Origin of the sequence: Kitasatospora sp. NPDC059646, from assembly GCF_042734615.1 — a bacterium.
Lineage (GTDB): Bacteria > Actinomycetota > Actinomycetes > Streptomycetales > Streptomycetaceae > Kitasatospora.
Genome location: NZ_JBHWDS010000045.1, coordinates 1 through 57671, shown reverse-complemented (window position 1 = coordinate 57671; position 57671 = coordinate 1). Strand labels below are relative to the sequence as shown.

Here is a 57671-nt window from a genome sequence, read left to right as displayed (position 1 = left end):
GGCGGCAGCGTCTGGGAGGGCGACGCCGCCAAGGCGTTCGCCGGAAAGGTCGGCGAACTCCCGCGCTACCTCAGCGACAGCGTCGACGCGATGCGGCAGGCCTCCAGCCAGCTCGACAACTGGAAGAACCAGCTCTCCTCGTACCAGGACGTCGCCCGGCGCTACGAGGCCGAGGCCGCCGAGGCCAAGCGCCGGCTGGAGGCCGCCGAGAACGCCAAGGCGAACGCCGTCGAGCGCTTCGACGTGGCCGCGGACTCCCCGGCGTTCGCGCTGATCGGCAAGCGCTTCGACGACGACGCCCAACTCGCCGACGCGCAGCGCCGGATCGACGCGGCGAGCGCCGAGTACAGCGCCGCCGAACGCCAGTTGGAGGACGCCAACCGCGAACTGCGGGGCATCAAGGACGAACTCGAAGCGATCGTCAAGCAGGCCAAGGAACTGCTGGAGCACCACCAGGACGACGCCGACAAGACCGCGAAGGCGCTCCGCCGGGCCAACCAGAACGCTCCCGAGATCAGCACCTGGGAGAAGATCGGCAACGGCTTCAAGAGCGTCGGCAAGAAGATCAAGGCCTGGGCGACCAAGCACGCCGACCTGCTCAAGAAGATCGGCGACATCGCGGGCGGCGTGTCGGCGGTGCTGGGCATCGCCTCCCTCGCCACCATGTGGTGCCCGCCGCTGTCCGCCGCCCTCGGCGTCGCCTCCAGCGGTGCGTCCGCGGTCGCGCTCGGCGCCCACGGACTCGCCAAACTCGGCGGCGCGGACGTCAGTTGGACGACCATCGCACTGGACGGCGTCGGCGTCGTGCCGTTCGTGGGCGGCGCGGCCAAGGGCATCAAGGGCGTGGCCGGCGGCGTCAAGGCCATCGCCAAGGGCGAGGGCCTGGTGGCCGGCGGCTCCAAGCTCGCCGAGGCCGGACAGGCCATCACCCGCACCCACATGGAGGGCGGCCTGCTGCACAACAAGATCCTCACCCCCGTCTTCACCAGGACCCCGCTGAAGAACCTGCCCGGCATCGGCTCCATCGGCGAGGCCGGCGAGAAGGTCTTCTCGCTCCCGGTCACCTCCTGGTGGTCCCGGGGCACCCAGATCGGCATGAAGGGCGGCGGCCTGATCAAGAACGCCCCCACCCTGTACCAGGAGGTCACCTCGTGACGACCCCTCAGGCCGGTCCGGCCGAGATCTTCCCCGACGAGCCGTTCGACATCCGCTGGGTGCTGCCCGCCCAGTTCCACTCGCTCGGCGTCGACCTCCCCGAGCAGGAGCGCGAGGCGCACATCGCCGAGGTGTCCGCCGAAGTCTGGTGCGGCGGCACCCAGTTCCAGCGCGACACGGTCGCCTCCTGGTACAGCGACATCGCGGCCACCGCCGCGGAGGACGGCGCGGTCTACTCCGGCTTCCTGCTGGCCGGCACCGAGGACGACCGGGTCACCGTCGCCACCCTGGTCATCCAGGCCGACGAGGCCGACACCGCCGACGCGGAGACGGTCACCGCCGCGATCCTGGACATGCTCTCGCTCGACCCGGCCAACGAGACCTTCCGCACCGAGGCCCCCGTCGGCCCCGTGGTGGTCGCCCTGTCCGGGTCGCTCGCCGAAGTCACCGACGACCTGGGCAACACCGCCAAGCTCGAACTGGCCCAGGCCTCCGCGTACATCCCGGTGCAGGGCGCCGACACCCTGGTCACCATGACCATCAGCACGCCCACCCTGGTCGACTTCCCCGAGTACGTCACCATGCTCGCGGCCCTGGTCGAGACCGTGGAGTACGGCCGCCCCGGCGGGCAGCCCGCCGGGACCGACCTGCCCGGACCGGACAACACGAAGCTCCTGGAGGCGTTCGGATGAGCACCTGGCACCCGCCGGCCCCGCCCGGCCTCCGCACCGGCCCGCTGCCCCGCCGCTCCGCGCTCGGACTGGGCCTCCAGTTCGGCCTCCAGTGGCTGTGGCTGCCGTTCCGGATGGCCTGGGACTTCCTGGCCTCGGAGACCCCGTCGGACGGCAACGCCGAGCCCGGCAGGTCCAAGTTCGTCCTCACCCCGAGCCGGTACCGCCTGGAGCGGCACGGCACCCGGGAGGAGTGGGAGGCGTGGGCCGGGCGGGCCCTGGACCGGGGCATCGAGCGCGGCCTGGCCACGGTGCGGTCGAACCAGGAGTTCAACGCGCATCACCGCTACCAGTTCAAGGGCAGCGCCATGGTGCCCAAGACCTCCGTCCGCCGCCGCTACTACCGGGGCATCGGCCTCGAAGGGCTCGCGGCGCTCGCCGCCCGCCGCGGCTGGCAGGTCGACTGGAAGGACAGCACCACCGCCGAGGCCCACCTGGTCCCCCTGCAGACGGGCTGACCCCGCCCCGCCCCCGAGCCGCCCCGCGCCCGACCAGCACCACGCGCGGGGCGGCTCGACGCGTACCCACCTGTCAGGCGATTGGCGAAGGGTTCACTCGTACGAGTGGATTGTGGCGTCCGGGCGGCAGGGGAGGGGAGTGGTGACCGAGGGTCGGAGGGCTCGTTAGGCATCGCGCCGATCTCTGTCGTCGAAACTCAAGGGGCGGGACCCAGTGGCTCAGCCGTTCGAACTGCCGGACTTCTACGTGCCGTACCCGGCGCGGATCAACCCGCACTACGAGAAGGCGCGGGTGCACACCAAGGAGTGGGCGCGGGGCTTCGGGATGCTGGAGGGGTCGGGCGTGTGGGAGGAGCACGATCTCGACTCCCACGACTACGCGCTGCTCTGCTCCTACACCCACCCCGACTGCGACAGCGAGGCGCTCGACCTCGTCACCGACTGGTACACCTGGGTCTTCTTCTTCGACGACCACTTCCTGGAGATCTTCAAGCGCACCCTCGACCGCGAGGGCGGCAAGGCCTACCTGGACCGGCTGCCCGCCTTCATGCCGATGGACCTCGCCGACGGCTGCCCCGAGCCGACCAACCCGGTCGAGGCGGGCCTCGCCGACCTGTGGCAGCGCACCGTCCCGCACATGTCGGCGGACTGGCGGTCCCGGTTCGCCGAGTCCACCCGGAACCTGCTGAACGAGTCCCTCTGGGAGCTCTCCAACATCAACGAGGGCCGGGTCTCCAACCCGGTCGAGTACATCGAGATGCGCCGCAAGGTCGGCGGCGCCCCCTGGTCGGCCGGCCTGATCGAGTACGCCGCGCAGGCCGAGGTCCCGGAGGCGGTCGCCCACTCCCGCCCCCTGCGCGTCCTGCGGGACGCCTTCTCCGACGGCGTCCACCTGCGCAACGACCTGTTCTCGTACGAGCGCGAGATCGGCGAGGAGGGCGAACTCTCCAACGGCGTCCTGGTGCTGGAGACCTTCCTCGGCTGCTCCACCCAGCAGGCCGCGGACGCGGTCAACGACCTGCTGACGTCCCGCCTCCAGCAGTTCGAGAACACCGCGCTCACCGAACTCCCCGGCCTGTTCGCCGAGCACGCGCTGAACCCGGAGGAGATCGCCCGCGTCCTCGCCTACGTCAAGGGCATGCAGGACTGGCAGTCCGGCGGCCACGAGTGGCACATGCGCTCCAGCCGGTACATGAACGGCGGCGGCGCACCCGCACCCGTCCTCGGCCCCAAGGGGCTCGGCACCTCCGCCGCCAACATCCGCCTCGCGGCGGGCATCCGCGGCCTGCGCAGCTTCGCCCACACCCCGCACCGCACCGTCGGCCCCTCGCTGATGCCCGACTTCCCGATGCCGTACCCGCTCACCCTCAACCCGCACCTCGCCGGCTCCCGCGAGTACGTGGTCGACTGGGCCCGCCGGTTCGGCCTGCTCGACCCCGAGCCGGGCGTCCCCGCCTCCGACATCTGGACCGAACAGAAGCTCCGCGACTACGACTTCGCCCTCTGCGCGGCCGGCATCGACCCCGACGGCACCCGCGAGGAACTCGACCTGAGCTCCGCCTGGCTCACCTGGGGCACCTACGCCGACGACTACTACCCCGTGGTCTTCGGCCGCCCCCGCGACCTGGCCGGCGCGAAGGCCGCCAACGAGCGCCTGTACGCCCTGATGACGCTCGACGGCAGCCTCCCCTTCGAACCGCGCAACGCCCTCGAAGCCGGCCTCGCCGACCTCTGGCAGCGCACCAGCGCGCCCTTCTCCACCGCCGCCCGCGGGAAGTTCCGCAAGGCCGTCGGCGACATGATCGACAGCTGGCTGTGGGAGCTCGCCAACCAGGCCCAGAACCGCATCCCCGACCCGGTCGACTACATCGAGATGCGGCGCGCCACCTTCGGCTCCGACCTGACGATGAGCCTGGCCCGGCTCGGGCGCGGGGAGGTGATCCCGGACGAGGTGTACCGGAGCGGCACCATGCGGGCGATCGAGAACTCCGTCGCGGACTACGGCTGCCTGGTCAACGACCTGCACTCGTACCAGAAGGAGGTCGAGTACGAGGGCGAGTTCCACAACCTGGTCCGGGTGGTGGAGAACTTCTTCTCCTGCGACTACCCCGTCGCCGTGGACATCGTCGCCGACCTGATGGCCTCCCGCCTCGGCCAGTTCCAGCACGTGGTCGACGGGGAGATCCCGCTCCTCAAGCACGACTTCGCCATCGAGGGCGAGGCGGCCGACGCGCTCGACGGCTACCTCCGGGAACTGGAGGACTGGATGGCCGCCGTCCTCAACTGGCACCAGCAGTGCCACCGCTACACCCCGGACGTACTGGCACGGCACTTCGCCCCGAAGTTCGCCCTCCCGGCCGAGCTGGGCACCTCGGCGATCAGGATCCTGGCGGACCTCAGGTCATGACGGGCACCGGCAGGCGGGGCGAACACAGGGGCGCGGGGAGCTGCGCGCAGCGGAAGGCACCGACCGCAAGGCCGCGACGCAGGCAATGACTTGCCATTGATCGCGGCCTTGCGGCCAGGTCGGCGCTTGGCACGCAGTTCCCCGCGCCCCCTCCCTCGCACCCTTACTGCGGAGGAACCGCCGGGTGGTGGTGCCGGTGGCCGCGGGGGTGGCGGGTGAGGGTGTAGCCGAGGACGCCGGCGAGGGCGGCGAGGACGCCGCCGGCGATGGTCCACCACCAGCGGGTGTTCCAGCCGGAGAAGAGGTCGGAGTACCAGTGGGTCTCTTCTTCGACGGGGGCCGTCGCGTACGCGGCGCTCGCGCTGGGCGCGGGCGTCGCCGCGGGGCCGCTCGCGGTCGTGCCGGCGTTGACCGGCGGCACCAGCGGGGCCTTGAGCGAGCCGCCTTCGGGCTGGGCGTCGTCGAGGCCGCCCTTGGTGGCGACGTGGACGCGCACCTGGGAGGCCAGGCCGAGGTCCTGCTGCGGGATGTCGGTGGTGGAGAGCCGGATGTAGTAGGTGCCGGGCAGCGGGTCGCCGGACCAGGGCTCGGCCCAGGACCGGATCTGCCGGAGCGTGCAGCTGAGCGCGACGGTGGTGGCGCTCTGTTCCGCGGTGCCGTTCTGCGGTCCGGCGGTGCAGGCCTGGCGGCGGCGCAGGCCGTCGAAGAGTTCGACGGTCCAGGTCTGCGCGCCGTGCCGGTCGGCGGCCTCGGGGAGGGTGACGTCGACCTTGACGGTGGCGGTCTGGCCCTCGGAGGCGGGGAACGCCCAGTACAGGTAGTCGCCGGTGGAGACCGGCACGTCCGCGTCCTGGCCGGCGGCCAGCGCGGTCGCGGTGAGGAAGCTGGTGCCCACCGAGTGGACGACGGGCTTCGCGGTGCCGGTGGGCGAGGCGGACGGCGACGGCGCGGCCGTGGCGGCCGGGGCCAGCAGGAGCAGGCCGGTGAGCGCGGCGGCCGGGGCCGCGAGGGTGAAGAGCTTGCGCATCGTCAGTTCTCCCGCCAGACGGCGATCCGCCAGCGTGCCAGCCAGCCGAAGATCAGACCGGCGAGCAGGCCGGCCAGGGTGAGCACACCGAGCAGGATCCAGCCGCGGCCGAGGCCCATCGCGGGTCCGTCGGGCGCGGGGGAGGCGGCGGCGACGTCGACGGTCAGCTCCAGCGGCAGGCCGGGGTCGGCCTGGACGCCGCCCTGGCCGGCGAAGGAGTTGCTGACGATCAGGCAGACGGTCCGGTCGGCGCCCGCGGCGGCGCCGGAGCTCGGCGACGGGGAGGCCTTGTCGGCGCCGGGCGCGGACCAGCGGACGCCGGTGGACGCCACGTCGGTGCGGCCGGAGCCGGCGTCGCTGCCGCGGACCAGTTCCTGGCCGCTGCTGTCGGTGGCCTGGAGCAGCACGCCGTAGTCACGGGCGACGGCGCGGTCCGGGGTGACGCTGACCGAGGCGCGCAGTTCCTGGCCGGCCTTCACCGGCACCCGGTACACCCGGTGCTCGGAGAACTTCTCGCGGTCGCTGTACACGCCGGGGGCGAGGATCGGGGCGCTGGTGCACTGGTCCGCGCCGGTCACCTTCGCCGGGGTGACGGTGTGGGTGTCCTGGGCGCGGTCGACCAGCTGCTTGACGCGCTGGGTCAGCTGGTCCTGGGTGCGGACGTCGGTGAAGGTGCCGCCGGTGGCGTTGGCGATGCACAGCAGCTGCTGGCGGGTCTTGTCGTCGTGGGCCAGGCCGAGGGTGTCGATCACCAGGTGGATGCCCTGGCTGGCGAGTTCGCGGGCCACGTCGCACGGGTCCGGCGGGGCGCAGGTGTCCTCGCCGTCGGTGATCAGCACGATCCGGCGGGTGGTGGGGCCGGTGCCGAGGTCCTGGGCGGCGGCGCGCAGCGCCACGCCGATCGGGGTCCATCCGGTGGGCCGGACGGTGGCGACGGCGGTCTTGGCCTCGACCTTGTTGGTCCTGCCGACCGGGAACAGCTGCTTGGTGTCCTTGCAGCCTTCCTTCTGGTCGTTGCCCGGGTAGGTCGCGCCGAGGGTGCGCAGGCCGAACTCGGTCTCGGCGGGCAGCGCGTCGATGACCTCGTTGATGGACTGCTGGGCGACCGCGATCCGGCTCTTGCCCTGGATGTCGGTGGTCCGCATCGAGCCCGACCCGTCCAGGACCAGGTCGACCTTGGGCGCTTCGGCAGCGGCGGGCGGGGCCCCGGGCTCGTCGGCGTACGCGGGCATGACGCCGAGCACGGTGCCGGCGACTATCGTCAGCGCCCCGAGCAGGGCGGCTCCGCGGGCCGTCCGTCGTGTTCTGGTAAGGGTGATCACCGCCGCATCCTAGGGACCGTCAGTTCGATTCACCCAATGCGGGTGGTGAGCGCGACGTACCCTGAACTGGTCGGCACAGCAGGCGGGGAGAGCACATGACGGTGCGTCTGACGGGCGTCGGAAAGCGCTACGGACGCCGGGGCCCGTGGGTGCTGCGGGACGTCGGGCTGACGCTCCGTCCGGGGTCGCTGGTGCGGATCGAGGGCGCGAACGGCAGCGGCAAGTCGACGCTGCTGAAGCTGCTGGCCGGCATCGAGCGGGCCGAGCGCGGCACGGTCGACGCGCCCGCGAACCGGGCGTACGTGCCGGAGCGGTTCCCGCCGGCGCTGCCGTTCGACGCCCGGGCGTACCTCTGCCACCTGGGCCGGATCCGCGGCCTGTCCGCCGCGGAGGCGCGGAGCCGGGCCGACCACTGGCTGGAGCGGTTCGGCATCACCGGCTGGGCGGACACCCCGATCGGCCGGCTCTCCAAGGGGACGTGCCAGAAGGTCGCGGTGGCCCAGGCGCTGCTGGCCGAGGCCGAGTTGCTGGTGCTGGACGAGGCCTGGACGGGCCTCGACCAGCCCGCCCGGGCCGAGCTCGACGGCGCGGTCGCCGAACGGGCGGCGGCCGGCGGGCTGGTGGTCTTCGTCGACCACGACCCGACCCGGCTGGCGGGCCTCACCACCGGCGGGCACCGGGTCGCCGACGGCGGGCTGCACGAGGCCCCGCTCCCGCGGGCCGAGCCGGACGGCCCGCGCACGGCGGTGGTGGTCGAGGCCGAGGCGCTGCCGGAGTGGCTCCCCGGCCGACCCGACCGCAAGCCGCTCGCGGACGGCGCGACCCGGCTGGACGTGCCGTCCGCGCACTCGGACGCGCTGCTGCGCCGACTGCTGGCCGCGCATCCGCCGGTGCACGTCAGGTCGGTCCGGGAGGAGGACGCGCGGTGACGGTACGGATGCTGACGCGCTATCACCTGGAACTGCTGGTGCGCTCGCAGCGCTGGCTGCCGCCCGGGCTGGCGTACGTGCTGCTGATGGGCCTGGGGGTGTCGGGCGGCGACGAGGCGCTGTCGGCGGCCGCGTTCTCGGCGGGCCTGCTGGTGCCGGTGACGGGCTGGCTGGTGCGCTCGGCGGTGACGGCGGAGCCCGCGCAGTCCCGGGCCTGCCTGGTGGCGGCGGCGGGATGGCGGCGGGTGCACCTGTCGGCGCTGCTGGCGGCGGCGCTGGCGGGCCTGGCGCTCGGCGTGCTCGGGCTGGCCGCGGTGCTGGCGGTCGGCAGCGGCGGCTCCGCGGCGGCGGCCGGGGCGGGGCTGCTGGCGACGGCGGTGTGCGTGCTGACGGGCGCGGCGGTGGGCGCGGTGTGCAACCGTCCGGTGGTGGCGGGCGCGCAGTACGCGGTGCCGCTGGGGCTGGCCGCGGTCGTCCTGGTGCTGCTGGTGCCGGGCTCGCCGGCGAACGCGGTGGTGCGGGCGCTGGTGCTGGGCGCCCGGCACGGTGCGCCGTCGGTGCCGTGGTGGACGCTGCCGGGCGCGGTGGCGCTGGCGGCGGGCGCCGGACGGGCGGCGGTCGCGGTGGCGGTCCGCCGGGGCGAGTGAGCGTCAGGAAGCGGACACACCGCGGTAGATGGGATTAAATATGGCGAATTCTGGCTAGGGTGCGGACGTACGTGCCGAGTGCCTGCTGGAAGGAACGCCCGCTGTGAGCAACCTGTTCGCGATCGCCTACCCCGACGTCGCCACCGCGCAGAAGGTCCGGGACGAGCTGATCGGCCTGCAGAAGCAGCGGCTGATCGACCTGGAGGACATCGTGGTGGTCGAGCGCCGCGAGGACGGCAGGATCAAGCTCCACCAGTCCGTCTCCAACACCGGCCTGGGCGCGGCCTCCGGCGCGCTGTGGGGCGGCGTGATCGGCCTGCTGTTCCTGATGCCGGTGCTGGGCGCGGCGGTCGGCGGCGCGACCGGCGCGGCCGTCGGCGCCTCCACCGACACCGGCGTGGACGACAACTTCATGCGGCAGGTCGGCCAGAAGCTCGCCCCCGGCAGTGCGGCGGTGTTCGCGCTGGTCCGCACCGCCACCCAGGACAAGGTGGTCCCGGCGGTCGCGCAGTTCGGCGGCGAGCTGATCCAGACCTCGCTGAGCCACGACGAGGAGGAGCACCTGCGGGAGATCGCCCGGGCGGCGAACCCCTCGTCCACGCTCTGACGCTCCGTCGGGATGTACCGGCGGGGCGCCGGGCCGCGCTGCCCGGCGCCCCGCCGTCCCTGCCCTTTCGAGCTGGCGAGGACGGCTGGTGGCCACAGACTCGGTGACCCGCCCGGCCCGGACGGCCGGCGCGCGGCGGCCCCGGCGGTGGACCGAACTGCTGCTGGTGCTGGCCGCGGTGGGCCTGGCGGTGTTCGGGTACGTCGAGGTGGGCGTCGACATCGACGGGAAGGCGCCGCCCGACGCCGCCCAGTACGGCGCCGCGCTCGGCGTGCTGGCGCTGGTCGCGCACGGCGCGGTCCGCTGGCGGGCCCGGTGGGCGGACCCGCTGCTGCTGCCGATCGCGGTCCTGCTGAACGGCATCGGACTGGTCGTCATCTACCGGCTGGACCGCAACACCCCGCACCACGAGGCCGCCCCCACCCAGCTGCTCTGGTCCACCCTCGGGGTGGGCCTGTTCATCGCGGTGCTGTTCCTGCTGCGCGACCACCGCAGGCTCCAGCGCTACGCGTACGTCGGCGCGTTCGTGGCGCTCGTCCTGCTGGTGCTGCCGGTGTTCTTCCCGCCCGTGTACGGCTCCCGGATCTGGATCCAGCTCGGCCCGCTGTCCTTCCAGCCCGGCGAGTTCGCCAAGGTCCTGCTGGCGGTCTTCTTCGCCGCGTACCTGGCCGCGCACCGCGACGCGCTCGCCCTGACGGGCCGTCGGGTGCTGTGGTTCCGGCTGCCGCTCGGCCGGGTGCTCGGACCGGTGCTGCTGATCTGGGCGGCGTTCGTCGGCGTGCTGGTGCTGGAGACCGACCTCGGCACCTCGCTGCTGTTCTTCGGCCTGTTCGTGGTGATGCTGTACGTGGCCACCGCCCGCACCGGCTGGATCGTCATCGGCCTGCTGCTGGCCGCCGTCGCCGCCGTCGGGGTGGGCTGGCTGTCCCCGCACGTGCACAGCCGGGTCACCGACTGGCTGCACCCGCTGGCGTCCATCGAGGCGGGGCGGGGCGCCAACCAGATCGCCCAGTCGCTGTTCGCGTTCGCCTGGGGCGGCCAGCTCGGCACCGGCCTCGGGCTCGGCCACTCCGCGCTGATCGGCTTCGCCACCAAGTCCGACTTCATCCTCGCCACCATCGGCGAGGAGCTCGGCCTGACCGGCCTGCTCGCGGTGTTCCTGCTGTACGCGGTGCTGGTCTCGCGGGGCTTCCGCACCGGCATCGCGCTGCGCGACCCGTTCGGGCGGCTGCTCGCCGTCGGACTGGCCGCGCTGGTCGCGATCCAGGTGTTCGTGGTGGCCGGCGGCGTCCTCGCACTGATCCCGCTGACCGGCATGACGCTGCCGTTCATCGCCCAGGGCGGGTCCTCGGTGGTCACCAACTGGATCATCGTGGCGCTGCTGGTGCGGATGAGCGACCTCGCCCGGCGCCCCGACCCGCAGGAGGCGGCGTGAGGCCCACCCGCCCCGAGGGCACCAACGGCGGGCCGCAGGGACTGCCCGGCATCTCCACCACCGGCCGCCGGGCCGGCACCTTCTGCATGCTGCTGGTCGTCGCGCTGGCCGTCCAGGCCACCCGGGTCCAGGTGTTCCAGAAGGAGGAGCTCGACCACAACAGCGCCAACCAGCGCGCCGTCATCCAGCGCTACGCGCAGCCCCGCGGCAACCTGATCGCGGGCCGGCCGCTCACCGGTTCCAAGGCCACCGGCGGCCGCCTCGCGTACCAGCGCACCTACACCGACGGCCCGCTGTACGCCGCCGTCACCGGCTACTCCTCGCAGCTCTACGGCAACACCCAGCTGGAAGGCGTCTACGACGACCTGCTCACCGGCACCGACCCCCGGCTGGCCGGCTGGGCGGTGTGGGACGCCGTCACCCGCCGGCAGCAGCCCGGCGGCGACGTGGTCACCACCATCGACCCGGCCGTCCAGCGCGCCGCCATGCAGGGCCTCGGCAGCCAGAAGGGCGCCGTCGCAGCGATCGAACCCGCCACCGGCCGGATCCTCGCCCTGGCCTCCACCCCCAGCTACGACCCCGGCGCGATCGCCGGCACCGGCACCGCCGACCAGGACGCCTGGAAGCGGCTCCAGGCCGACCCCGACCAGCCCATGCTCAACCGGGCGCTGCGGCAGATCTACCCGCCCGGCTCCACCTTCAAGGTGGTCACCGCCGCCGCGGCCCTGGCGAACGGCGTGGTGACCGACATCGAGTCCCCGACCGGCGCGCCCTACCCGTACGTGATGCCCGGCACCACCACCGAGCTCACCAACGACACCGGCGCCTGCGACCGGGAGGGCCTGTCGCTGGACCAGGCGATGACGCTGTCCTGCAACAGCGTCATGGGCTGGCTCGGCGTGCAGACCGGCCTGGGCCGGATGACCGCGATGGCGAAGAACTTCGGTTTCAACGACGCCAAGCTCGACACCCCGGTGCGCGCGGCCCGCTCCAACTTCGACACCGCCATGAACGCCTCGCAGCTGGCGCTCTCCTCGATCGGCCAGTACGACACCGCCGCCACCCCGCTGACCATGGCGATGGTCGCCGCCGGGGCCGCCGCCGACGGCCAGGTGATGTATCCACAGCTTGTGGACAGGCTCACCAAGGCCGACGGCAGCCAGGTCCAGCTGATGCACCCCGTGCTGTACCGGCAGGCGTTCGGACCAGGCGTCGCCCAGCAGGTCCGCCAGCTGATGGTCGACGTGGTGGAGAACGGCACCGGCGGCAACGCGCGGATCCCCGGCGCCGAGGTCGGCGGCAAGACCGGCACCGCCCAGCACGGCGTGGACAACACCGGCACGCCCTACGCCTGGTTCATCGCCTGGGCCCGCCCGGCCGGCTCCACCGCCACCCCGCCGGTCGCCGTCGCCGTGGTCGTCGCCGACAGCCGGGCGAGCGACGTCACCGGCGGCGGGCTGGCCGCGCCCGTCGCCCGGGCCGTCATGCAGGCCGTGCTCGACCGGTGACCGGGGCATACACCGGCAAGTCCCACATAACTATGCATAGCGTCGCATTTGATACAGTCCCTGCCTGATCCCCACCAGAAGGACACCGATGAGCACCACCCGCCTGCTGCGGCGCAAGCCCGTGGACACCCTGATCGCCGAAGCGGGCGGAACCGGAGCCGGACACCTGCGCCGCTCCATCGGCCTGTGGCAGCTCTCCGCGATCGGCATCGGCGCCACCGTCGGCACCGGCATCTTCTTCGTGCTCACCACCTCCGTCCCGAAGGCCGGGCCGGCCGTGGTGCTGTCCTTCGTGATCGCCGCCGTCACGGCCGGCCTCACCGCGCTCTGCTACGCCGAACTCGCCTCCGCGATCCCGGTGGCCGGCTCCTCGTACTCGTACGCGTACGCCACCATGGGCGAAGTCGTCGCGTTCGGCGTCGGCGTCTGCCTGCTGATGGAGTACGGCGTCTCCGCGTCGGCGATCGCCGTCACCTGGGGCCAGTACCTCAACCAGTTCGCCGACCTGGCGTTCGGCCTGCACCTGCCCGCCGCGCTCACCGCCCCGCCCGGCGAGGACGGCATCTTCAACCTGCCGGCCGTGGTGCTGGTCGCCCTGGTCACCGTGCTGCTGATCCGCGGGGTCGGCGAATCCGCCAAGGTCAACGCCGTGATGGTGACCATCAAGCTGGCCATCCTGGTGCTCTTCGTCGCCGTCGGCCTGACCGGCTTCCAGGCCGGCAACTTCACCCCGTTCGCCCCGCACGGCTGGGACGGCGTGCAGACGGCCGCGTCCACCATCTTCTTCTCGTTCATCGGCCTGGACGCCGTCTCGACCGCCGGCGAGGAGGTCCGCGAGCCGCGCCGCACCCTGCCGCTGGCCATCCTGATCTCGCTCGGCGTCGTCACCCTGCTGTACATCGCCGTCGCCGTCACCGCGATCGGCGCCCAGCCCTGGCAGCAGTTCGACGGCCAGGAGGCCGGCCTCGCGCAGATCCTCCAGAACGTCACCGGCCAGTCCTGGCCCGCCCTGGTGTTCGCCGCCGGCGCGATCATCTCGATCTTCTCGATCACCCTGGTGGTCATCTACGGCCAGACCCGGATCCTCTTCGCGATGGGCCGCGACGGCCTGCTGCCGCGCCCCTTCACCCGGGTCTCCCCGCGCACCGGCACCCCCGTCTGGAACACCGTCGTGGTCGGCGCCGCCGTCGCCCTGCTCGCCGCCGTCTTCCCCCTCAAACTGCTCGCCGACATGACCTCGATGGGCACCCTGGTGGCGTTCGCCGCCGTCTCCGTGGGCATCATCGTCCTCCGCCGCACCCGCCCCGACCTGCCGCGCGGCTTCAAGGTGCCGCTCTACCCCGTCACCCCCGTGCTCAGCGCCGGCTTCTGCGTCTACCTGATCACCCGGCTCCAGCTGGACACCTTCATCGCCTTCGCCGTCGCCCTGGCCCTCGCCGCCGTCCTCTACTTCACCTACAGCATCAAGCACTCCCGGCTGTCCGCCGCCCGCCCCGCCGAACCCGCCGACCGGAGCTGACACTCCGTAGGCCTCCCGGTGCCGAAATTCGGGCGGAAGCGGGAAAACCGGCCCGGGGGCAGCGACAGAGCGTGTGCGTCCGGCCTAGCCTTCGAGCCATGGCGAGCACCCGACCCCCGGCCGGACGTGCGTTGCCCGGGGCGGCCCGGGGCGGCGGGCGGGTACCGGCGCAGCGCGGCCGGCGCGGGGGGCGGGCCGGGCGGCTGATGCGGCATCCCGCGGTGCAGGCCGGCGGGTGGCTGGTGGCGGCGGGGTGGGCGGAGGCGTTCCCGCTGGTGTCGGACCTGGCCAACCAGGTCGCCTGGGGCCGGTTCGCGGCGCCCGCCTACCTGCTGGCGGCGGTGCTGACCGTGGCCCTGCCGCGCGGCCTCGCGGCGCGGGCGGCCACCTCGGCGGCGGTGCTGGGCGCGGTGCTGCTGCCGCTCGGGGTGCTGGCGCTGACGGGCCGTCACCAGTCCGAGGTGACGGTGGTGGAGCGCTCGGCGGCGCTGCTGCTGCACACCGGCAGCCCGTACCTGCCGCACCCGGCGCACGTCGTCGACTACAACCCGTACCTGCCCGCGATGTCGCTGTTCGGCCTGCCCCGGGTGGTGCTCGGCGAGGCCTGGCCGGCGGCCCGGCTGCTGGGCGACGCCCGGCCGTGGTTCGCGGCCGCGTTCCTGGCCTGCCTGGTGGCGGGCTGGCGGCTGCTGCGGCCCGGCCCGCGGTGGGCGCCGGCGCTGCCGCTGGCGGTGCTGACCGGGTCGCCGCTGATCGCGCAGGCGCTGGCGGTCGGCGGAGTGGACCTGCCGCTGATCGGGGTGTGCTGCCTGGCGATGGCGCTCGCCGAGCGCGGGCACCCGCTGCGCACCGGCCTGGTGCTGGCGGTGGCCTGCGCGTTGAAGTGGACGGCCTGGCCGGCGCTGCCGGTCGCGCTGTTCCTGTTGCACCGCCGGCACGGCCCGGCGCGGGCGCTGCGGGCCGCCGGTCCGGCGCTGGCGGTCGGCGGCGCGGTGATCGGCCCGTTCGTGGTGCTGCACCCGCGCGAGCTGTACGAGCAGGTGGTGCGCTTCCCGCTGGGCCTGACGGCGCTGCACACGCCGGCCGGCAGTCCGCTGCCGGGCAAGGTGCTGGCGGGGCTCGGTCCGTCGGGCCACACCGTGTCGCTGACCCTGCTGTGCGCGGGTGCGCTGGCCGTCGCGCTGTGGCTGCCGGCCCATCCGCCGGCCACCGCCGTCGCCGCCTGCGACCTGCTGGCGGCGGGCCTGACGGTGGCGTTCGCGCTGGCCCCGGCGGGCCGGTTCGGCTATCTGGCGCTGCCCGCGGTGCTGGTGCTGTGGCCGCGCCTGGCGGCCGCGGCCGGGCGGCCGGTTCCCGAGCCGCCGCCGAGGCCGACGCACCGTCAAGCCGTCGCAGTGCCTATCGTGTCCGGGGACAGAGTTCGAACACGGGAGTGACCTTGGGCGCCACCGGACGACGCCGGTTCCTCGGCCTGGCCGCCGGCGCGGCCGCCTCGCTGACCGCCTGCGGCCCGGGCCGCACGGCCACCGGCCCGGCCGCCGCCACCGGCTCCGGCGCCCCCGCGACCGGCGGCGCCGCACCCGGCCCCGCGCCGTCCGCGACCGCAGCCGAGAACGCCAAGCCCGGCAACGCCGACTGGGCGATCACCCACGCGGGCCCGGCGGCGGCGATCGAGGGCTGGGCGGACCGGGTCAGCGTGCTGCCCGGCGAGCAGGTCGGCCTGCACGTCTCCACCACCGCGCCCGGCTTCACCGTCACCGCCTACCGGATGGGCTGGTACGGCGGGGCGCGCGCCCGGCAGGTGTGGCGGTCGGGACGGCTGCCCGGCAGCAGGCAGCAGCCGTTCACCGTCGAACAGCCCACCCGCACCGTGATCACCGCCTGGCCGCGCACCACCGCCGTCGACACCACCGGCTGGCCGGCGGGCTGCTACCTGCTGCGGCTGGACGCGGAGGGCGGCGCGGGGCAGCGGTACGTGCCGCTGACGGTGCGTTCGCGCAGCACCGCCGGCACCGTCGTGGTCGTCAACGCGGTCGCCACCTGGCAGGCCTACAACGAGTGGGGCGGCTACAACCTGTACAACGGCCCGACCGGCGGCCTGCCGACCCGCTCGCTGCAGGTCAGCTTCGACCGGCCGTACCAGTACGACGACGGGGCGGGCCTGTTCCTGGTCTACGAGGCGCCGCTGATCGCGCTCGCCGAGAAGCTCGGCGTCCCGCTGTCGTACACCACCTGCATCGACGTCGCCGCCGACCCGGAGGCGCTGCGCGGCGCGAAGGCGGTGCTGTCGCTCGGCCACGACGAGTACTGGTCGCCCGAGCAGCGCGCGCACGTCACCGCGGCCCGCGACGCCGGCTCCCACCTGGCGATCCTCGGCGCCAACTGCTGCTTCCGGCGGGTGCGTTACGAGCCGTCACCGACCGGCCCCGACCGCACCGTGGTCTGCTGGAAGGGCTCCTGGAAGGACGACCCGGGCTACCGGGCGGGCCACCCGGCGACCACCGACTTCCGCTCCCCGCCCGGCGCCGACCCGGAGTCCTCGCTGCTCGGCGTGGTCTACGACGGCTACCCGGTGGACGCCCCGTACGTGGTCACCGAGCCCGGCCACTGGCTGTTCGCGGGCACCGGCGCGAAGGCCGGCGACAGCTTCCCGCACCTGGTGGGCGTCGAGTACGACCGGGTCGACCCGGCCTACCCGACCCCGCAGGGCATCGAGGTGCTGTCGCACTCCCCGGTGGTCTGCGACGGCCGGCACTCGTTCGCCGACACCGCCCTGTACACGGCGGGCAGCGGCGCCCTGGTGTTCGCCACCGGCACCATGCGGTGGGTGGAGTCGCTGGAGGCGACCGGGCCGGCCGGCGGCAGCGCGATCCACGGCATCGACGGGCGGGCCGGCGCGTTCACCCGCCAGGTGACGGAGAACCTGCTGCGCCGCTTCGCCCAGTAGGCCGGAACGGCGGGGCGGGCCCGCCGTTCCGGCCGGGCGTCAGTGGTTGCCGACCCGCAGCACCTTGGACGCGGCCGGGCCGGCCGCCGCCGCGCCGTGACCGGCGCCCTGGAACTCGGCGGCGACCGCCAGGTCGCCCGAGTAGGCGGTGAACCAGGAGTTCGCGTCGGTGGTGTTGTCGACCTCGGCGGTGCCGGTCTTCGCACCGGATCCGGCGGGCAGGGCCGGCGACACCGACGCGGCGGTGCCGGACTTCACGGTCTGCACCATCAGCGACTGCAGGCTGGACAGCACCTGCGGGGAGAGCGTGCGGGCCGCCTTCACCTGCTCCATGCCGGGCACCAGGATCGGCTGCCGGAACACTCCGGACTGCACGGTCGCGGCGACCGACGCCATGCCCAGCGGGTTGGCGCGCACCTTGCCCTGGCCGATGAACTCGCTGGCCGCGCCCGCCATGTTGCTCTCGACCGGGATGTCGGTGTCGAAGTTCGACAGGCCGGTCTTCCAGACCAGGCCGAGCCCGAACACGTCCTTGGCGAGCGAGGGCAGGCTGTTCGCCTTGAGGGTGTCCTTGCCCTTCTCGATGAAGGAGGTGTTGCAGGAGTTGATGAACGCGTCGGTGAGCGTGTAGTCGGGGTGCGCGCCCTTGAAGTCGTTGCCGATGGACTTGCCGGTGACCATCGTGGTCTCCGGGCACGGCATCGGGCTGCTCGGCGTGACCCCGGCCTCCAGCAGCGCGGCGGCGGTCAGCACCTTCATGGTGGAGCCGGGCGCGGTCGCCCCGGAGAACGCCCGGTTCTGTCCGGTGGTGGGGGAGAAGGCGTAGGCCAGGATGCCGCCGGTGCTGGGCTCGATCGCCACCAGCGAGCCCGGCTTGCCCTGGGCGGAGACCGCGGCCTCGGCGGCCGCCTGCAGGTCCGCGTCCAGGGTGAGCTTCAGGTTCGGGACCGGCTTGGGCTCCTTCAGCGTGAACAGCTTCTCGGCGGCCCCGTTGCCGGACGCCGGGGAGATCACCACGGCGCTGCCCGCGTCCTCCGGGCTGCCGCCCTGCGGGGCGGCGGCCTTCAGCTGGTTGAGCAGGCCGGTCAGCGAGGCGTACCCGGCCAGCGGCTTGCCCTTGCGGTCGGTGACGGCGGCCGGCGCGGCGAACACCGGCTTGATGCCGATGGTCTCGTTCGCGTCCAGCTTCGGGTGGATCACGGTGGGCGCCCAGTGCACGGCGGCGGTGCCGTCGCTCATCTTCACCACCCCGAGCACGCCGTCGTAGTTCCACGGGGTGCCGGTCTCGGCGAACTCCAGCGACGCCTTGAAGCCTTCCAGCACCCCGGTGGGCGCCGGGGCCGCCGTCGACGACGCGGACGCCGAGGCCGACGCGCCGGCGGCCGCGGACTTGGACGCGGCCGGGCTGGGCGCGGTGGTCGGACCGCCGGCGGTGAGGTGGACGGCGGTGGGCTTCACGTTGTTCTGGAACGCCTGCAGCGCGGCCTGCGCCTTGTCCGGGTCGTCGGTCAGCTTGGCGGCGGTGAACAGGTCGCCCTTGGCCCAGGCGTCCAGGAAGGCCTTGGCGCCGGACGCGGCGAGCTCCGGGCCGGGGGGCTCGGCGACCACGGTGCGGGGCTTGGCCGCCTCCTTGCCGCCGCCGTCGCCGGAGACCAGGGCGTAGGCCCCATAGCCGCCGGCCAGCAGAAGCACCGCGGCGACCGAGGCGATGCCGATCTTCGCGCCCTTGTTCACCTGAAGTCCCCCCGTGGGTGTCGTGACCGCTCAGGAATCAGCGGCCACGACACCATAGGCAGACACCATCCGTGCACTCACGACACGCCGCCGGTTTGTGACAGATCCGGTACACGCTCCCCCGGGGGCGGATCAGATCCAGGTGCTGAGCCACATCCGGCCGTTCCAGTCCGACATCGGGATCGTCTGGCCGGTGAGGATCGGATAGAAGTACAGGAAGTTCCACATGATCGCCGTGACCAGCAGGCCCGCCGCCGTGGCCCCGGCCAGCCGCCGGTCCGCCGAGGCGTCGGACGGCCCCAGCATCGCGCCGATCATCATCGTCACCGCCAGCACCATGAACGGCACGAAGCACACCGCGTAGAACAGGAAGATCGTCCGCTCCTGGTACAGGAACCAGGGCAGGTAGCCGGCCACCACGCCGCTCAGCAGCGCCCCGGCCCGCCAGTCGCGGCGCAGCAGCCAGCGGTACAGGCAGTACAGCAGCGCCGCGATGCCCGCCCACCACAGCAGCGGGGTGCCGATCGCCAGCACCTCGCGGGCGCAGTCCGAGGTGGTGCAGCCGGCCTGGCCGTTCTTCGGCGACTCGTAGAAGAACGACACCGGGCGGCCCAGGACCAGCCAGCTCCACGGGTTGGACTGGTAGGTGTGCGGGCTGTGCAGGTGGGTGTGGAAGTCCCACATCGTGTAGTGGTAGTGCCACAGGCTGCGCAGCCAGTCCGGCCCGAAGCCGCCCGGGTGCTGCGCCGCCCAGTCGCGGAAGTAGCCGCCCTTGCCGGGCTCGGTCGAGGACAGCAGCCAGCCGGTCCAGGTGACCAGGTAGGTGGCCAGCGCGGTCAGGCCGATGCCGATCCCCGACCAGACGAAGTCCCAGCAGTACCGCAGCGCCCGCGCGCCCTCGCCGAGCGGCCGCCCGTCGGCGGTCCGCATGCGGCCGGCCAGCCGGCGCGCCGAGGAGTCCCAGAACGCGGTGAGCAGCACGAACGCGGCGATCGCCGGGGCGCCGCTCCACTTGGTGCCCATCATCAGGCCGAGGCTGACGCCCGCCGCCAGCCGGTACGGCCGCCAGCCGAGCTGCCACCAGCCGGCGCCCAGCCCGGCGTCCAGCCGCTCCGCGATCAGCGCCCGGGTGCGGTCCCGGTCGATCAGCAGCAGGCCGAACGCGGCCAGGAACCAGAACATGACGATCAGGTCGAGGATCGCGGTCCGGCTGAGCACGAAGTGCAGGCCGTCGACCGACAGCAGCAGCCCCGCCACGCAGCCCAGCAGGGTGGAGCGGAACAGCCGCCGCCCGATCCGGGCCAGCATCAGCACCGACAGGGTGCCGAGCACCGCCATCATGAACCGCCAGCCGAACGGGTTCATGCCGTAGAGCTGCTCGCCCAGCCCGATGATCCACTTGCCGACCGGCGGATGCACGATGTACGCCGGGTCGGTGCGGAACGGGACGCTCGGATCCGCCCCGGTGATCAGGTTGTTGGCGTCGTCCGACCAGTTGGTCTCGTAGCCGACCCGCCAGAGCGCGTACGCGTCCTTCGCGTAGTACGTCTCGTCGAAGATCAGCGCGTGCGGCCCGCCCAGGTTGACGAAGCGCAGCACGCCGGCGAACGCCGCGACCGCGACCGGGCCGAGCCAGCCCGACCAGCGGCACAGCCACGACCAGAGCGCGTCCGGCAGCCGGAGGCCGAGCCGCGCCAGCAGCGGCGACGGCGGGACGAGCTCCGGGGTGACGCCGGGCCCGTCCGGCATCGGCGGCACCAGCTGCTCGGCCGGCGGCGTGCGCCGCGGCGCGAGGTAGCCCGCGCCGGACAGCGCCCGGGCCCACCGGGAGGCCGGTTCGGGCTCCGCCCGCGGCCCCGGAACGGCGGCCGGGTCGGCCGATTCCAGCACGGTCACGCCGCCCCGCCCGGGGTGGTCCATACCACTGTCGATGTCGCCGTTCACGGGCCACATCGTAGGGGCAATGGCGGAAGTCACAAGGGGTCCCCGCACCGCCCGCGCCGCACCGTGTCGCGTCCGTCCCGGTGAGGACCCCCGCCGGTAGGGGAGGATGGTGCCGTGACTGGTGTTCTCGTACTGGCAGGTACCCCCATCGGCGACGTCGAGGACGCGCCGCCCCGACTGCGCGCCGAACTCGCCGAGGCGGACGTGATCGCGGCCGAGGACACCCGGCGGCTGCGCCGGCTGACCCAGGCGCTCGGCGTGGTCCCGACCGGCCGCGTGGTGTCCTACTTCGAGGGCAACGAGGTCGCCCGCACCCCCGAACTGGTCGCCGCGCTCCAGGGCGGCGCCCGGGTGCTGCTGGTCACCGACGCCGGCATGCCCTCGGTCTCCGACCCCGGCTACCGGCTGGTGGACGCCGCGGTCGCCGCCGGACTCAAGGTGACCGCGGTGCCCGGCCCGTCCGCCGTCCTCACCGCGCTGGCGCTGTCCGCGCTGCCGGTCGACCGGTTCACCTTCGAGGGCTTCCTGCCCCGCAAGGCCGGCGACCGCTCCCGGCAGCTCGCCCAGATCGCCGCCGAGCCGCGCACCATGGTCTTCTTCGAGGCCCCGCACCGGATCGCCGAGACCCTCGCCGCGATGGCCGACGCGTTCGGCGCCGACCGGCCCGCCGCGGTCTGCCGCGAACTCACCAAGACCTACGAGGAGGTCAGGCGCGGCCCGCTCGCCGACCTCGCCGCCTGGGCCGCCGACGGCGTCAAGGGCGAGATCACCGTCGTGGTGGCCGGCGCCCCGCCCGCCGCCCCCGAGGAGGTCGGCCCCGCCGAACTGGCCCGGCGGGTCGCCGCCCGCGAGGAGGCCGGCGAGCGCCGCAAGGAGGCGATCGCCGCGGTCGCCGCCGAACTGGGCCTGCGCAAGTCGGTCGTCTTCGACGCCGTGGTGGCCGCCAAGCACGCCGGCTGACCCGATGCGTGCCCGTGGCCGGATTCGGTCGTACGTTGGAATGAGCACCCCAGCGGAGGGCCAATTCGGAACCAAGACTTGGCAAGCCGGGCATCGGACGGACCCTCCCGGGCATTCCCTGGGATGGAAAGACCCGCACCGGGCCGCCAGGTCCGGCGACGGGCTCCGAGCGAAGCGAGGTGGCGCATGAGCGACACGATCGACAGCCCCCTGAACGGCGGAGCACCCACCGGCCTCGGCCTGACCACCCGGGCGCGGATCCCCGTGGAGACGGTCCGCGAGGCCTACTCCTTCGTCTGCCTCAACTGCGGCTACGGCTGGGAGCAGGCGTACGACATCGAGCACCACACCGGCCGCGACGGCCGCACCGTGGTCGAGTACAAGGCGAACGGGGTCCGGGTCCCGTCCCCGCTGCGGGAGCTGGTCTGCCCCGGCTGCGGCGGCGAACGGGTCCGGATCATGCGGGCCGGGCGGGTGGCCGGCGTGGCCGCCAACATCGCCCCCGGCTACGCGCCCACCGCCGAACCGGCCGACCCCGTCCGGCCCGTCGCCGACGCCGAACGGCGCGGCCGCTGGCCGTTCCGCCTCCGCCGGGCCGGCTGACCGGCCCCGGCGCCCGACCGGCCCCGGACCGCTGCGGCGGCCCGGGGCGGCCGCGCGCTCCGACTAGGATTCCCCGCTATGGCGGCCTTGGCAGAGCACCCCCGTACCGGCGCGTACTACGTCACCACCCCGATCTACTACGTGAACGACCGGCCCCACCTCGGCCACGCGTACACCACCGTCGCGGGCGACGTGCTGACCCGCTGGCACCGCCAGCGCGGCGAGGACGTCTGGTACCTCACCGGCACCGACGAGCACGGCCAGAAGATCCTGCGCACCGCCGAGGCACACGGCGTCACCCCGCAGGAATGGTGCGACAAGCTGGTCGAAGAGGCCTGGAAGCCGCTCTGGAAGCACCTGCGGATCGCCAACGACGACTTCATCCGCACCACCGAGGCCCGCCACACCGAACGCGTCCAGGAGTTCGTCCAGGACCTGTACGACAAGGGCGAGATCTACCGCGGCAGCTACACCGGCCCCTACTGCGTGGGCTGCGAGGAGTACAAGCTCCCCGGCGAACTGCTCCCCGGCGCCACCGAGGACGAGAAGCTCTGCCCGATCCACAAGCGCCCCGTCGAGTGGCTGGAGGAGGAGAACTACTTCTTCCGGCTCTCCGCCTACGGGCCGAAGCTGCTGGAGTTCTACGCCGCGAACCCGGACTTCATCCAGCCCGCCGCCGCCCGCAACGAGGTGCTGCGCTTCGTCGAACAGGACCTCAAGGACCTGTCGATCTCCCGCTCCACCTTCGACTGGGGCGTCCCGCTGCCCTGGGACGACAAGCACGTCCTGTACGTGTGGGTCGACGCCCTGCAGAACTACATCACCGCCGCCGGCCACGGCTCCGACCCCGAGCGGTTCGCCCGGCTCTGGCCCGCCTCCGTGCACCTGGTCGGCAAGGACATCCTGCGCTTCCACGCCGTCATCTGGCCCGCCGTGCTGATGGCCGCCGGGCTCCCGCTGCCGCGCCGGGTCGTCGCCAACGGCTGGCTGATGGTCGGCGGCGAGAAGATGTCCAAGTCCAACCTGACCGGCATCGCGCCCACCGACCTCACCTCGCACTTCGGCGTCGACGCCTACCGGTACTACTTCCTGCGGGCCATCCCGTACGGCACCGACGGCTCGTTCTCCTGGGAGGACTTCACCGCCCGCTACACCTCCGAACTCGCCAACGGCCTCGGCAACCTGGCCTCCCGGGTCGCCGCGATGATCGGCAAGTACCACGGCGGGACGCTGCCCACCGCGACCGCCCACGGCCCCGCCGAGCAGGCCGTCGCCGACGGGCTGGTCCGGGCCGCCGCCGAGGCCGACCGCAGGATCGGCGAGGAACTCGACTTCGCCGGCGGCCTCGCCGCGATCTTCGATTTCGTCAGACTGGTCAACGGCTACCTGACCGAACAGGAACCCTGGAAGACCGCCAAGGCCGGCACCGAGGAGAGCCGGGCCCGGCTCGCCACCGTCCTGTACACCGCCGCCGAAGCGCTGCGGGCCACCGCCGTGCTGCTCAACCCCGTCATGCCCACCGCCGCCGCCGCGCTCTGGGACTCCCTCGGCGCCGAACCCGCCCTCGGCGCGCTCGCCGACCAGCGCCTCGCCACCGTCGCCGACTGGGGACGCCTGCCCGCCGGCGCCACCGTCACCAAGGGCGACGTCCTGTTCCCCCGCCTCGAAGAGAAGAACGCCTCCTGATGGCCGCCAAGAAGAACGACGACCGCTCCACCCCGCCGCCGCTCCCCGAGCCGCTCGCCGTCCCGGTCGCCGACTCGCACACCCACCTCGACCTGCAGTCCGGCACCCCCGCCGAAGGGCTGGCCCGCGCCGCGTCCGTGGGCGTCACCACCGTCGTCCAGGTCGGCTGCGACGTCCCCGGCTCGCAGTGGGCCGCGAACCTCGCCGCCGAGTACGCGCAGGTGCACGCCGCCGTCGCCCTGCACCCCAACGAGGCCCCGCGGATCTTCCTCGGCGACCCCGACGGGTGGTCCGGGCAGCGGCGCGCCCCCGGCGGGCAGACCGCGCTCGACGAGGCCCTGGCCGAGATCGACCGCCTCGCCGCCCTCCCGCAGGTGCTCGCCGTCGGCGAGACCGGGCTCGACTACTTCCGCACCGGCCCGGAAGGCGTCGACCTGCAGAAGGAGTCCTTCCGCCGCCACATCGAGATCGCCAAGCGCCACGGCAAGGCCCTCGTCATCCACGACCGCGACGCCCACGAGGACGTCATCGCCGTCCTCCTCGAAGAGGGCGCCCCCGAGCGCACCGTCTTCCACTGCTACTCCGGCGACGCCGCCATGGCGAAGACCTGCGCCGAACACGGCTGGTACCTCTCCTTCGCCGGCCCCGTCACCTACAAGGCCAACCACGCCCTCCGCGAAGCCCTCACCGCCACCCCCCTCGACCGCGTCCTGATCGAGACCGACGCCCCCTTCCTCACCCCCCACCCCTACCGCGGCCGCCCCAACGCCCCCTACCTGATCCCCGTCACCCTGCGCGCCATGGCCGCCCACCTGGCCCTGGAGGAGGACGAGCTGGCGACGGCGATCGCCGCCAACACGGCACGCGCGTTCGGCTACTGACCGCATCCTGCTGCGGCGTCCGCTCGCCCGATCGAGTCGGTGGCCCCGGCGGTCGAGGACGGCTCCCCTCGGTTCGCGGGCGGCCGACCGGTTCATCACGCCCGGCCTCCACGCGGAGAAGCGCGGTCCGTCCCACCGGCGCGTCGAGCGGGGCGAGACCGGCTTCCCCGTCGTGCACGCGTTCCGGCTCGACGATGAGCGGGCCGCCCGTCTCCCGCACGCGGTGCACGGCGGACCGCTGCGCACCGACCTGCCGTTCCCGGTCGAGACCGATCTCAAGCAGTTGGTCGAGCTGTGACCCGTATCCTTGGCGGGTGAGCACCACCGAACCCACCTCCGACGGCCACCTGCTGGGGGCTGCCGACATCCGTGCGCTGGCCGAGGCGTTCGGCGTGAAGCCGACCAAGCAGCGCGGGCAGAACTTCGTCATCGACGGCAACACCGTGCGACGGATCGTGCGGGCGGCGGAGGTGACGGAGCAGGACGCGGTGGTCGAGGTCGGGCCGGGGCTCGGATCGCTGACGCTGGCGCTGCTGGAGGTGGCGCGCCACGTCACGGCGGTGGAGATCGACCCCCTGCTGGCGCGGCACCTGCCGGACACCGTCAAGGGCCGGATGCCCGGCAGGGCCGGCAACTTCGACCTGGTGCTCAGCGACGCCATGGACGTCACCGAACTGCCCGGCCCCGAGCCGACCGCGCTGGTGGCGAACCTGCCGTACAACGTCGCCGTTCCGGTGCTGCTGCACATGCTGGAGACCTTCCCCAGCATCGAGCGCACGCTGGTCATGGTGCAGAGCGAGGTCGCCGACCGGCTCGCCGCCAAGCCCGGCAACAAGGTGTACGGCGTGCCGTCCGTCAAGGCCAACTGGTACGCGGACGTGAAGCGGGCCGGCGCGATCGGGCGGAACGTCTTCTGGCCCGCGCCCAACGTCGACTCCGGACTGGTCTCGCTGATCCGCCGCGACCCGCCGTCCACCACCGCCACCCGCCGCGAGGTGTTCGCCGTCGTCGACGCCGCGTTCGCGCAGCGCCGCAAGACCCTGCGGGCCGCGCTCGCGTCCTGGGCCGGCTCGCCCGCCGCCGCCGAGGAGGCCCTGCGGGGCGCCGGCATCGACCACACGCTGCGCGGCGAGATGCTGACGGTGGAGCAGTTCGCCGCGATCGCCGAGCACAAGCCGAAGCCGAAGTCCGAGGAACAGTAGAGATGGTCACGGTCCGCGTACCCGCCAAGGTCAACGTCCAGCTCGGCGTCGGCGGGGTCCGCCCCGACGGCTACCACGACCTGGCGAACGTGTTCTTCGCCGTCGCCCTCGGCGACGAGGTCACCGCCACCCCCGGCGACGGCGTCACGCTGACCTGCACCGGCCCCGACGCGGACGCCGTCCCGCTCGACGACAGCAACCTGGCCGCCCGGGCCGCCCGCCTGCTCGCCGCCCACCACGGCCTGCCCGACCCCGGCGTCCACCTGCACATCGCCAAGGCCATCCCGGTGGCCGGCGGCATGGCCGGCGGCAGCGCGGACGGCGCCGCCGCCCTGGTCGCCTGCGACACGCTGTGGGGCCTGGACACCCCGCTCGGCACCCTGCTGGAACTGGCCGCCGAACTCGGCTCCGACGTCCCGTTCGCGCTGCTCGGCGGCGTCGCACTCGGCCGCGGGCGCGGCGAGATCCTGGAGGCGCTGCCCGTCACCGGGACGTTCCACTGGGTGTTCGCGGTCGCCGACGGGGGGCTGTCCACCCCGGCGGTGTTCCGCGAGTGCGACCGGCTCCGCGAGGAATCCGGCAGCGGCGCCACCATCCAGGACGTCCCCACCCCCGACGCCGACCCCGCGCTGCTCGCCGCGCTCGCCGACGGCGACCCCGTCGCGCTGGCCGCCGCCCTCAGCAACGACCTGCAGGCCGCCGCCGTCTCGCTGCGCCCCTCCCTGGCCGACACCCTGCACGCCGGCACCGAGGCGGGCGCCCTCGCCGCCCTGGTCTCCGGCTCCGGGCCGACCTGCGCCTTCCTGGCCAAGGACGCCGACGCCGCCGCCCACATCGCCGCCGCCCTCCGGGCCTCCGGCACCTGCCGCACCGCCCACGCCACCCACGGCCCGGTGCCCGGCGCGCAGGTGGTTCAGACCTCTGCTTGACCTGGAGCGCGCTCCGGGTTCCAGACTCCTCTCCGTGGCCCGCACCGGGCGGGCCGCGGACAACGAGGGGAACCCGGATGCGCAAGCGCACCATCGGAACCGATCCGCGCACCCGCCGCGAGGTCAGTGTGCTCAGCCTCGGCGCGATGCTGTTCGGCACGCTCACCGACGAGGCGACCTCCTTCGCCGTGCTGGACCGCTACGTGGCGGCCGGCGGCACGTTCATCGACACCTCCAACAACTACGCGTACTGGCAGGACGGCAGCCAGGGCGGCGCGAGCGAGGAGGTGCTCGGCCGCTGGCGGGCCAGCCGCGGCATCACGGACGAGGTGGTCATCGCCACCAAGCTCGGCGCCCGCCCGAAGGCGCCCGGCACCGGGTTCGTCGAGAACGGCGAGGGACTGTCCGCCGCGGTGATCCGGGCCTCGTCCGAGGCCAGCCGCAAGCGCCTCGGCGTGGAGAAGCTCGACCTGCTGTACGCGCACGTCGAGGACACAAAGGTTCCGCCGGCCGAGACGGTGCACGCCTTCGGCGCACTCGTCGAGGAGGGGACGGTCGGACTGCTCGGCGTCTCCAACCACTGGTCCTGGCGGGTGGAGCGGGCCCGCAACCTCGCCGCGCAGGCCGGGCTGCCCGGCTACGAGGTGCTCCAGTACGGGCACACCTACCTGCGCCGCCGCGGCGACCTGCCCGGCCTGCTGTCCGAGGACGGCGACCAGGCCGCCGTCCAGGGCGACCTGATCGCGTACCTGAAGGAGAGCCCCGAGCTGACGCTGGTGGCGTACTCGCCGCTGCTCGGCGGCGGCTACGTCCGGGCCGACAAGCCGCTCGGGCCGTCCTTCGACCACGCGGGCACCCCGGCCCGGCTGGCCGCGCTCGACAGGGTGGCGAAGGAGACCGGCGCGACCCGCAACCAGGTCGTGCTGGCCTGGCTGCTCGGCGGGGAACTGCCGGTGATCCCGCTGGTGGGGGCGTCCTCGGTGGCCCAGCTCGACGAGAGCCTGGCGGCGCTGGACCTGGAGCTGACGGAGGAACAGCGGGCGGTCCTCGACGCTGCCCGCTGACCACCGGGGGCGCGTGGGGCTCCCTCCCGCGCCCCGGGGTGGTCCCCCGGCAGCACTAGGCTGGGACTGTTCCACCCCCTTCCTCACAGGAGTGCAGCTTCGTGGCCGTCAACCTCGCCACCATCGAGTCCGTCACCAAGGTGTACGGCACCAGGGCCCTGCTGGACGGGGTGAGCCTCGGCGTCAGCGAGGGGGACCGGATCGGTGTGGTGGGCCGGAACGGGGACGGCAAGACGACGCTGATCCGGATGCTGGCGAAGCTGGAGGAGCCGGACAGCGGGCGGATCACCTGGTCGGGCGGTCTCCAGCTGGCGGTGCTGACGCAGCACGACTCGCTGGACCCGGAGGCGACGATCCGGCACGAGGTGATCGCGGACCGCGCCGACCACGAGTGGCTGGGCGACGCCCGGATCCGGGACATCATCCAGGGCCTGTTCGGCGGCCTCGACCTGCCGGGGTTCGCGAACGGCCTGGACACCGTGATCGGGCCGCTGTCGGGCGGTGAGCGGCGGCGCATCGCGCTGGCGAAGCTGCTGCTCGGCGAGTGGGACCTGATCGTGCTGGACGAGCCCACCAACCACCTCGACGTGGAGGGCATCGCCTGGCTGGCGAAGCACCTGCAGGGGCGCCGCTCCGCGCTGGTCTGCGTCACCCACGACCGGTGGTTCCTGGACCAGGTCTGCACCCGGATGTGGGACGTGCAGCGCGGCGAGGTCCGGGAGTACGAGGGCGGCTACTCGGACTACGTGTTCGCCCGCGCCGAGCGCTCCCGGATCGAGGCGACGGAGGAGCAGAAGCGGCAGAACCTGGCCCGCAAGGAGCTGGCCTGGCTGCGTCGCGGCGCCCCCGCCCGCACCTCGAAGCCGCGGTACCGGATCGAGGCGGCGAACGCGCTGATCGCGGACGTGCCGGAGCCGCGCGACAAGAGCGAGCTGATGAAGTTCGCCAACGCCCGCCTGGGCCGGACCGTCTTCGACCTGGAGGACGTGACCGTCAAGGCCGGCGAGAAGCTGCTGCTGGAGCGGCTGACCTGGCAGCTCGGCCCGGGTGACCGGATCGGCCTGCTGGGCGTGAACGGCGCCGGCAAGACCTCGCTGCTGCGGGCGATGCAGGCCGCGTACGCGACCGACGGGGACGTGCAGCCGGCCGGCGGCGTGATCAAGGTCGGCAAGACGGTGCGGCTGGCCTACCTGTCGCAGGAGGTCGCCGAGCTGGACCCGGAGACCCGGGTGCTGCAGGCGGTCGAGCAGGTCCGCGGCCGGGTGGACCTCGGCAAGGGCCGGGAGATGAGCGCCGGGCAGCTGTGCGAGCAGTTCGGCTTCGGCAAGGACAAGCAGTGGACGCCGGTCGGCGACCTCTCCGGCGGCGAGCGCCGCCGCCTGCAGCTGCTGCGGCTGCTGATGGACGAGCCGAACGTGCTGTTCCTGGACGAGCCGACCAACGACCTCGACATCGAGACCCTCAACCAGCTGGAGGACCTGCTCGACGGCTGGCCCGGCTCGATGATCGTCATCAGCCACGACCGGTTCTTCATCGAGCGGACCACCGACACCGCGTACGCGCTGCTCGGCGACCGCCGGATGCGGATGCTGCCGAACGGCGTCGACGAGTACCTGGAGCGCCGCACCGCGATGGCCGAGGCGGCCGCCGCCGCGGCGGCCGCCCAGGTCCCGGCGGCGGCCGAGCCGTCCGGCCTCTCCGGCGGCGACCTGCGGGCCGCGAAGAAGGAGATGCAGAAGCTGGAGCGCCAGATCGCCAAGCTGGACCAGCAGGAGTCCACGCTGCACGCCCAACTGGCCGAGCACGCCGCCGACTTCTCCAAGGTCGCCGAGCTGGACGCGCAACTGCGCAAGGTCCGCGAGGACAAGGAGGAGCTGGAGACGGCCTGGCTGGAACTGGCCGAGCAGGTCTGACGGGGGCTCAGTCGGCCAGCAGTTGGTCGAGTTCGTCGGCGGCGCGCGCCAGTGCGCTGCGGGTCGGGTCGTGCGGGCCGGTGGGACGGGCCGCACGGCCGGACGGCGGGCGGTGGGCGCGGGCGGCGGCGGTGAGCCGGTCCAGGGAGTCGAGGACGCGCTCGATGACCTCGGGTTCGGGGTCCCGGCCGCCGTAGCGGAGCTGGGCGGCGTAGGCGGCGACCGCGCCGGACAGGCGCTCCAGGGCCGCGGTGGCGGGCAGCCACTGCTCGGCGAGCCGGTCGGCGGGCGGCGGTTCGGCGAGGCCGAGGTCGACCTGCCGGCGGGCGTCGGCGAGCGCCCGGTACGCGGTGCGGCGCAGCCAGACCTCGGCGACGGGTTCGGCGCGGACCACCGAGGCCAGGTAGGCGCGGACGGTGGTGGCGGCGGTGACGACGCCGGGCTCGATCCGGTGCGGCGGGCGCTCGGGCCACAGCAGGTAGCCGAAGACCAGCACGATGGCGCTGGCCAGCGTGGTGTCCAGCACCCGCGGCCAGAACTCGGCGGCGCCGCTCTCCCCGCCGAGCTGCACCAGGATCAGCGCGACCGGCGTCATCACGGCGGTGTTCAGCCCGTAGTGCGCGGCCGTCGAGTACGGCAGCAGCGCCACGCACAGCGAGACCGCCACGCTCAGCGCCCACTCGTTCGTGGTCAGGGCCAGCAGGACGGCGGTGACGACGATGCCGAGGACGGTGCCCAGCGCCCGGCTGACGGCCCGCTGGAACACCGAGCCGAGGTCCGGCTTCAGCACGAACGCGACCGTCATCGGGACCCAGTAACTGCGGCTCAGCGTCAGCCCGTTGACCGCCGCCTCGGCGACCGCCACGGACAGCGCCACCCGCAGGCCGTAGCGCACCGAGCCGCGCGACAGCAGCCGGGCCCGCAGCCGCCACGGGTCGGGCGGCGGCGGTGCGGCGGTGTCCAGCGGCGCCCAGCGGCCCGCGACGGTGTCGGCGGCGGCCCGCAGCGCGGTGTCGAACGCCGTCCGGGACGGGGTGTCCGGCTGCCAGTCCGGGTAGTCCGGCGCGGGGCCGCCGGTGATCTGCCGGGCCAGCGCGGCGGGCAGGGCGGCGACCTCGGGCGGCACCGGGCGCCACGCCCAGAGCAGCCCGGCGGCGGCCTCGGTGGTGCCGAGCGCGGCCTCGTAGGAGCGGCGCAGCCACCGCAGCCGCTCGGACTCGGGCCGGCCGGGGCGGGACGGCGGCAGCAGGTCCTGCATCTGGTTGAGGCGGCCGGTCAGCACCCGGCGGGCCGCCGCTCCGTCCGGGGTGCCGAGCGCGGCGAGCATGCCGCCGAGCGCCCGGTAGACGTCGGCGAGGGCGACGGTGCGCGGGTCGGTCCGGACGTCGGTGCGGTAGCGCACGCCGAGCAGCAGCACCAGGGCCGCGCCGCACGGCATCATCGCGGGCGCCGCCCACCACGGGTTCGGCAGCGCCATGCCGCCGCCCAGCGAGGCCGACACCAGCAGCAGCATCCCGGCCGCCGAGCCGCGCGGGCCGGTCGCGGAGAGCGCGCCGCCGACGAAGCCGACCAGGGTGAGCGCCAGGCCGATCTCCGGGCCGCCCGCGCCCCGGTACTGCAGTTCGGCGCCGATCAGCATGCCGGTGGTGGACGCGGTCAGCGCCAGCGCGATCCGCGGGGCGCGCAGCCGCAGCGGCTCCACCCGGTCGTTCATGGTGGCGTGCATCGCCCCGAGCGCGGCGAACACCCCCAGGTCCAGCCGTCCGAACAGCAGCCCGGCCAGCAGCGGAACGGCCATCCCCAGCGCCGCCCGCACGGTCTGCCGCCACGGCACCGGGGGGCGGGCCGGCCGCAGGGCCAGGGCCCACCAGGCGGACCGGGCACCGGAAGCACGACTGCGGTCGGGGGCTGACACGGGATCACGCGCCTTTGCTGCACGAGAGGTTCGTGGCTGCTGGGCGACATTGCACGGCAGATCGGGTCTTCTCGGGCAGTCTAGCCCTCGGACCTGGGCACGACCGATTTCCCATGGGGTCCGCCGACCATGTAATGTCTTCCTCGTCGCAAGGGGAACCGCGAGGAACCCCGGAGCAACAAGCCCCTATAGCTCAGTCGGTAGAGCGTCTCCATGGTAAGGAGAAGGTCTGCGGTTCGATTCCGCATGGGGGCTCAGCAGACGAAGGCCCCGCCACTCGGCGGGGCCTTCGGCGTTCCCCGGGGCCGCCGACTCTCCGCCAATCCCGGCCGGGCCCGGTACGTACCCTGGCGGCCCGCGCACGAATGCGCTGTGATGGTGCGTCTGTCGGCCGGACCGGGGGAGGGGGCGGGATGAGCGCACGGCTCGTGGTGGCGGACGACCACCGACTGATGGCCGAGGCGCTGGGCACCGCCCTGCAGCAGCGCGGGCACCGGGTGCTGGGCGTGGGATCGCCGTGCGGCGCCGTGCTGGACCTGGTGGCCGGGCGCCGGCCCGAGGTCTGCCTGCTCGGCACCGCCGCCGGGCCGGACGACCCGTTCGACGTGCTGCGCCGGCTGCGCCGCGAACGGCCGGAGATCGCCGTGGTGGTGCTGGGCCCGCTGGGCGCGCCCGGCCGGGTCGCCGCCGCGTTCGCCGCCGGGGCGGCGGGCTACGTGCGCAGCGACGAGCGGATCGACGTGGTGGACCGGGCGATCGCCCGGGTCCGGGCCGGGGAGGCCGCGGTGGCGGTGGACGTGCTGCGCGCCGCGTTCGAGCACCTGCTGTGGCCGGTGGCGGAGCCCGACGACGAGGCGGTGCGGCTGCTGCGCCTGCTGACCCGCCGCGAGGTGCAGGTGCTGTCGCGGATCGCCGACGGCGAGGACACCGCCGCGATCGCCGCGGCGATGCGGATCGCCCCGTCCACGGCCCGCACGCACGTCCAGCGGGTGCTGACCAAGCTCGGCGCCCGGTCCCGGCTGGAGGCCGCCGCGCTGGCCGCCCGGACCGGGCTGCTCGACCAACTCGCGTGAACGGAAAGGCGGTTCGCGGCTCGGCGCGGGCGGGCGGGAGGCCGGCGGTGCGGGTGGACGAGCCGGGTGCCGGCGCCGGGGCGGCCGGTTCGGGGCGTGGCCGGGGGCGGTCGGCCCGGCCGGGGCGCCGACGCGGGTGGCCTATGCTCCGGAGCGAGGAACACCCGAGTGTTGCGGAGGTCTAGGGCATGAGCAAGTACCTGGTCACGGGCGGAGCCGGCTACGTGGGCAGCGTGGTGGCGGCGCACCTGCTGGAGGCGGGCCACCAGGTGACGGTGCTGGACGACCTGTCGACGGGCTTCGCGGAGGGCGTGCCGGACGGCGCCGAGTTCGTCCGCAGCCGGATCCAGGACGCCGCCGACGTGCTCGACGCGTCCTACGACGGGGTGCTGCACTTCGCGGCGTCCTCGCAGGTCGGCGAGTCGGTCGCGGACCCGGAGAAGTACTGGCGCAACAACGTCGCCGGTTCGCTCGAACTGGTGTCGGCGATGCGCAAGGCGGGCGTCCGCAGGCTGGTGTTCTCCTCCACCGCGGCGGTGTACGGCGAGCCGGAGGAGGTGCCGATCAAGGAGACCGCGCGCACCTCGCCGACCAACGCCTACGGCGCCACCAAGCTGGCCGTGGACCACCTGATCACCTCCGAGGCGATCGCCCACGGCCTGGCCGCGGTCAGCCTGCGGTACTTCAACGTGGCCGGGGCGTACGGCCGTTACGGCGAGCGGCACGAGCCGGAGTCGCACCTGATCCCGCTGGTGTTCCAGGCGGCGCTGGGGCAGCGCCCGCACATCGCGGTGTTCGGCGAGGACTACCCGACGCCGGACGGCACCTGCATCCGCGACTACATCCACATCGCCGACCTGGCCGAGGCGCACCTGCTGGCGCTGGACGCGGCCAAGCCCGGCGAGCACCTGATCTGCAACCTCGGCAACGGCACCGGCTTCTCGGTGCGCGAGGTGATCGAATCGGTCAAGCGGGTCACCGGCCGGGAGATCCCGGTGCAGCTGGCCGACCGCCGCCCCGGCGACCCGGCCGTGCTGGTGGCCGCCGCCGACCGCGCCCGGGAGGCCCTCGGCTGGACGCCCAAGCACCCCGAGCTCGATCGGATCGTGGCCGACGCCTGGGAGTTCACCCTCGCCCACCGCGCCTGACGTGCCCGACTCCGGGCCCGACTCCGACCCCCGAAGTCCCTGCGTACAGGAACTTCACCAAATCCCCACGCCGTGCGGGCGGCCGCCCGTACGCTGAGTGAGGCACCGGTGGGGGTCGGGCCACGAGCAGGGGGGCAGGACGATGGGGCGGATTCGCGTCCTGGTGGTCGACGGCCACCGCATTTTCGCCGAGGCGCTCGCCACGGCGCTCGCCGCCGAGCCCGACGTGGACGTCGGGGCGGCCGGCAGCGCCGCCGCGGCCGAACGCGCCCTCGACCGGGCGGCGGCCGAACGCCGCCCCTACGACGTGCTGCTGGTCGACGCCGACCTCCCCGCCGTCCCGCCGCCGGCCCGCGGCGGCGTCCCGCAGCCGCGCCACGCCGCCGCTCCCGCCGCACCGCGGCCCGCGCTCGGCCGGTCGGCGCCGCCCCACGCCGCCGGGCCGGGAGCCGGGCCGCCCGCCGACGGGGCCCGGCCGCCGGGCGACGGCATCGCCCTGGTCGGCCGGGCCTGCCGGACCCACCCGACGCTGCGCGCCGTGGTGCTGGCCGCCGCCGACGACCCGCAGCGGGCCGTCCGCGCCCTGCAGGCCGGCGCCAACGGCTGGGTGGCCCGGGAGAGTTCGCTGGGCGCGCTGATGGCCGTGGTGCGCGGTGTGCTGCGCGACGAGACCCACCTGCCGCCCACGCTGCTGACCGGCGTGGTCCGCGAACTCACCTCCGCCCGGCGGGACCGGTCGGAGAGCGAACGCCTGGTCGCCGCGCTCACCCCCCGCGAGGAGGAGGTGCTCCGCTGCATGGTCGCCGGCCTGGGCAGACAGGCGGTGGCCGAGCGGCTGTTCCTGTCCCCGCACACCGTCCGCACCCACATGCAGAACGTGCTCGGCAAGCTGGGGGTGCACTCCACCCTCGCGGCGGTCGCGGTCGCCCGCCGGGCCGGGATCACCCCCTCGGAACCACCCGGGCCGCTCGCCGTGCCCGCCCCCGTCCCTCCGCCGACCGTCGCCTCGTCCACAGGCCCCGGCGCGGGCTGAACGAGCCCGCCCTCCCCAGCAGGTGTCCACTCCGTGAGTCAGCGAGACCGGAGGTCAGATGTCGCCGAACCGCACTTCCGCACGCCCGCAGGCAGCCCGCATCCCCGAGCAGCGGCCCGGCTCGTCCGGGCTGCGCACCCTGGTCGTCGGGGCCGGCGCGGCCGGCACGGCCCTGGTCCGCGACCTGGACCGGACCCCGGAGTTCGGGCTCACGCCCGTCGGGGTGCTCGACGACGACCCCGCCAAGGCCGGCCGGGACGTCTCCGGCAGCCCCGTCCTCGGCCCGCTCGCCGAGCTCACCGCGCTCGCCCTCGCGCACCGCGCCCAGGTGGTGGTCCTCGCCATCCCCGGCCTGCCGCACCAGCGGGTCCGGGAACTCGCCACCGCCGCGGCCGCCGCCGGCGCGGCCGTCCGCTACCTGCCGTCCTTCCTGTCCGCGCTGCGCCGCGAGGTCGTCGGCTCGGACCTGCGCACCCTGGACGTCAACCGGCTGATCGGCCGGCACGAGGTGCACGTCGTCTCGCCCGACGTCCGCACCGTGATCGAGGGCCGCCGGGTCCTGGTGACCGGCGCGGGCGGCTCCATCGGCAGCGAACTGTGCCGCCAGGTCCAGGCGTTCGGGCCGGCCGCGCTCTACATGCTCGACCACGACGAGTCCAACCTGCACCGCCTCCAGCTCGACATCTGGGGCGAGGCGCTGCTCACCGACGAGTCCCTGGTCATCGCCGACATCCGGGACCGCCCCCGGATCCAGCAGATCTTCCGCGACCTGCGCCCCGAAGTGGTCTTCCACGCCGCCGCGCACAAGCACCTGCCGCTGCTGGAACGCCACCCCAGCGAGGCCGTCAAGTCCAACGTCCTCGGCACCGACCACCTGGTCGAGGCCGCGCTCGCCACCGGCGTCGAACGCTTCGTCCTGATCTCCACCGACAAGGCCGCGGACCCGACCTCCGTCCTCGGCGCGAGCAAGCGCCTCGCCGAGCTGATCGTCCAGGCGAACGCGCGGGACGCCCGCAACCTCGGCACCGGCGTCTTCGCCGCCGTCCGCTTCGGCAACGTCCTCGGTTCGCGGGGGTCGCTGCTCTCCGTCCTGGCGGAACAGCTGCGCAGCGGAGGGCCGGTGACGGTCACTCACCCCGACGTCACCCGCTTCTTCATGACGATCGAGGAGGCCGTCGGGCTGGTGCTGGAGGCCGGGCGGATGGCCGAGGGCGGCGAGGTGTTCGTCCTCGACATGGGCGAGCCGGTGCGGATCGTGGACCTGGTCCACAACTTCGCCGAACAGGTCCAGCTGGACGCGGACGAGGTCGAGATCAGGTACACCGGGCTGCGGGCCGGGGAGAAGCTCAACGAGGCGTTGTTCTCCGACGCCGAGGAGCGGCTGCCCACGGCCCACCCGCGGATCTACGCGACGGCCGCGGAGAGCGCGACGGGCGTCGACGACCTGGCCGGCGGCCTCACCTCGCTGTACACGGCGGCGACGACCAACGCGGATCCGGTCGTCCGCGACTGCCTGGCGGCGCTGCTCCCCGGCTACAAGAGCGCCCCGGACAGGCCCCCGGCGCTCGCCACGCCCTACCCGGACGGCTTCTAGGGGTACGAAACCCGGGGCCCGTGGGGGCCCCGTGGTCAACCCGCGCGGTCGAAGGGGATGACCAACTGGCGCAGCAGCGAGGCGAGTTCGCCGCGCTGCGTGGGTGCCAGCCGAGCGAGGATCTCGCGTTCGTGGGCGAGCAGGCCGGCCAGGGCCTGGTCGGCCTTGTCGCGGCCGGCGTCGGTGAGGCGGACCAGGACGCCGCGGCGGTCGTCGGGGTCGGGGAGGCGGACGACCAGGCCCTTGGTGGTGAGCCGGTCGATCCGGTTGGTCATGGTGCCGGAGGTGACCAGGGTCTGGGTGAGGAGCTGGCCGGGGGAGAGCTGGTAGGGGTCGCCCGCCCGGCGCAGGGCGGTGAGGACGTCGAACTCCCAGGGTTCGAGGCCGTGCTCGGCGAAGGCGATGCGGCGGGCGCGGTCCAGGTGGCGGGCGAGGCGGCTCACCCGACTGAGGACCTCAAGGGGTTCCACGTCGAGGTCGGGGCGCTCTCGGCGCCATGCTGCGACCAGGCGGTCGACCTCGTCCTCCATGACGATCAGTGTATCGGGGGTTGTGTCGATGTGAAGTCTCTTGACATCAAGAGATAACAAAGGAACGCTCGGCCTCCGAAAGATATCTTGATGTCGAGATACTTCAGGAGGTCCGCCGTGTCCACCGACTGGGACGCCCGCCAGTACCTGCGCTACGCCGAGGAGCGCATCCGGCCGCTGAACGAACTCCTCGCCCGGGTCCCCGAACTCCCGCCCCGGCCCACCGTGCTGGACCTCGGCTGCGGCCCCGGCAACTCCACCGCCGTGCTCCGCCGCCGCTGGCCGGAGGCCCGCCTGCTCGGCCTGGACACCTCGCCCGCCCTGCTGGAGACCGCCCGCACCACCGGCGAGCCCACCGCCGAGTACCGCCTGCAGGACGTCACCGCCTACGACCCGGCGCCCGAGCGGCCCGACCTGATCGCCTCCAACGCCGCCCTGCACTGGATGGACACCCCGACCGCCGACCACCTCGCCCTGCTGCCGCGCTGGGCGGCGGCACTGCGCCCCGGCGGGGTGATCGCCTTCCAGCTGCCCGGCAACTTCGCCGCGCCCAGCCACACCCTGCTCGCCGAACTGCGGCACGGCGCCCGCTGGCGCGAGCGGCTGGGCACCGTCCGCCCCGACGCCTCCTGCCACGCCCCGGCCCGGTACCTGGAGGCGCTGATGGCCGCCGGCTGCACCGCGGACGTCTGGGAGACCACGTACCTGACGGTCCTGCGGGGCGCGGACCCGGTGCTGGAGTGGGTCAAGGGCACCGCGCTGCGGCCGGTGCTGGAGCGGCTGCCCGACCCGGTCGAGCGGCGGGAGTTCCTGGCGGACTACGCGGCGCTGCTGCGCGAGGCGTACCCGGCGACGGAGCACGGCACGGTGTTCCCGTTCCGCCGGGTCTTCGCGGTGGCCGTCAAGGACCGCCGCCCGAGGTGACGGCCCGTCACTTCGGGCCCGGCAGCGCGGGGTGGCGGCCCAGCACCACCACGCCGAACACGATCGCGGCCAGCCCGGCGGCCTGCCAGGCCAGCGCGCCGGGGGTGATCCTGACCCGGTCGCCGAGGAAGCCGACCGCGCAGGCGATGCCGGCCAGCGGCTGGGCGGCGGTGAGCGCCGGCAGCGACATCCGCAGCGGCGCGGCCTCGAACGCGGACTGCACCAGCAGCAGTCCGACCACGCCGATGGCGAGCACCGTGTACGGCTGCCAGGAGACGAACGCGGCGGAGACGCCGTCCTCGTCGATCCGGTCGAAGGTGGCGCGGGTCAGGGCGTCCTGCAGGCCGTAGAGCAGGCCGGCGGCCAGCGCCAGCAGGGTGGCCTCCTCGAACAGCGGGAGGTGGCGGGCCACCGAGACCAGCAGCAGGGCGAGGCCGGAGACGGTGCCGAGGACGAGCCAGTGCCGCAGCGGCCCGGCGCCGGGGCCGCCGCCCTGCGGCTGCCCGGCGGCGATGAACGCGGTGACGCCGAGGGCGATCATCGCGACGCCGATCCAGCCGGAGCGGCCCAGCCGGGTGCCGGTGATCCGGCGGGCCAGCAGCATCGCCCAGACCAGGTTGGTGGCCAGCAGCGGCTCCACCAGGGTGACCTCGCCCCGGCTGAGCGCCAGCGCGGACAGCACCTGACCCGCGATCATGAAGCCGATGCCGAGCAGCCAGTCGGGCATCCGCATCAGGTCGAGCAGCAGCCGCCAGCGCAGCAGGTCGCCGCTGGGGGCGCGCTGGGCGGCGTGCTGCTGCAGGACGAAGCCGAGTCCGAGGCAGCAGGCTGCGCCGAGGGCCAGCAGGAAGACCGCCAACGGGTTCCCCTGTCGTGCGTGTCGGGCCGGCGGCCCCGGTGGCGGGGGCCGGCCGGTCAGTTCTTGCGGTCGCCGACCAGGGTCGGGTGCCGCTCCAGGCCCTCCAGCCCGTGCCAGGCGAGGTTGACCAGGTGGGCGGCGACCTCCGCCTTGGCGGGCTTGCGCACTTCCAGCCACCACTGGCCGGTCAGCGCCACCATGCCGACCAGCATCTGCGAGTACATCGGCGCCAGCCTGGCGTCGAAGCCCCGGGACTTGAACTCCAGGCCGAGGATGTCCTCGACCTGGGTGGCGATGTCGCTGATCAGCGAGGCGAACGAGCCGGTGGACTGGGCCACCGGCGAGTCCCGGACCAGGATCTTGAAGCCGTCGGTGGAGGTGTCGATGTAGTCCATCAACGCGAACGCGGCCTGCTCCAGCAGCTCCCGGGAGTGCCCGCCGGTCAGCGCGCCGGTGACCATGTCCAGCAGGAGCTGCATCTCGCGGTCGACCACCACCGCGTACAGGCCCTCCTTGCCGCCGAAGTGCTCGTAGACGACCGGCTTGGAGACCCCGGCGCGTTCGGCGATCTCCTCCACCGAGGTGCCGTCGTAGCCGCGTTCGGCGAAGACCGACCGGCCGATCTCCAGCAGCTGCTCGCGCCGCTGCTTGCCGGTCATCCGCACCCGGCCACTCGTCTTGCCCCCGCCGCGCCGCGAAGGCTGCTGATGGCCGGCGCTGTCTCCGTTGGTCCCGTTCACCCCTCCATCATGCTGTAGGCGCTGCCTCATGCGGCGCGGCGGGCGGCGATCCGCTCCGCACCCGGCCAGCGGACGTCGGTGGCCCAGCCCGCCCGCTCGAACCAGCGGATCACCCGCGCCGAGGAGTCGACCTGTCCGCGCAGCACGCCGTGCCGGGCCGAGGTCGGGTCGGCGTGGTGCAGGTTGTGCCAGGACTCGCCGCAGGACAGCACCGCCAGCCACCACACGTTGCCGGACCTGTCGCGGGACCTGAAGGGGCGTGAACCGACCGCGTGGCAGATCGAGTTGATCGACCAGGTGACGTGGTGCAGCAGCGCGACCCGGACCAGTGAGCCCCAGAAGAAGGCGGACAGCGCGCCCTGCCAGCTCCAGGTGGCCAGGCCGCCGATCAGCGGCGGCAGACCCAGCGACAGCGTGGTCCACAGCCAGAACAGCCGGGAGATGCGCCTTATGGCCGGGTCGCGGACCAGGTCCGGCGCGTACTTGAGCTGCGGGGTCTGCTCCTCGTCGAACATCCAGCCCATGTGCGCCCACCACAGGCCCTTGAGCAGGGCGGGCACGGACTCGCCGTAGCGCCACGGGGAGTGCGGGTCGCCGTCCTTGTCGGAGAACCGGTGGTGCCTGCGGTGGTCGGCGACCCAGCGCACCAGCGGGCCCTCGACGGCGAGCGAGCCGAGCACGGCGAGGCCCAGCCGCAGCGGCCGGTTGGCCTTGAACGCGCCGTGGGTGAAGTAGCGGTGGTAGCCGACGGTGATGCCGTGGCAGGTGAGGAAGTACATGGCGACGGCGATGCCGGCGTCCAGCCAGGACAGCCCCCGGCCCCAGGCCACCGGGACGGCGGCCAGCAGCGCCAGGAACGGCACCGCGATGAACAGGGCCAGGGTGGCCCGCTCCAGGGCGCCCTGTTTCTCGCCGCCCCTGGTGGCGGACAGTCGGGGGATGAGGTCCTCGGCGGCGCTCGGCGGCGCCTGCCCGGCCTGGATGGTCATGGCGCGTCCCGGGGAGGAGGGTGGTGCCAGCGGATACCTACGATTCCGTAACCTACGGCATCGTAGGTACCGGACGGCGGCAAGCGGAAGGCCCGTGCGCGGACGTGTCGCGGAGTTCGCCGGCCCGGTTCCCGCCGGACGGCGGCCGGCCGTGGGCCGGGGCGTCGTTCGTGTGCTTCGCGGAAGGTGGTGGAGCTACGGGCCGTCAACCCGTAGGCTGTGCTGGGCGCGGGAACCGCGCTTTTCCGCCGTGGTGTAATGGCAGCACAGGGCCCTTTGGAGGCCTTTGTCTGGGTTCGAATCCTAGCGGCGGAGCCCCTTCCGACCGTTTCGGTCGTTTTCCGTCCATCCCGCCTCGGTATTCTCGGTGCACCCTCACCCCGCATCGACCGAGGAGTCTCCCCGCGTGAGTGCAAACCAGCCCGCAGCCGTGATCGTGCTCGCCGCCGGGGGCGGAACCCGGATGAAGTCCAAGGCCCTGCCGAAGGTGCTGCACGAGATCTGCGGCCGCTCCCTGGTGGGCCACGCGGTGTCCGCCGCAGAGGAGTTGACGCCCGGTCAGCTGCTCGTCGTGGTCGGCCACCTGCGCGAGCTGGTGCAGGCCCACCTGGCCGAGCACTACCCGGCGGCCCGCCCGGTCGTGCAGGCCGAGCAGAACGGCACCGGCCACGCGGTGCGCACCGCGCTCCGGGCGCTGGCCGCCGACGGCGTGGAACTGGACGGCACCGTGCTGGTCACCACCGGCGACGCCCCGCTGCTCACCGGCGGCACGCTGTCCGCGCTGGCCGCCGCGCACGCCGAGCAGGGCAACGGCGTCACCGTGCTGACCGCGCTGGTCCCGGACGCCACCGGCTACGGGCGGATCCTGCGCGGTGCGGACGGCGCGGTCGCCGCGATCGTCGAGCACAAGGACGCGAGCGCCGAGCAGCTGGAGATCCGCGAGATCAACTCCGGGGTGTTCGCGTTCGACGCCAAGCTGCTGGCGCACGCGCTGTCGCTGGTCGGCACCGACAACGCGCAGGGCGAGGAGTACCTGACCGACACCCTGGAGATCCTGCGCCGCGAGGGCCACCGGGTGGGTGCGGTGGTGGCCGCCGACCACCGCGAGATCGCCGGCATCAACGACCGGGTGCAGCTGGCCGAGGCCCGCCGGATGCTGAACGACCGGCTGCTGGAGCGCGCCATGCGGGCCGGCGTGACGGTGGTCGACCCGGCCGGCACCTGGCTGGACGTCCAGGTCACCTACGAGCCGGACGCGCTGATCCACCCCGGCACCCAGCTCCGCGGCGCGACCCACCTCGGCGAGGGCTGCGAGGTCGGCCCGTACAGCACGCTGACCGACACGAAGGTCGGCGCGGGCGCCCGTGTGAGCAACACCACGGCGGACCGCGCGGAGGTCGGCCCGGAGGCGTCGGTCGGCCCGTACGCGTACCTGCGGCCGGGCACCGTGCTGGCCCGGAAGGCGAAGGTCGGCACCTACGTGGAGATCAAGAACTCGGAGCTCGGCGAGGGGGCGAAGGTCCCGCACCTGTCGTACATCGGGGACGCGACGATCGGCGAGGGCACGAACGTCGGTGCGGCGTCGGTCACAGTGAACTATGACGGCGTGAACAAGCACCGGACGGTCATCGGAGCCCACTGCCGCACGGGTTCCGACAACATGTTCATCGCTCCGGTGACGGTGGGTGACGGCGCCTACACGGCCGCCGGATCCGTGATCACCAACGACGTTCCGGCCGGGTCGCTGGGCGTCGCGCGGGCCCAGCAGCGCAACATCGCAGGCTGGGTTGAGCGGAAGCGGCCCGGTTCGGCGTCCGCCCGCGCGGCTGCCGAGGCGGCCGGGACGGAGTAGCCGGACGGGGCGGCCGGGGATCTTGAGGAGTGGTCCCCGGCCGTCGGTCGCGGTCCGGGGCGCGTAACCTGAAGTACATACGTGCGCCATCGGGCCTGCTGGGCCGTGCCTCGGCGTACTCACCCTGAGTGGCACATACACGAGGAGACGGTGCAGTGAGCGGGATCACGACCTCCGGCGAGAAGAAGCTGAAACTCTTCTCCGGTCGAGCCCACCCGGAACTTGCCGAAGAGGTCGCCCGCGCGCTGGGCACCGAACTGGTCCCGACCAAGGCCCTGGACTTCGCCAACGGCGAGATCTACGTCCGCTTCCTGGACTCCGCGCGCGGCGCGGACTGCTTCGTGATCCAGAGCCACACGGCTCCGATCAACCAGTGGATCATGGAGCAGCTGATCATGATCGACGCGCTGAAGCGCGCGTCGGCCCGCAGCATCACCGCGATCCTCCCGTTCTACGGCTATGCCCGGCAGGACAAGAAGCACCTCGGCCGCGAGCCCATCTCGGCCCGCCTGATCGCCGACCTGCTGCGCCAGGCCGGCGCCGACCGCCTGATGGCCGTCGACCTGCACACCGCGCAGATCCAGGGCTTCTTCGACGGCCCGGTGGACCACCTGTTCGCGCTGCCGATGCTCGCCGACTACGTGGGCGAGCGGGTCGCCGACCGGTCCAAGCTGACCATCGTCTCGCCGGACGCCGGCCGCGTGAAGGTCGCCGACCAGTGGTGCGACCGCCTGGACGCCCCGCTGGCGATCATCCACAAGCGCCGCGACATGTCGCAGGCCAACACCATCCTCTCCGCCGAGGTGGTCGGTGACGTCAAGGGCCGCACCTGCGTGCTGGTCGACGACATGATCGACACCGCCGGCACCATCTGCGCCGCCGCCGACGCGCTGTTCGACGCCGGCGCCGCCGACGTCATCGTGGCCGCCACCCACGGCGTGCTCTCCGGCCCGGCCGCGGACCGCCTGAAGAACTCCCGGGTCAGCGAGTTCGTGTTCACCAACACCCTGCCGACCCCGGCCCAGCTCCAGCTGGACAAGATCACCACGCTGTCGATCGCCCCGTCGATCGCCGCCGCCGTGCGCGAGGTCTTCGAGGACGGCTCGGTCACCAGCCTGTTCGAGGGCGTGCACTGACCCTCCGCGGGGGCTGACCCCCCGTCAGACCCTTGATCGGCCCTCGGTTCCGCCCCGGAACCGGGGGCCGATTTCACGTCCGCGCCACCGCCCGGTTAGTCTGGGGAGACTGCTCGGCGAGGGATGCCCAATTTCTGGTGCTCCGTGATCGACGCGCGAGAACGATGCGCTTTGATCGAACCGCCGAGTGTCCCCCCAAACGTACTTGAGGGTGTGGCCCGGCGGTTCTGTCGTTCCTGCACCCCTGCGCATTTTTCGAGGAGTGCAGTCGTGTCCGAGATCCGCATCGCCGCTGAGTCCCGCACCGAGTTCGGCAAGGGTGCCGCCCGTCGCGCCCGCCGCGCCGGCTTCGTCCCCGGTGTCGTCTACGGCCACGGCCACACCCCGGTTCACCTGAACCTGCCGGGCCACGACCTGATGATGGCCCTGAAGACCCCGAACGCCCTGCTGGTCGTCCCGATCGACGGCAAGGACGAGTACGTGCTGCCGAAGGCCGTCCAGCGCGAGGCCATCAAGCGCACCATCGAGCACGTCGACCTGCTGCTGGTCAAGCGCGGCGAGAAGGTCACCGTCGAGATCCCGGTCCACACCGAGGGCGAGCTGGCCCCCGGCGGCAACCTGATCGAGAACGTGCTGAACGCCCTCCCGATCGAGGCCGAGGCCACCCACCTGCCCGAGTCGGTCACCGTCTCCGTCGAGGGCCTGGAGGCCGGCGCCTCCATCACCGCCGGCGACATCGCCCTGCCGTCGGGCGTCTCGCTGGCCGTCGAGGCCGACGCCGTCGTCCTCCAGGTCATCGGCGCCCAGGCCCCCGAGGCCACCGAGGAAGAGGCCGCCGAGGGCGAAGAGGCCGCCGTCGAGGCCTGATCCTCGCGATCTTCGCAGGACCGCTGCCCCGGCCGCTCCCGCATCCCTGCGGGCGGCCGGGGCAGCGGCGTGTCCGGGATGATGGACGACGCAACGACACCCGCGTGAGGAGCGGCATGAGCGAGTACGACGGCCCCTGGCTGGTGGTGGGCCTCGGCAACCCCGGCGACGGCTACGCCCGCAACCGGCACAACATCGGCTTCATGGTGGTCGACCTGCTGGCCCAGCGGATGGGCGCCAAGTTCAAGGCCCACAAGAGCCGCGCCCAGGTCGCCGAAGGGCGCCTGTCCGGGAAGCGCGCCGTCCTGGCCAAGCCGATGAGCTTCATGAACCTCTCCGGCGGGCCGGTCACCGCGCTGCGCGACTTCTACAAGGTGCCGGCCTCGGCGATCGTCGCCGTCCACGACGAACTCGACCTCGACTACGCGGCGCTGCGGCTCAAGCTCGGCGGCGGCGACAACGGCCACAACGGCCTGAAGTCGATCACCAAGTCGCTCGGCCCCGACTACCACCGGGTGCGCTGCGGCATCGGCCGCCCGCCCGGCCGGATGGAGGTCGCCGACTTCGTGCTCAAGGACTTCTCGTCCGCCGAGCGCAAGGACCTGGACTGGTTCGTGGACCGCGCCGCCGACGCCGTCGAGGCGCTGCTCGCCGACGGCCTGGAACGCGCACAGCAGAACTACAACTCCTGACCGGCCACCACCACCCTCCGTGCACAACGTTCATGCAACGCTTGCCCCGTGGAAGCTGACTGGGGGTCAGAACCCGCTCGGAATCGGATACCGTCGGACCCGGTGCACAAGGATTGAAATGCCGTCACTGGGGGTATGGAGCGTGATCCGCTCGAAGCGCGTGGGCAAGGTCGTCGGTGGCACCGTGCTGTGCCTGGCCGCCGGGGGATGGGCCGCCTCGCCCGCCCTGGCCGCCGAGCCCGCCGCCTCCGCCGTCCCCGAGCCGGCCGCGGCCCAGCTCGCCCCGCCCACCGGGTCCGTCGGCTCGGCCGGCGTGTACGCCGTCGGCGGCGGCCTGGTGGTGGTGGCCGGCGGCGCGGCCGCCTGGCTGCGCAAGCGCAAGAAGGCCTGAACCGCCGGAACGGACGGACGAGGTCCGCCCCGCCGACGGCGGAGCGGACCTCGTCGTGCCTGCCGCAGCGGGTCAGCCGGTGTTGCGCAGGCCCGCCGCGATGCCGTTCACGGTCAGCAGCAGCGCCCGGGCCCGCAGCGGGTCCTCCGGGCGGCCCAGGGCGGCCTCCTCGCGCTGACGGCGCAGCAGCGCCACCTGCAGGTAGGAGATCGGGTCGAGGTAGGCGTCGCGGACGGTGAACGTCTGCTTCAGGACCTCGTTGTGCTCCAGCAGCTCGGACTCGCCGGTCAGGCGCAGCACCTCGCGCATCGTCAGGTCGTGCTCGGCGACGATCTGGTCGAACACGTGCCGCAGCTCGCCCGGGACCAGCTGCTCGACGTAGTGGCGGGCGATCCGCAGGTCGGTCTTGGCCAGCGTCATGGCGACGTTGGACAGGAAGTTGCGGAAGAAGTGCCAGTTCCCGTACATCTCGTCGAGCACGTCCGACAGGCCCGCCGCGCGGGCCGCCGCCAGGCCGGAGCCGACGCCGTACCAGCCGGGCACGATCTGCCGGGACTGGGTCCAGCCGAACACCCACGGGATGGCCCGCAGGCCGTCCAGGCCGGCGCCGCTGTCCGGGCGGCGGGACGGGCGGGAGCCCAGGTGCAGCGAGGCCAGCTGGTCGACCGGGGTGGACGCGAAGAAGTACTTCGGCAGGTCCTCCTGCTCCACCAGCGCCCGGTACGAGGTGTGCGCGGCCTCCGAGACCTGGTCCATCGCGGCGTCCCAGCGGGCCAGCTCCTCCGGGGCCTGGCGCGGCGCGGTGTGCAGCGCGGACGCGGCCAGCGTGGCGGAGAGGGTCAGCTCCAGGTTCTCCCGGGCCAGCGACGGCAGCAGGTACTTGTCGGAGATCACCTCGCCCTGCTCGGTGACCTTGATCTCGCCCTCCAGGGTGCCCCACGGCTGGGCGAGGATCGCCTCGTGCGAGGGGCCGCCGCCGCGGCCCACCGTGCCGCCCCGGCCGTGGAACAGCCGCAGCCGGATCCCGTACCGGTGCGCGACGTCGCGCAGCCGGCGCTGGGCGCGGTGGATCTCCCACTGCGAGGTGGTGATGCCGCCGAACTTCGACGAGTCCGAGTAGCCGAGCATGACCTCCTGGACGTCTCCGCGCAGCGACACCAGCAGCCGGTACGACGGGTCGGAGAGCATCTCCTCCAGGATCCGGTCGGCCTGCTGGAGCTCGTCGGTGGTCTCCAGCAGCGGCACGATGCCGATCTTGGCGATCCCCGCGTGCAGGTCGATCAGCCCCGCCTCGCGGGCCAGCACCACGGCCGCGAACACGTCGTCCGCGCCCTGGCACATCGAGATGATGTACGACTCGACGATCTCGTCGCCGAACCGCTCGAAGCCCTGCCGGATGGTGCTGAACACGCCCAGCGTCTTCGCGCCCGCCGCGTCCAGCGGGGCCGGGGTCGGGGCCAGCGGGCGGCGCGAGCGCATCTCCTTCGACAGCAGGCGCTGCCGGTACTCGCGCGGCATGTCGGTGTAGCGCCACGCCTCCTCGCCGAGCCGGTCGAACAGCTGGCCCAGCGCGTGGTGGTGCGCCTCGGCGTGCTCGCGGACGTCCATGGTGGCCAGCTGCAGGCCGAACGCCTCGATGGTGCGGATCGCCCGGGCCAGCCGGCCGTCGGCGATCAGGCCGCCGCGGTGCGCGCGCAGCGAGTCCTGGATCAGCCGCAGGTCGGCGATCAGGTCCCGGGTGCCGACGTAGTCGCGGCCCACCACGTGCGGCGTGCCGGCGGCCAGCCGGTCCCGGGTGTTCTCCAGCTTGATCCGGATGCAGGTGGCCTTCAGCCGGTACGGCTCCTCGGCGTTCATCCGCTTGTAGCGCGGGCTCAGCTCCGGAAGGTGCGTCAGGTCCGCGTCCAGCGACGCCAGCAGCTCCTCCGACGCGCCGGCGAGGCGCACCGAGGTGGACAGCGAGGCGCGCAGGTCGTCGATCGCCGCCAGCGCGTCCTTGATGCCGTACTCGTGCTGCAGGTTGAGCACGTCCCAGGTGACCTGGGGGGTGACGTTCGGGTTGCCGTCGCGGTCGCCGCCGATCCAGGTGCCGAAGGTCAGCGGGCGCACCCCCTCCGGCAGGGTCAGGCCGACCCGGGCGAGCTCCTCGTGCAGCTCCTCCAGCACCGCCGGCACCGCCTCGCGGTACAGCTCGTCCAGGTAGTAGACGGCGTTGCGGGCCTCGTCGGTCGGCTCCGGGCGGGCGATCCGCAGCTCGTCGGTCTGCCACAGCAGGTCGATCACCTCGGCCAGCCGGCGGTCCGCCTGGCGGCGCGCCGAGGTCTGCCGGGCGCTGTCCACCTGGCCGGTGGCCGCCTGCTCGCGGTGGATCCGCTCCAGCAGCTCGCCGATCCGGCGCAGCTTGTTCAGCACGCTGCGGCGGGCCGCCTCGGTCGGGTGCGCGGTGAACACCGGACGCACCGCCAGGTTCGCCAGCGTGTCGGCCAGGTGCTTCGGGTCCGCCTCCTTCAACTGGTCGGCGGTCTGCGCCAGCACCGAGCCCTCCCGGGCCCGGCGGGACGCGAACTCCCGGCCGCGGTGCACCTGTTCGGTGACGTTCGCCAGGTGGAAGTAGGTGGAGAACGCCCGCACCAGCTTCGCGGCGGTCTCCAGGTCGATCTCCGCCAGCAGCTGCGCCGTCGCCTCGCCGTCGGTACGGCTCAGCAGGCGCACCTGCTCGACCAGGCCCAGCAGTTCCGGGCCCTCCTGACGCACGAGAGTCTCTCCGAGCAGGTCGCCGAGGCGGCGGATGTCCGCACGCAGCGCGGCGTTGTCCGCCGGGTCGGCGAGCTGGGTCGGGTTGTCCGGAGCGGTCACGGCTGGCTCCCTGTGGTGGTGGGGTGTTCGGCAACGGCTCTGCAGGTACGGACCGCGCTGTCCGACGGGCAACAGCATAGGTGGCACCCGGTGCCAGATCGGAGAGGTGGCCGGATGGCGGACACCCGGGGGATCGCCGCCACGGGCACCGGGAGCGGCGTGCGGCGGTGGCGCTCCCGCCCGCGGAGAGCCTCCTGCGTATGGTGTCCACATGAGTGGACGGCCGGCGGGGGACGGCATGTGGTGGTGGGCGCGAAGGCGCAGCGCGGTGCTGGACGTGGCGCTGGCGGTGGCCGCGGCGGCGGAGTGCGCGTTCGGGGCGTACGGGCTGGTGAGGGTCCGGTTCGACCTGGGCACCGCGGCCGTGGTGGTCGCGGTGGTCCTCGGGGCGCTGGCCGGCACCTCGCTGGTGGTGCGGCGCAGGTGGCCCGCGCTGCCGGTGCTGGTGGCGCTGGTGTTCGTACCGGGCTTCTTCGGCGTGATCCTGCTGGTGGTGTCGCTGTACACGCTGGCGGCGACGTGGGAGTGGCCGAGCCGTAGGGCCCGGGTGGTCGGGCTGTCGGCGGTCGCCACGGTGGAGACGTTCGGGATGGTGCTGTTCGCGATGTTCGCGCCGGCCCCGTCGCCGTCGCCGCCGCCGGAGACGGTGCCGCCGGGCTGGGTGCTGGTGATCGTGTCCGCGTTCGTCGCGGTCGGCATGGCCGTCGCCCCGGTGGTGACCGGCCTGTACGTGGGGGCGCGGCGCCGCCTGGTGGTGTCCCTGCGGGACCGGGCGGAGGGCCTGGAGACCGAGCTGACCCTGCTCGCCGAGCAGGCGCGGGAACGCGCCTGGCGGGCCCGGGTCGAGGAGCGCACCCGGATCGCCCGGGAGATGCACGACGTGGTCGCGCACCGGGTCAGCCTGATGGTGGTGCACGCGGCGGCGGTGGAGCGGATCGTCCCGAAGGACCCGGCGAAGGCCCGGCAGTCGGCCGCGCTGATCGGCGAGGTCGGCCGGCAGGCGCTGGACGAACTGCGGGAGATCCTCGGGGTGCTGCGGATGACCGAGCCGCAGGAGCAGATCGAGGCGCCCGTCGGCGGCCTCGGCGAACTGCCGGAGCTGGTCGAGCAGTCCCGGGCGGCCGGCATGGCGGTCTCGCTGACCGTCAGCGGCGAGCACCGCGGCTACGTCGCGGAGGCCGAGCAGACCGCGTTCCGGGTGGTCCAGGAGGGACTGACGAACGCCCACAAGTACGCGGGCGGGGCGCAGGTCGCGGTGCTGCTCGCGTACGTGCCGAACGGGGTGCGGGTGTCGGTGGTGAACGACTGCCCGGGCGGCGCGGCGCTGCGGGTGGCGCTGCCCAGCGGCGGCAACGGGCTGGTCGGGATGCGCGAGCGGGTGCTGGCGCTCGGCGGGATGTTCCACGCCGGGCCGGAGGAGGACGGCGGCTTCCGGGTCGAGGCGGTGCTGCCGTCCCGGCTGCGGCTGACCGCCGACCCGTTGACCTGACGGCGGGTCGGGCGCCGACGGCCCGTCAGTCCCCGGCGGCGGTGCGCAGCCGGTGCGGGACGAGGCCCAGCACCAGGGTCGCCAGCGCCTGGTCCACGCTGTGGCCGAGGAACCACTCGCCGGTGTGGTCCAGGCTGTAGACCCGGCCCTGCTCGTCGATGGCGAGCAGGGCCTGCCCGAACATCTCCTCGCCGAGCGGGGCGAGCCGGGTGTCCAGGGCGCGGCCCAGGTCGGCGAGGGTGCGCGGGGCGTGCAGGCCGCGGCGCGGGTCGAGCAGGAACGGCGTGCGGGCCAGCGTCCGCCCCGGGCCGGGCACGTCGAAGGCGAGGCCGCCGAACTCGGCCCAGGCCTCGATCGCGGCGGGGAACACCGAGTGCTGCGGGTCCAGCGGGCCGCCGTACGCGACCAGCGCGTCGGCCCACTGCTCGGCCTGGCGGATCTCCCACCGTCCCGGGTGCCAGCCGGCCTGCTTGAGGGCGGCGGCCACGTCGGCCGGGAAGCGGGGCTGGGTGCGGACGGTGCTGGCGTTCAGGACGTGCTCCGTGGTTCGGGGACGGGGAACAGGGGTGGGTCAGCGGCCGGGCGGCCCGACCGCGACGACGGCCACGTTCAGATGATCCAGCAGCGGACCGCAGGAACGGCACGGCGGCGCGTGCGTGCCGTGCGCGGGATCCCCCTCCTCGCGGATCCGCACCGTCGTCATCCGGGCGCCCTTCAGCGCCTTGCGGGCCTCCTGCACCGTCATCGGCTTGCGCGAGGCCCGCTTCGAGCGGGACGCGTCGACCTGCCCGAGGAACTGCGACAGCAGCGCCGGCTCCGGGCAGCGGCCGAGGAACCGCTCGCGCTTGTCGACCGGCAGCGCGGCCAGGAACTCGCCGACCAGCGGGTGCAGCATCGGCGCCAGGTCGGACTTCTCCCCGGCCAGCGTGTGCACCTCGCCGCCGCGCAGCATCAGCGCCGCCGCCACCGCGGGCAGCAGGCTGTCGCGCTGGTGGCGCAACACGGGCGGCGGGCCCGACCGGTCCATGACTGCTCCTCGACGTCGTTCGGCACACCGGCAGTTCTCCGCTGCCGGGGGTTTGTTGACGGACGGTGAATCCTCACCCCAGAGCATCCAGCCTGCCAAACCGATTCGGCACGCGCCGCGCCGGGGTGCGGCACGGGGCGCATTGAGGTGTACGGAGGGCCGAACTCCCGTACCGCGCGCCCCTGGTGGCGCTCACCGGTTTTTCCGATTGTGCCCCGACGGGCCCGGCCGGGCCGGTACCGTTCGAGCGACGCGGCGGCAAGGGGGGTCTTGCGATGGGGTCGAACGTCGTGGCGCACGAGGCGCCGGGGGAACACGTGCCCACACCGGGCAGCACCGACCGACCACCCGACCGGCGGATCGGACTGGCCGTCATCGGCGCCGGCTACTGGGGCCCGAACCTGGTCCGCAACGCCCAGCAGACCGCCGCCCTGCACCTGCACTGGCTGTGCGACCTGGACGAACGGCGCTCCCGCAGGGTCCTCGGCGAGTACTCCACGGTCGCCGCCACCACCTCCTTCGAGGAGGTGCTCGCCGACGAGCGGGTGCACGCCGTCGCCATCGCCACCCCCGCCGCCGCCCACCACCGGCTGGCCCGGGCCGCGCTGGAGGCCGGCAAGCACGTGCTGGTCGAGAAGCCCATCACCACCACCGCCGAGGAGGCCGCCGACCTGGTCGCCCTCGCCGAGCGGCGCGGCCTCGTCCTGATGTGCGACCACACCTTCTGCTACACCCCCGTGGTGCGCCGGATCCGCGAACTCGTGCACGGCGGCGAGATCGGCGACATCCAGTTCTTCGACTCCGTCCGGATCAACCTCGGACTCGTCCAGCCCGACGTCGACGTGCTGTGGGACCTCGCCCCGCACGACCTGTCGATCCTCGACTTCGTCCTGCCGCCCGGCGTCGAACCCGTCGGCGTCAGCGCCCAGGCCGCCGACCCGATCGGCGCCGGCCGCGCCTGCGTCGCCTACCTGACGCTGCGGCTGTCGAACGGCGCGCTCGCCCACTGCCACGTCAACTGGCTCTCCCCGACCAAGGTCCGCACCACCCTGATCGGCGGCTCCCGCCGCACCCTGGTCTGGGACGACCTCAACCCGCAGGCCCGCCTGGCCGTCCACGACCGCGGCGTCGACCTCACCCCGCCCGACGAACTCACCGACGCCATCCGGCACCGCGCCCTGATCTCCTACCGGGTCGGCGACATGGTCGCCCCCGCCCTGGTCGAGCAGGAGGCGCTGCGCAACGTGATGGCCGAGTTCGCCGCCGCGATCGGCGAGGGCCGCGCCCCGCTCACCGACGGCCGCGCCGGCCTGCGGGTGCTCCGCCTGCTGCACGCCGCCTCCCGCAGCCTCGAACTCGGCGGCGCGACCGTTCCCGTCGGGGACGAACCGAAGGACCGTCAGCCGTACGCCGAGGAGAGGGCCACCGTCCGATGAACGCCGCCGTCGTGCTGGAAGGCTCCCGCTGCGTGGTCACCGGCGGCGCCGGAACCATCGGCTCCACCGTCGTCGACCAGCTGATCGAAGCGGGCGCCCGCGAGGTCGTCGTGCTCGACAACTTCGTCCGCGGCCGCACCGAGAACCTGGCCTGCGCCCGCGAGCTCGCCGCCCCCGGACAACTGACCGTGGTGGACGGCGACATCCGCGACCGCGCCCTGCTGCGCGAACTCCTCGCCCCCGGCGCCGACGCGCTGTTCCACCTCGCCGCGATCCGGATCACCCAGTGCGCCGCCGAACCCCGGCTCGCCCTGGAGGTCATGGTCGACGGCGCCTTCGACGTGGTGGAGGCCGCCGCCGAGACCGGGGTGCGGAAGGTGATCGCCTCCTCGACCGCGTCCGTGTACGGCCTGGCCGACGCGTTCCCCACCCCGGAGAGCCAGCACCCCTACAACAACGACACCCTGTACGGGGCCGCCAAGGTCTTCAACGAGGGCCTGCTGCGCAGCTTCCACGCCATGTACGGCCTGGACTACGTCGCCCTGCGCTACTTCAACGTGTACGGCCCCCGGATGGACGTGCACGGCCGCTACACCGAGGTCTTCATCCGCTGGATGGAGCGGATCGCTGCCGGGCAGCCGCCGCTGATCTTCGGCGACGGCGCCCAGACCATGGACTTCGTCTACACCGAGGACATCGCCCGGGCCAACCTGCTCGCCGCCACCGCCCCCGTCACCGACCGGGTCTACAACATCGCCTCCGGCACCGAGGTCTCGCTGCGCGGCCTGGCCGACGCACTGCTCGACGCCATGGACTCCGGCCTCGACGTCGAACACGGGCCCGCCCGCGACACCGCCGGCGGCGTGGTCCGGCGCCTCGCCGACATCTCGGCGGCCGACCGCGACCTGGGCTGGAAGCCGGAACTCGGCCTGACGGACGGGCTGCGCAGGCTCGTCGCGTGGTGGCGGGAACAGGCCCCGCACGCCTGAGAACGGCGAAGCGGCGGAGCGGACGACGCGCACGTGGATGCGACCCGGCGGAGGAGCGACCCGATGACCACCATTCCCGTCATGATTCCCTGGCTCGGCGAGGAGGAGGCCCGGGCGGCGGCGGACGCCGTCCGCTCCGGCTGGGTCGCGCAGGGCCCGAGGGTCGCCGAGTTCGAGCGGGCCTTCGCCGCGCACCTGGGCGTGCCGCACGCCGTCGCGGTGTCGTCGTGCACCACCGCCCTGCACCTGGCGCTGATCGGCGCCGGTGTCGGCCCCGGCGACGAGGTCGTCGTCCCGTCGTTCTCCTTCATCGCCACCGCCAACGCCGTCACCTACGTCGGCGCGACCCCGGTCTTCGCCGACGTCGACCCGGCGACCGGCAACCTCACCCCCGACACCGTCGCTCCGCTGCTCACCGACCGCACCCGCGCGGTGATCGCCGTCGACCAGGGCGGCGTCCCCGTCGACCTGGACGCGATCGGGGAGTCGGTCCGGCCGCGCGGCATCACCGTGATCGAGGACGCCGCGTGCGCTGCCGGCTCCGCGTACCGCGGCCGCCCCGCCGGCGCGGGCGCCGGGATCGCGGCGTTCTCCTTCCACCCGCGCAAGCTGCTCACCACCGGCGAGGGCGGCATGGTCACCTGCCACGACGCCGAACTCGCCGCCAGGCTCCGGCGGTTGCGCGAGCACGGGATGAGCGTCTCGGCCGCCGACCGGCACGCGGGAGCGGGCGGGGCCGCCGTGCTGGAGACCTACGACGAGATCGGCTTCAACCACCGGATGACCGACGTCCAGGCCGCGATCGGGCTGGTGCAGCTCGGAAAGCTGCCCGCGATGGTCGCCCGGCGGCGCGAACTCGCGGGACGCTACCGGGAGCTGCTGGGGGCGGAGTCGGCCGGGCGGCTGGTCGGCGATCCGGTGCACGGCACGTCGAACTTCCAGTCGCTGTGGCTGCTGCTGCCGGAGGACGCGCCCGAGCGGGGCGCGGTGCTCGGCGCCCTGGCGGCACAGGGCGTCTCGGCGCGGCGCGGGATCATGGCCGCCCACCTGGAGGCCCCGTACAAGGGGGCGGCACGGGTGCCGCTGCCGGTGACCGAGCTGCTGACCTCGCGGACCCTGATCCTGCCGCTGTACCACTCGCTGACGGAGGAACAGCAGGAGCGGGTGGTCGACGCCCTGCGGCGGGCCCTCTGACCGACCGCGCCGCTCCTCCCGACGCCCCTCGCCCGCTTCCCGCAGTTCCCGAGCCCTGGATGTGATGCTCCGTGACGGACATTCCGCTGGTCGACCTGCACGCCTCCCACGCCGAGATCGCCGACGAGGTCCGGGCGGGCTTCGAGGCGGTGCTCGCGGGCGGGGCCTACATCAAGGGCCCCGACGTGGCCGCGTTCGAGCGGGAGTTCGCGGCGTTCTGCGGGGTCGGGCACGCCGTCGGGACGGCGAACGGGACCGACGCGCTGGAACTCGCCCTCCGGGCACTGGACCCGGCGCCCGGAGGCAGGGTGGTGCTGCCGGCCAACACCTTCGTGGCGACGGCGGAGGCGGTGGTCCGGGCGGGGCTCACGCCGGTGCTGGTGGACGTCGACGAGGAGCACCTGCTGATCGACGTGGAGCAGCTGGCGGAGCACGCCGCGGGAGCGGCGGCGGTGGTGCCGGTGCACCTGAACGGTCAGCTCGCGCCGATGGAGCAGGTGCTGGAGGCCGCGGACGGCGTGCCCGTGGTGGAGGACGGGGCGCAGTCGCAGGGGGCGGCCCGGCACGGGCGGCCGTCCGGGAGCTGGGGGCGGATCTCGGCGACCAGCTTCTACCCGGGCAAGAACCTGGGCGCGTACGGGGACGCGGGCGCGGTGGTGACGGACGACGCCGAACTCGCCGCAGCGGTGCGGCTGATCGGCGACCACGGCTCGGCGCGGAAGTACGTCCACGAGCGGTTCGGCTTCAACTCGCGGATGGACACCCTCCAGGCGGTGGTGCTGCGCAGCAAGCTGCGGCGCCTGCCCGCCTGGAACGAGGCCCGGCGGGCCGCCGCCGAGCGGTACGACAAGCTGCTGGGCGGCGTGGAGGGAGTGACGCTGCCGCGGACCGCGCCCGGGAACGAGCACGTGTGGCACCTGTACGCGGTGCGGGTGGAACGCGACCGGGACGGCGTGCTCGCGGAGCTGCGGCAGGCCGGGATCGGGGCGGGCGTCCACTACCCGCTGCCGGTGCACCTGCAGCCGGCGTTCCGCGGGCTCGGGTACCCGGAAGGCGCTTTCCCGGTGACCGAGCGGGCCGCCGGACAACTGCTCACCCTGCCGCTGTTCCCGCAGCTCACCGAGGGGCAGCAGGTGCGGGTGGCGGAGACCCTGGCCGCCGCGGTCCGCCGCCGCTGACGGGTTGTCGGCACCCGGCCGGGCGGTACCCCGGCCGGGTACCCCCGTGCCCCTGAACGCGGTCGGTCATTGCCCTACGCTGGTCCCCGAGGATTTCGGCTTCTGCTGTGGGGGACCCCAGATGACGACAGGTCGGCCCGGCACCGCCGCCGTGCCCAACGCGGCGTACGCGGGCCAGGTGGTGCAGTTCCCGGACCCGGTCCGGGCCGAACGGCACCCCCGGGGCGTGCGCGTCGACGAGCACGGGTACCCGGACTTCTCGCCGTACGCGGTCGCCGCCGCCGAGGTCGCCGACCCGCCGGAGGGCTTCGGCGTGGACGAACTGCGGCTCACCGACTACGTGTCGGCCAACGCCGCGCTCTACACCCAGGGCCACGAACTCTGGGCCGACCTGGACACCGCGGTCGCCACCCCGCCCGGCTGGACCTGGCACCACGTGGTCGGCCGCGCCCCGGCGGGCTGGCGGCGGATGGAGCTGATCCCGGTCGAGGTGAAGGCCCTGCTGCGGCACCACGGCGGCCTGGCGCTCTCCACCGCCGACCACGCCCGGCGCGGCACCCGCCCGCTGCAGGAGCGCCGCCCCGTGCACGTCCCGCTGGCCAAGGACGGCGGCGACCCGCTGGCCGTCACCGAGGACCTGGTGCAGCGCGCCGAACAGCGCCTCGGCCACCCGCTGCCGCCCGCCTACCGGGACTTCCTGAAGCTGGCCGGCGGCCGCGCCCCGGCCGGCGCCGCGCTGGACGTCGACCTCGGCCTGCTGGTCGACCAGCCGTTCCTCACCCTCAGCGAGGAGTACGGCACCCAGGACCTGGTGTACGCCAACAAGTGCCTGCGCGACCACCTGACCAAGGACTACCTGGCCGTCGCCTACCTGCAGGGCGGCCTGCTCGCCCTCAAGGTCCGCGGCGAGCAGACCGGTTCGGTCTGGTTCCTGCCCTACGACGACGCCCGCGACCAGGGCGCCGAGGAGTCCCCGGAGCAGCGGGTGGCCCGGCTGCTGCTGCCCTGCGGCGACAGCTTCGACGCCTTCCTGCTGCGGCTCGCGGGCAGCCCCCCGGAACTGGAGACCGTCGCCGAACTCATGGTGGACGGCGGCTTCGCGCGCGCCGTCCCGGTGAACTGACCGAACGACAGGGGTGGGACGAGACGTGGTGACCACGTACGCGCAGGCGCAGGAGACCGCCGAGGACTGGATCAACGCGGGCGTGCCGCGCTCGCTCCAACGCGAGGTGCGGGTCCGGGAGTTCGACCTCGGCTACGTCTGCTGGGCGGTGGACGGCAGCGAGCACGAGGGCGGCGCCGGCACCTCGCCGCGGCTGGTGATCGCCCGCGACAGCGGCGCCAGCACGCTCTGGCCGCCGCTGCCGGTCAACGAGGTGGTCCGGCAGTACGAGGAGCTGTACGGCACGCCCGCCGAGCCCAACCCGGCCGGCGCCGCCAAGCCGGTGCGCGGCGCGGTCGAGGCCACCTCGTTCCTGCTCAGCCCCCCGCAGTGGCTGCAGGACGCGGGCGCCGCCGCGATGGCCGCCGAGGCCGCGCAGCTGTCCGCGCCCGCCGCACCGCCCGCGCCGCCGGCCGCCGGGCCGGGCGAGGAGGGCCCCAGCTACTTCACCGGGGGCGGCACGCCCGTCCCCGGCACGCCCGTCCCGCCCCCGCCGGCCGGCTCCGAGGCCGCGACGGTGCTCGCGGCCGCCGCGCCGTTCCCGCCCGGCGGCCCGTCGACTCCCGTTCCCGGCACGCCCGTTCCGCCGCCGCCCGGCCCGGTGCCCGGGGCGCCCGCGCCGCACGGGGCTCCGCCGCCGGTCGGCGCGACCCCGCCGTTCCCGGTCGGCGGGCCCACGACTCCCGTGCCGGGCACGCCCGTTCCGCCGCCGGTCGGCGCCACCCCGCCGTTCCCCGTCGGTGGTCCGTCGACTCCGGTGCCGGGCACGCCCGTTCCGCCGCCGGGCCCGGTGCCCGCGCCGTCGATCGACTACGCGCCGACCATGCTGGCCGGCGACGGCCCGCCCGGCCTGATGGGGCTGCCCGGCGCGCCCGGCACACCCGGCCACGGGGTGCAGCTCGGCCGGTCCGGCCCGACGGCCCCGCCGCCGCCCCCGCCGAACGAGCTGCTGCCGCCCGCCGGCGGCCCCGCGCAGGGCGGGCTCGGCC

49 protein-coding genes, 2 tRNA genes and 1 pseudogene (1 of these 52 running past the window's edge) are annotated in these 57671 nt (G+C 73.8%); 40 read left to right on the top strand and 12 right to left on the bottom strand.

The window, feature by feature from the left end; genetic code table 11:
* The 4 genes from ACFV1L_RS27055 to ACFV1L_RS27040 all read left to right on the top strand — a co-directional run.
* A protein-coding gene (locus tag ACFV1L_RS27055) for a putative T7SS-secreted protein (protein WP_380370392.1) crosses the window boundary here: on the top strand, nt 1-1155 show its 3' portion. It extends 144 nt beyond the left edge of the window; the window shows 1155 of its 1299 coding nt (coding positions 145-1299); its start codon lies beyond the left edge, outside the window; its stop codon occupies nt 1153-1155.
* Nucleotides 1152-1847, top strand: a complete 696-nt coding sequence (locus ACFV1L_RS27050; RefSeq protein ID WP_380370390.1) for a hypothetical protein — start codon at nt 1152-1154, stop codon at nt 1845-1847. The genes ACFV1L_RS27055 and ACFV1L_RS27050 overlap by 4 nt, the downstream gene beginning before the upstream one ends.
* Nucleotides 1844-2344 (top strand): hypothetical protein, encoded by a 501-nt coding sequence (locus tag ACFV1L_RS27045; protein ID WP_380370388.1) that lies wholly within the window; start codon nt 1844-1846, stop codon nt 2342-2344. The genes ACFV1L_RS27050 and ACFV1L_RS27045 overlap by 4 nt, the downstream gene beginning before the upstream one ends.
* A gap of 214 nt (nt 2345-2558) precedes the next feature.
* A complete protein-coding gene (locus tag ACFV1L_RS27040) occupies nt 2559-4751 on the top strand; it encodes a germacradienol/geosmin synthase (protein ID WP_380370385.1) in 2193 nt (730 codons plus the stop codon).
* A gap of 163 nt (nt 4752-4914) precedes the next feature.
* Here the strand turns inward: ACFV1L_RS27040 and ACFV1L_RS27035 are convergent, their stop codons facing one another.
* Nucleotides 4915-5778, bottom strand: coding sequence for a peptidase (locus tag ACFV1L_RS27035; RefSeq protein ID WP_380370382.1), 864 nt, complete (start codon nt 5776-5778; stop codon nt 4915-4917).
* 2 nt (nt 5779-5780) lie between these two features.
* Complete coding sequence (locus ACFV1L_RS27030) at nt 5781-7100, bottom strand: VWA domain-containing protein (protein ID WP_380370379.1); 1320 nt, start codon at nt 7098-7100, stop codon at nt 5781-5783.
* Between the two features lie 95 nt (nt 7101-7195).
* Here ACFV1L_RS27030 and ACFV1L_RS27025 point away from each other — a divergent pair, with 95 nt between their 5' ends.
* The 8 genes from ACFV1L_RS27025 to ACFV1L_RS26990 all read left to right on the top strand — a co-directional run bounded on the left by ACFV1L_RS27025 (nt 7196) and on the right by ACFV1L_RS26990 (nt 16692).
* Nucleotides 7196-8029 (top strand): ATP-binding cassette domain-containing protein, encoded by an 834-nt coding sequence (locus tag ACFV1L_RS27025; protein ID WP_380370377.1) that lies wholly within the window; start codon nt 7196-7198, stop codon nt 8027-8029.
* On the top strand, nt 8026-8676 hold the full coding sequence (locus ACFV1L_RS27020) for an ABC transporter (RefSeq protein WP_380370374.1): 651 nt from the start codon (nt 8026-8028) through the stop codon (nt 8674-8676). The genes ACFV1L_RS27025 and ACFV1L_RS27020 overlap by 4 nt, the downstream gene beginning before the upstream one ends.
* Before the next feature lie 103 nt (nt 8677-8779).
* Entirely contained in the window at nt 8780-9283 is a 504-nt protein-coding gene (locus ACFV1L_RS27015; RefSeq protein WP_380370372.1) for a DUF1269 domain-containing protein, read from the top strand.
* An 88-nt stretch (nt 9284-9371) separates the two neighbouring features.
* Nucleotides 9372-10718, top strand: coding sequence for an FtsW/RodA/SpoVE family cell cycle protein (locus tag ACFV1L_RS27010; protein ID WP_380370369.1), 1347 nt, complete (start codon nt 9372-9374; stop codon nt 10716-10718).
* Between the two features lie 86 nt (nt 10719-10804).
* Nucleotides 10805-12226: a penicillin-binding transpeptidase domain-containing protein gene (locus tag ACFV1L_RS27005; protein ID WP_380370426.1), complete on the top strand. Its 1422-nt coding sequence runs from the start codon at nt 10805-10807 to the stop codon at nt 12224-12226.
* Between the two features lie 88 nt (nt 12227-12314).
* Entirely contained in the window at nt 12315-13745 is a 1431-nt protein-coding gene (locus ACFV1L_RS27000; RefSeq protein WP_380370367.1) for an amino acid permease, read from the top strand.
* 98 nt (nt 13746-13843) lie between these two features.
* Nucleotides 13844-15181: a glycosyltransferase 87 family protein gene (locus tag ACFV1L_RS26995; RefSeq protein ID WP_380370364.1), complete on the top strand. Its 1338-nt coding sequence runs from the start codon at nt 13844-13846 to the stop codon at nt 15179-15181.
* Complete coding sequence (locus ACFV1L_RS26990; RefSeq protein WP_380370361.1) at nt 15178-16692, top strand: N,N-dimethylformamidase beta subunit family domain-containing protein; 1515 nt, start codon at nt 15178-15180, stop codon at nt 16690-16692. The genes ACFV1L_RS26995 and ACFV1L_RS26990 overlap by 4 nt, the downstream gene beginning before the upstream one ends.
* Nucleotides 16693-16731: 39 nt before the next feature.
* Here the strand turns inward: ACFV1L_RS26990 and ACFV1L_RS26985 are convergent, their stop codons facing one another.
* On the bottom strand, nt 16732-18426 hold the full coding sequence (locus tag ACFV1L_RS26985) for a penicillin-binding transpeptidase domain-containing protein (protein ID WP_380370358.1): 1695 nt from the start codon (nt 18424-18426) through the stop codon (nt 16732-16734).
* Between the two features lie 132 nt (nt 18427-18558).
* Entirely contained in the window at nt 18559-20346 is a 1788-nt protein-coding gene (locus ACFV1L_RS26980; protein ID WP_380370424.1) for a dolichyl-phosphate-mannose--protein mannosyltransferase, read from the bottom strand.
* Between the two features lie 138 nt (nt 20347-20484).
* On the opposite strand from ACFV1L_RS26980, the gene rsmI reads away from it, so the two are divergent.
* From rsmI to ACFV1L_RS26935, 9 genes are all read left to right on the top strand, one after another.
* Nucleotides 20485-21330, top strand: a complete 846-nt coding sequence (gene rsmI / locus ACFV1L_RS26975; RefSeq protein WP_380370355.1) for a 16S rRNA (cytidine(1402)-2'-O)-methyltransferase — start codon at nt 20485-20487, stop codon at nt 21328-21330.
* Nucleotides 21331-21516: 186 nt separating this feature from the next.
* Complete coding sequence (locus tag ACFV1L_RS26970; protein WP_380370353.1) at nt 21517-21933, top strand: hypothetical protein; 417 nt, start codon at nt 21517-21519, stop codon at nt 21931-21933.
* Nucleotides 21934-22011: 78 nt separating this feature from the next.
* A complete protein-coding gene (gene metG / locus ACFV1L_RS26965; RefSeq protein ID WP_380370352.1) occupies nt 22012-23619 on the top strand; it encodes a methionine--tRNA ligase in 1608 nt (535 codons plus the stop codon).
* Nucleotides 23619-24500, top strand: coding sequence for a TatD family hydrolase (locus tag ACFV1L_RS26960; RefSeq protein ID WP_380370349.1), 882 nt, complete (start codon nt 23619-23621; stop codon nt 24498-24500). Before metG ends, ACFV1L_RS26960 begins: the two co-directional genes overlap by 1 nt.
* Before the next feature lie 172 nt (nt 24501-24672).
* Nucleotides 24673-24798 (top strand): hypothetical protein, encoded by a 126-nt coding sequence (locus tag ACFV1L_RS26955; protein WP_380370347.1) that lies wholly within the window; start codon nt 24673-24675, stop codon nt 24796-24798.
* A 16-nt stretch (nt 24799-24814) separates the two neighbouring features.
* The gene (gene rsmA, locus ACFV1L_RS26950) at nt 24815-25702 is read left to right on the top strand and encodes a 16S rRNA (adenine(1518)-N(6)/adenine(1519)-N(6))-dimethyltransferase RsmA (RefSeq protein ID WP_380370345.1); all 888 of its coding nucleotides are present in this window, start codon (nt 24815-24817) and stop codon (nt 25700-25702) included.
* 2 nt (nt 25703-25704) lie between these two features.
* Nucleotides 25705-26631 carry a 4-(cytidine 5'-diphospho)-2-C-methyl-D-erythritol kinase gene (locus tag ACFV1L_RS26945; RefSeq protein WP_380370342.1) on the top strand — a complete coding sequence of 309 codons (927 nt, stop codon included), beginning with the start codon at nt 25705-25707 and terminating at the stop codon, nt 26629-26631.
* Nucleotides 26632-26708: 77 nt separating this feature from the next.
* Nucleotides 26709-27695, top strand: a complete 987-nt coding sequence (locus ACFV1L_RS26940) for an aldo/keto reductase (RefSeq protein ID WP_380370341.1) — start codon at nt 26709-26711, stop codon at nt 27693-27695.
* A 101-nt stretch (nt 27696-27796) separates the two neighbouring features.
* Nucleotides 27797-29608 carry an ABC-F family ATP-binding cassette domain-containing protein gene (locus ACFV1L_RS26935; protein ID WP_380370339.1) on the top strand — a complete coding sequence of 604 codons (1812 nt, stop codon included), beginning with the start codon at nt 27797-27799 and terminating at the stop codon, nt 29606-29608.
* Between the two features lie 7 nt (nt 29609-29615).
* Here the strand turns inward: ACFV1L_RS26935 and ACFV1L_RS26930 are convergent, their stop codons facing one another.
* A complete protein-coding gene (locus ACFV1L_RS26930; RefSeq protein WP_380370337.1) occupies nt 29616-31523 on the bottom strand; it encodes an FUSC family protein in 1908 nt (635 codons plus the stop codon).
* A gap of 182 nt (nt 31524-31705) precedes the next feature.
* Here ACFV1L_RS26930 and ACFV1L_RS26925 point away from each other — a divergent pair.
* The 5 genes from ACFV1L_RS26925 (at nt 31706) to ACFV1L_RS26905 (ending at nt 36371) form a co-directional block, all read left to right on the top strand.
* Nucleotides 31706-31778, top strand: a tRNA-Thr gene (locus ACFV1L_RS26925).
* 158 nt (nt 31779-31936) lie between these two features.
* A complete protein-coding gene (locus tag ACFV1L_RS26920; RefSeq protein WP_380370335.1) occupies nt 31937-32596 on the top strand; it encodes a LuxR C-terminal-related transcriptional regulator in 660 nt (219 codons plus the stop codon).
* Nucleotides 32597-32784: 188 nt separating this feature from the next.
* Nucleotides 32785-33744: a UDP-glucose 4-epimerase GalE gene (galE, locus tag ACFV1L_RS26915; RefSeq protein WP_380370333.1), complete on the top strand. Its 960-nt coding sequence runs from the start codon at nt 32785-32787 to the stop codon at nt 33742-33744.
* A 142-nt stretch (nt 33745-33886) separates the two neighbouring features.
* A complete protein-coding gene (locus ACFV1L_RS26910; RefSeq protein ID WP_380370331.1) occupies nt 33887-34777 on the top strand; it encodes a LuxR C-terminal-related transcriptional regulator in 891 nt (296 codons plus the stop codon).
* A 58-nt stretch (nt 34778-34835) separates the two neighbouring features.
* A complete protein-coding gene (locus ACFV1L_RS26905; protein ID WP_380370329.1) occupies nt 34836-36371 on the top strand; it encodes a polysaccharide biosynthesis protein in 1536 nt (511 codons plus the stop codon).
* 35 nt (nt 36372-36406) lie between these two features.
* On the opposite strand, the gene ACFV1L_RS26900 is transcribed toward ACFV1L_RS26905, so the two are convergent.
* On the bottom strand, nt 36407-36901 hold the full coding sequence (locus tag ACFV1L_RS26900) for a MarR family winged helix-turn-helix transcriptional regulator (protein WP_380370327.1): 495 nt from the start codon (nt 36899-36901) through the stop codon (nt 36407-36409).
* A 117-nt stretch (nt 36902-37018) separates the two neighbouring features.
* On the opposite strand from ACFV1L_RS26900, the gene ACFV1L_RS26895 reads away from it, so the two are divergent.
* Nucleotides 37019-37825 (top strand): methyltransferase domain-containing protein, encoded by an 807-nt coding sequence (locus ACFV1L_RS26895; RefSeq protein WP_380370325.1) that lies wholly within the window; start codon nt 37019-37021, stop codon nt 37823-37825.
* 7 nt (nt 37826-37832) lie between these two features.
* Here the strand turns inward: ACFV1L_RS26895 and ACFV1L_RS26890 are convergent, their stop codons facing one another.
* The 3 genes from ACFV1L_RS26890 to ACFV1L_RS26880 are packed head-to-tail and all read right to left on the bottom strand — an operon-like array spanning nt 37833 to nt 40413.
* Complete coding sequence (locus ACFV1L_RS26890; protein ID WP_380370322.1) at nt 37833-38684, bottom strand: DMT family transporter; 852 nt, start codon at nt 38682-38684, stop codon at nt 37833-37835.
* 56 nt (nt 38685-38740) lie between these two features.
* A complete protein-coding gene (locus ACFV1L_RS26885) occupies nt 38741-39424 on the bottom strand; it encodes a TetR family transcriptional regulator (RefSeq protein WP_380370320.1) in 684 nt (227 codons plus the stop codon).
* A gap of 26 nt (nt 39425-39450) precedes the next feature.
* Complete coding sequence (locus ACFV1L_RS26880; RefSeq protein WP_380370318.1) at nt 39451-40413, bottom strand: acyl-CoA desaturase; 963 nt, start codon at nt 40411-40413, stop codon at nt 39451-39453.
* A gap of 244 nt (nt 40414-40657) precedes the next feature.
* Here ACFV1L_RS26880 and ACFV1L_RS26875 point away from each other — a divergent pair.
* The 6 genes from ACFV1L_RS26875 (at nt 40658) to ACFV1L_RS26850 (ending at nt 45351) form a co-directional block, all read left to right on the top strand.
* Nucleotides 40658-40728: transfer RNA gene (locus ACFV1L_RS26875), tRNA-Gln, on the top strand.
* 91 nt (nt 40729-40819) lie between these two features.
* The gene (glmU, locus tag ACFV1L_RS26870) at nt 40820-42265 is read left to right on the top strand and encodes a bifunctional UDP-N-acetylglucosamine diphosphorylase/glucosamine-1-phosphate N-acetyltransferase GlmU (RefSeq protein WP_380370315.1); all 1446 of its coding nucleotides are present in this window, start codon (nt 40820-40822) and stop codon (nt 42263-42265) included.
* 155 nt (nt 42266-42420) lie between these two features.
* Nucleotides 42421-43401 (top strand): ribose-phosphate diphosphokinase, encoded by a 981-nt coding sequence (locus tag ACFV1L_RS26865; protein ID WP_380370312.1) that lies wholly within the window; start codon nt 42421-42423, stop codon nt 43399-43401.
* 270 nt (nt 43402-43671) lie between these two features.
* Nucleotides 43672-44268: a 50S ribosomal protein L25/general stress protein Ctc gene (locus ACFV1L_RS26860; protein ID WP_380370310.1), complete on the top strand. Its 597-nt coding sequence runs from the start codon at nt 43672-43674 to the stop codon at nt 44266-44268.
* 116 nt (nt 44269-44384) lie between these two features.
* Nucleotides 44385-44960, top strand: coding sequence for an aminoacyl-tRNA hydrolase (pth, locus tag ACFV1L_RS26855; RefSeq protein WP_380370308.1), 576 nt, complete (start codon nt 44385-44387; stop codon nt 44958-44960).
* Between the two features lie 142 nt (nt 44961-45102).
* The gene (locus tag ACFV1L_RS26850; protein ID WP_380370305.1) at nt 45103-45351 is read left to right on the top strand and encodes a hypothetical protein; all 249 of its coding nucleotides are present in this window, start codon (nt 45103-45105) and stop codon (nt 45349-45351) included.
* A gap of 72 nt (nt 45352-45423) precedes the next feature.
* Here ACFV1L_RS26850 and ppc read toward each other — a convergent pair whose 3' ends face one another.
* Nucleotides 45424-48207, bottom strand: a complete 2784-nt coding sequence (gene ppc / locus ACFV1L_RS26845) for a phosphoenolpyruvate carboxylase (protein ID WP_380370303.1) — start codon at nt 48205-48207, stop codon at nt 45424-45426.
* A 211-nt stretch (nt 48208-48418) separates the two neighbouring features.
* On the opposite strand from ppc, the gene ACFV1L_RS26840 reads away from it, so the two are divergent.
* Nucleotides 48419-49696 carry a sensor histidine kinase gene (locus tag ACFV1L_RS26840; RefSeq protein ID WP_380370300.1) on the top strand — a complete coding sequence of 426 codons (1278 nt, stop codon included), beginning with the start codon at nt 48419-48421 and terminating at the stop codon, nt 49694-49696.
* A gap of 25 nt (nt 49697-49721) precedes the next feature.
* Here ACFV1L_RS26840 and ACFV1L_RS26835 read toward each other — a convergent pair whose 3' ends face one another.
* Entirely contained in the window at nt 49722-50183 is a 462-nt protein-coding gene (locus ACFV1L_RS26835; protein WP_380370298.1) for an SUKH-3 domain-containing protein, read from the bottom strand.
* An 84-nt stretch (nt 50184-50267) separates the two neighbouring features.
* Nucleotides 50268-50723 carry a YwqJ-related putative deaminase gene (locus ACFV1L_RS26830; RefSeq protein ID WP_380370296.1) on the bottom strand — a complete coding sequence of 152 codons (456 nt, stop codon included), beginning with the start codon at nt 50721-50723 and terminating at the stop codon, nt 50268-50270.
* Between the two features lie 275 nt (nt 50724-50998).
* Between ACFV1L_RS26830 and ACFV1L_RS26825 the strand changes: the two genes are divergently transcribed.
* The 6 genes and pseudogenes from ACFV1L_RS26825 to ACFV1L_RS26800 form a co-directional block, all read left to right on the top strand.
* Complete coding sequence (locus ACFV1L_RS26825; protein WP_380370294.1) at nt 50999-52159, top strand: Gfo/Idh/MocA family protein; 1161 nt, start codon at nt 50999-51001, stop codon at nt 52157-52159.
* Complete coding sequence (locus ACFV1L_RS26820; RefSeq protein WP_380370292.1) at nt 52156-53148, top strand: NAD-dependent epimerase/dehydratase family protein; 993 nt, start codon at nt 52156-52158, stop codon at nt 53146-53148. Before ACFV1L_RS26825 ends, ACFV1L_RS26820 begins: the two co-directional genes overlap by 4 nt.
* Before the next feature lie 63 nt (nt 53149-53211).
* Entirely contained in the window at nt 53212-54342 is a 1131-nt protein-coding gene (locus ACFV1L_RS26815; protein ID WP_380370290.1) for a DegT/DnrJ/EryC1/StrS family aminotransferase, read from the top strand.
* Nucleotides 54343-54413: 71 nt separating this feature from the next.
* Complete coding sequence (locus tag ACFV1L_RS26810) at nt 54414-55520, top strand: DegT/DnrJ/EryC1/StrS family aminotransferase (protein ID WP_380370288.1); 1107 nt, start codon at nt 54414-54416, stop codon at nt 55518-55520.
* Between the two features lie 121 nt (nt 55521-55641).
* A complete protein-coding gene (locus ACFV1L_RS26805) occupies nt 55642-56643 on the top strand; it encodes an SMI1/KNR4 family protein (protein WP_380370285.1) in 1002 nt (333 codons plus the stop codon).
* Between the two features lie 28 nt (nt 56644-56671).
* Nucleotides 56672-57671: pseudogene (locus tag ACFV1L_RS26800) on the top strand (hypothetical protein); the annotation flags it as partial.

Coding starts and splice junctions, on each gene's coding strand:
- ACFV1L_RS27045 (WP_380370388.1), top strand. CDS start 1,844: ATGAGCACCTGGCACCCGCCGGCCCCGCCCGGCCTCCGCACCGGCCCG.
- ACFV1L_RS27035 (WP_380370382.1), bottom strand. CDS start 5,778: ATGCGCAAGCTCTTCACCCTCGCGGCCCCGGCCGCCGCGCTCACCGGC.
- ACFV1L_RS27025 (WP_380370377.1), top strand. CDS start 7,196: ATGACGGTGCGTCTGACGGGCGTCGGAAAGCGCTACGGACGCCGGGGC.
- ACFV1L_RS27005 (WP_380370426.1), top strand. CDS start 10,805: ATGCTGCTGGTCGTCGCGCTGGCCGTCCAGGCCACCCGGGTCCAGGTG.
- ACFV1L_RS27000 (WP_380370367.1), top strand. CDS start 12,315: ATGAGCACCACCCGCCTGCTGCGGCGCAAGCCCGTGGACACCCTGATC.
- ACFV1L_RS26995 (WP_380370364.1), top strand. CDS start 13,844: ATGGCGAGCACCCGACCCCCGGCCGGACGTGCGTTGCCCGGGGCGGCC.
- ACFV1L_RS26980 (WP_380370424.1), bottom strand. CDS start 20,346: ATGGACCACCCCGGGCGGGGCGGCGTGACCGTGCTGGAATCGGCCGAC.
- ACFV1L_RS26970 (WP_380370353.1), top strand. CDS start 21,517: ATGAGCGACACGATCGACAGCCCCCTGAACGGCGGAGCACCCACCGGC.
- metG (WP_380370352.1), top strand. CDS start 22,012: ATGGCGGCCTTGGCAGAGCACCCCCGTACCGGCGCGTACTACGTCACC.
- ACFV1L_RS26960 (WP_380370349.1), top strand. CDS start 23,619: ATGGCCGCCAAGAAGAACGACGACCGCTCCACCCCGCCGCCGCTCCCC.
- ACFV1L_RS26945 (WP_380370342.1), top strand. CDS start 25,705: ATGGTCACGGTCCGCGTACCCGCCAAGGTCAACGTCCAGCTCGGCGTC.
- ACFV1L_RS26940 (WP_380370341.1), top strand. CDS start 26,709: ATGCGCAAGCGCACCATCGGAACCGATCCGCGCACCCGCCGCGAGGTC.
- ACFV1L_RS26920 (WP_380370335.1), top strand. CDS start 31,937: ATGAGCGCACGGCTCGTGGTGGCGGACGACCACCGACTGATGGCCGAG.
- galE (WP_380370333.1), top strand. CDS start 32,785: ATGAGCAAGTACCTGGTCACGGGCGGAGCCGGCTACGTGGGCAGCGTG.
- ACFV1L_RS26910 (WP_380370331.1), top strand. CDS start 33,887: ATGGGGCGGATTCGCGTCCTGGTGGTCGACGGCCACCGCATTTTCGCC.
- ACFV1L_RS26905 (WP_380370329.1), top strand. CDS start 34,836: ATGTCGCCGAACCGCACTTCCGCACGCCCGCAGGCAGCCCGCATCCCC.
- ACFV1L_RS26900 (WP_380370327.1), bottom strand. CDS start 36,901: ATGGAGGACGAGGTCGACCGCCTGGTCGCAGCATGGCGCCGAGAGCGC.
- ACFV1L_RS26880 (WP_380370318.1), bottom strand. CDS start 40,413: ATGACCATCCAGGCCGGGCAGGCGCCGCCGAGCGCCGCCGAGGACCTC.
- pth (WP_380370308.1), top strand. CDS start 44,385: ATGAGCGAGTACGACGGCCCCTGGCTGGTGGTGGGCCTCGGCAACCCC.
- ACFV1L_RS26840 (WP_380370300.1), top strand. CDS start 48,419: ATGAGTGGACGGCCGGCGGGGGACGGCATGTGGTGGTGGGCGCGAAGG.
- ACFV1L_RS26830 (WP_380370296.1), bottom strand. CDS start 50,723: ATGGACCGGTCGGGCCCGCCGCCCGTGTTGCGCCACCAGCGCGACAGC.
- ACFV1L_RS26825 (WP_380370294.1), top strand. CDS start 50,999: ATGGGGTCGAACGTCGTGGCGCACGAGGCGCCGGGGGAACACGTGCCC.
- ACFV1L_RS26820 (WP_380370292.1), top strand. CDS start 52,156: ATGAACGCCGCCGTCGTGCTGGAAGGCTCCCGCTGCGTGGTCACCGGC.
- ACFV1L_RS26815 (WP_380370290.1), top strand. CDS start 53,212: ATGACCACCATTCCCGTCATGATTCCCTGGCTCGGCGAGGAGGAGGCC.
- ACFV1L_RS26805 (WP_380370285.1), top strand. CDS start 55,642: ATGACGACAGGTCGGCCCGGCACCGCCGCCGTGCCCAACGCGGCGTAC.